The 52,762-nt window shown below is 73.2% G+C and carries 54 protein-coding genes and 1 other RNA gene (1 of these 55 running past the window's edge); 23 read left to right on the forward strand and 32 right to left on the reverse strand.

The features are described from left to right. The 8 genes from dapE to rpmH form a co-directional block, all read right to left on the reverse strand. Nucleotides 1-42, reverse strand: the beginning of a protein-coding gene (gene dapE / locus ABD067_RS05280) for a succinyl-diaminopimelate desuccinylase (RefSeq protein WP_343894120.1). Its footprint begins 1,101 nt before the window's first position; 42 of the gene's 1,143 nt are visible here — the first part of the coding sequence; its start codon is at nt 40-42; the stop codon falls past the left edge of the window. Beyond that, nucleotides 35-871, reverse strand: coding sequence for a 2,3,4,5-tetrahydropyridine-2,6-dicarboxylate N-succinyltransferase (gene dapD / locus ABD067_RS05285; protein WP_343894121.1), 837 nt, complete (start codon nt 869-871; stop codon nt 35-37). Before dapD ends, dapE begins: the two co-directional genes overlap by 8 nt. A 313-nt stretch (nt 872-1,184) precedes the next feature. Continuing rightward, entirely contained in the window at nt 1,185-2,069 is an 885-nt protein-coding gene (argB, locus tag ABD067_RS05290; RefSeq protein WP_343894122.1) for an acetylglutamate kinase, read from the reverse strand. Nucleotides 2,070-2,145: 76 nt separating this feature from the next. After that, nucleotides 2,146-2,841: a ribosome biogenesis GTP-binding protein YihA/YsxC gene (gene yihA, locus ABD067_RS05295; RefSeq protein WP_408871508.1), complete on the reverse strand. Its 696-nt coding sequence runs from the start codon at nt 2,839-2,841 to the stop codon at nt 2,146-2,148. After that, the gene (gene yidC / locus ABD067_RS05300; protein WP_343894123.1) at nt 2,838-4,664 is read right to left on the reverse strand and encodes a membrane protein insertase YidC; all 1,827 of its coding nucleotides are present in this window, start codon (nt 4,662-4,664) and stop codon (nt 2,838-2,840) included. Before yidC ends, yihA begins: the two co-directional genes overlap by 4 nt. Before the next feature lie 11 nt (nt 4,665-4,675). Further along, nucleotides 4,676-4,912, reverse strand: coding sequence for a membrane protein insertion efficiency factor YidD (gene yidD, locus ABD067_RS05305; RefSeq protein WP_343894124.1), 237 nt, complete (start codon nt 4,910-4,912; stop codon nt 4,676-4,678). After that, nucleotides 4,912-5,271 (reverse strand): ribonuclease P protein component, encoded by a 360-nt coding sequence (rnpA, locus tag ABD067_RS05310; RefSeq protein WP_343894125.1) that lies wholly within the window; start codon nt 5,269-5,271, stop codon nt 4,912-4,914. Before rnpA ends, yidD begins: the two co-directional genes overlap by 1 nt. Before the next feature lie 24 nt (nt 5,272-5,295). Then, nucleotides 5,296-5,430, reverse strand: coding sequence for a 50S ribosomal protein L34 (gene rpmH, locus ABD067_RS05315; protein WP_343894126.1), 135 nt, complete (start codon nt 5,428-5,430; stop codon nt 5,296-5,298). Nucleotides 5,431-5,609: 179 nt separating this feature from the next. On the opposite strand from rpmH, the gene ABD067_RS05320 reads away from it, so the two are divergent. The 5 genes from ABD067_RS05320 to ABD067_RS05340 are packed head-to-tail and all read left to right on the forward strand — an operon-like array spanning nt 5,610 to nt 10,557. Continuing rightward, complete coding sequence (locus ABD067_RS05320) at nt 5,610-6,347, forward strand: TVP38/TMEM64 family protein (RefSeq protein ID WP_343894127.1); 738 nt, start codon at nt 5,610-5,612, stop codon at nt 6,345-6,347. An 18-nt stretch (nt 6,348-6,365) separates the two neighbouring features. Beyond that, nucleotides 6,366-7,805, forward strand: a complete 1,440-nt coding sequence (locus ABD067_RS05325) for a dihydrolipoyl dehydrogenase family protein (RefSeq protein WP_343894128.1) — start codon at nt 6,366-6,368, stop codon at nt 7,803-7,805. Between the two features lie 35 nt (nt 7,806-7,840). Then, complete coding sequence (locus ABD067_RS05330; protein ID WP_343894129.1) at nt 7,841-8,638, forward strand: 3-hydroxybutyrate dehydrogenase; 798 nt, start codon at nt 7,841-7,843, stop codon at nt 8,636-8,638. After that, nucleotides 8,638-9,765 (forward strand): patatin-like phospholipase family protein, encoded by a 1,128-nt coding sequence (locus tag ABD067_RS05335; RefSeq protein ID WP_343894130.1) that lies wholly within the window; start codon nt 8,638-8,640, stop codon nt 9,763-9,765. The genes ABD067_RS05330 and ABD067_RS05335 overlap by 1 nt, the downstream gene beginning before the upstream one ends. 15 nt (nt 9,766-9,780) lie before the next feature. Next, entirely contained in the window at nt 9,781-10,557 is a 777-nt protein-coding gene (locus tag ABD067_RS05340; RefSeq protein ID WP_343894131.1) for a methyltransferase domain-containing protein, read from the forward strand. Here the strand turns inward: ABD067_RS05340 and ABD067_RS05345 are convergent. Next, nucleotides 10,488-10,937: a DUF3293 domain-containing protein gene (locus tag ABD067_RS05345; protein ID WP_343894132.1), complete on the reverse strand. Its 450-nt coding sequence runs from the start codon at nt 10,935-10,937 to the stop codon at nt 10,488-10,490. The genes ABD067_RS05340 and ABD067_RS05345 overlap by 70 nt on opposite strands. Continuing rightward, on the reverse strand, nt 10,934-12,145 hold the full coding sequence (locus tag ABD067_RS05350) for a class I SAM-dependent rRNA methyltransferase (protein WP_343894133.1): 1,212 nt from the start codon (nt 12,143-12,145) through the stop codon (nt 10,934-10,936). Before ABD067_RS05350 ends, ABD067_RS05345 begins: the two co-directional genes overlap by 4 nt. A gap of 270 nt (nt 12,146-12,415) precedes the next feature. On the opposite strand from ABD067_RS05350, the gene ABD067_RS05355 reads away from it, so the two are divergent. Then, on the forward strand, nt 12,416-12,643 hold the full coding sequence (locus tag ABD067_RS05355; RefSeq protein ID WP_343894134.1) for a hypothetical protein: 228 nt from the start codon (nt 12,416-12,418) through the stop codon (nt 12,641-12,643). A 33-nt stretch (nt 12,644-12,676) separates the two neighbouring features. Here ABD067_RS05355 and rfaE1 read toward each other — a convergent pair whose 3' ends face one another. Continuing rightward, nucleotides 12,677-14,113, reverse strand: coding sequence for a D-glycero-beta-D-manno-heptose-7-phosphate kinase (gene rfaE1, locus ABD067_RS05360; protein ID WP_343894135.1), 1,437 nt, complete (start codon nt 14,111-14,113; stop codon nt 12,677-12,679). Between the two features lie 415 nt (nt 14,114-14,528). Between rfaE1 and ABD067_RS05365 the strand changes: the two genes are divergently transcribed. Continuing rightward, nucleotides 14,529-14,846, forward strand: coding sequence for a hypothetical protein (locus ABD067_RS05365; protein ID WP_343894136.1), 318 nt, complete (start codon nt 14,529-14,531; stop codon nt 14,844-14,846). Nucleotides 14,847-14,919: 73 nt separating this feature from the next. On the opposite strand, the gene fusA is transcribed toward ABD067_RS05365, so the two are convergent. The 3 genes from fusA to ABD067_RS05380 form a co-directional block, all read right to left on the reverse strand. Then, nucleotides 14,920-17,001, reverse strand: a complete 2,082-nt coding sequence (gene fusA / locus ABD067_RS05370) for an elongation factor G (protein ID WP_343894137.1) — start codon at nt 16,999-17,001, stop codon at nt 14,920-14,922. 709 nt (nt 17,002-17,710) lie between these two features. After that, complete coding sequence (locus ABD067_RS05375; RefSeq protein WP_343894138.1) at nt 17,711-18,589, reverse strand: TauD/TfdA dioxygenase family protein; 879 nt, start codon at nt 18,587-18,589, stop codon at nt 17,711-17,713. 249 nt (nt 18,590-18,838) lie between these two features. After that, the gene (locus tag ABD067_RS05380; RefSeq protein WP_343894139.1) at nt 18,839-19,183 is read right to left on the reverse strand and encodes a hypothetical protein; all 345 of its coding nucleotides are present in this window, start codon (nt 19,181-19,183) and stop codon (nt 18,839-18,841) included. Nucleotides 19,184-19,727: 544 nt separating this feature from the next. On the opposite strand from ABD067_RS05380, the gene ABD067_RS05385 reads away from it, so the two are divergent. Together ABD067_RS05385 and ABD067_RS05390 are read left to right on the forward strand one after the other, a co-directional pair. Then, entirely contained in the window at nt 19,728-20,393 is a 666-nt protein-coding gene (locus tag ABD067_RS05385) for a hypothetical protein (RefSeq protein ID WP_343894140.1), read from the forward strand. Nucleotides 20,394-20,578: 185 nt separating this feature from the next. Then, the gene (locus tag ABD067_RS05390) at nt 20,579-21,232 is read left to right on the forward strand and encodes a hypothetical protein (protein WP_343894141.1); all 654 of its coding nucleotides are present in this window, start codon (nt 20,579-20,581) and stop codon (nt 21,230-21,232) included. 17 nt (nt 21,233-21,249) lie between these two features. On the opposite strand, the gene wrbA is transcribed toward ABD067_RS05390, so the two are convergent. From wrbA to uraH, 3 genes are all read right to left on the reverse strand, one after another. After that, complete coding sequence (gene wrbA / locus ABD067_RS05395; RefSeq protein ID WP_343894142.1) at nt 21,250-21,858, reverse strand: NAD(P)H:quinone oxidoreductase; 609 nt, start codon at nt 21,856-21,858, stop codon at nt 21,250-21,252. Nucleotides 21,859-21,927: 69 nt separating this feature from the next. Then, nucleotides 21,928-22,233, reverse strand: a complete 306-nt coding sequence (locus tag ABD067_RS05400) for an ankyrin repeat domain-containing protein (protein ID WP_343894143.1) — start codon at nt 22,231-22,233, stop codon at nt 21,928-21,930. A 27-nt stretch (nt 22,234-22,260) separates the two neighbouring features. Then, nucleotides 22,261-22,617, reverse strand: coding sequence for a hydroxyisourate hydrolase (uraH, locus tag ABD067_RS05405; RefSeq protein ID WP_343894144.1), 357 nt, complete (start codon nt 22,615-22,617; stop codon nt 22,261-22,263). Between the two features lie 84 nt (nt 22,618-22,701). Here uraH and ABD067_RS05410 point away from each other — a divergent pair, with 84 nt between their 5' ends. Next, entirely contained in the window at nt 22,702-23,964 is a 1,263-nt protein-coding gene (locus ABD067_RS05410; protein WP_343894145.1) for a M20 family metallo-hydrolase, read from the forward strand. 28 nt (nt 23,965-23,992) lie between these two features. Here ABD067_RS05410 and ABD067_RS05415 read toward each other — a convergent pair whose 3' ends face one another. Genes ABD067_RS05415 through ABD067_RS05435 form a run of 5 tightly spaced genes read right to left on the reverse strand, consistent with a single transcriptional unit; the run spans nt 23,993 to nt 26,466 of the window. After that, on the reverse strand, nt 23,993-24,970 hold the full coding sequence (locus tag ABD067_RS05415) for an MBL fold metallo-hydrolase (protein ID WP_343894146.1): 978 nt from the start codon (nt 24,968-24,970) through the stop codon (nt 23,993-23,995). Continuing rightward, nucleotides 24,967-25,335, reverse strand: a complete 369-nt coding sequence (locus tag ABD067_RS05420; RefSeq protein WP_343894147.1) for a DUF2155 domain-containing protein — start codon at nt 25,333-25,335, stop codon at nt 24,967-24,969. The genes ABD067_RS05415 and ABD067_RS05420 overlap by 4 nt, the downstream gene beginning before the upstream one ends. Beyond that, nucleotides 25,332-25,559 carry a hypothetical protein gene (locus ABD067_RS05425; RefSeq protein ID WP_408871509.1) on the reverse strand — a complete coding sequence of 76 codons (228 nt, stop codon included), beginning with the start codon at nt 25,557-25,559 and terminating at the stop codon, nt 25,332-25,334. The genes ABD067_RS05420 and ABD067_RS05425 overlap by 4 nt, the downstream gene beginning before the upstream one ends. Further along, nucleotides 25,556-26,092 carry an outer membrane lipid asymmetry maintenance protein MlaD gene (mlaD, locus tag ABD067_RS05430; protein ID WP_343894148.1) on the reverse strand — a complete coding sequence of 179 codons (537 nt, stop codon included), beginning with the start codon at nt 26,090-26,092 and terminating at the stop codon, nt 25,556-25,558. Before mlaD ends, ABD067_RS05425 begins: the two co-directional genes overlap by 4 nt. A 17-nt stretch (nt 26,093-26,109) precedes the next feature. Next, on the reverse strand, nt 26,110-26,466 hold the full coding sequence (locus tag ABD067_RS05435; RefSeq protein WP_343894149.1) for an NADH:ubiquinone oxidoreductase subunit NDUFA12: 357 nt from the start codon (nt 26,464-26,466) through the stop codon (nt 26,110-26,112). Between the two features lie 177 nt (nt 26,467-26,643). Between ABD067_RS05435 and ABD067_RS05440 the strand changes: the two genes are divergently transcribed. From ABD067_RS05440 to ftsH, 5 genes are all read left to right on the forward strand, one after another. Beyond that, nucleotides 26,644-28,047: a TSCPD domain-containing protein gene (locus tag ABD067_RS05440; RefSeq protein ID WP_343894150.1), complete on the forward strand. Its 1,404-nt coding sequence runs from the start codon at nt 26,644-26,646 to the stop codon at nt 28,045-28,047. A 15-nt stretch (nt 28,048-28,062) separates the two neighbouring features. Continuing rightward, entirely contained in the window at nt 28,063-28,536 is a 474-nt protein-coding gene (locus ABD067_RS05445; protein WP_343894151.1) for a RidA family protein, read from the forward strand. A gap of 147 nt (nt 28,537-28,683) precedes the next feature. Then, nucleotides 28,684-29,850 (forward strand): GNAT family N-acetyltransferase, encoded by a 1,167-nt coding sequence (locus tag ABD067_RS05450; protein ID WP_343894189.1) that lies wholly within the window; start codon nt 28,684-28,686, stop codon nt 29,848-29,850. A 47-nt stretch (nt 29,851-29,897) separates the two neighbouring features. After that, nucleotides 29,898-30,740, forward strand: a complete 843-nt coding sequence (locus tag ABD067_RS05455) for a DMT family transporter (RefSeq protein WP_343894152.1) — start codon at nt 29,898-29,900, stop codon at nt 30,738-30,740. Between the two features lie 111 nt (nt 30,741-30,851). After that, entirely contained in the window at nt 30,852-32,702 is a 1,851-nt protein-coding gene (ftsH, locus tag ABD067_RS05460; protein WP_343894154.1) for an ATP-dependent zinc metalloprotease FtsH, read from the forward strand. A gap of 25 nt (nt 32,703-32,727) precedes the next feature. Here ftsH and lon read toward each other — a convergent pair whose 3' ends face one another. From lon to ABD067_RS05480, 4 genes are all read right to left on the reverse strand, one after another. Beyond that, the gene (gene lon, locus ABD067_RS05465; RefSeq protein ID WP_343894156.1) at nt 32,728-35,130 is read right to left on the reverse strand and encodes an endopeptidase La; all 2,403 of its coding nucleotides are present in this window, start codon (nt 35,128-35,130) and stop codon (nt 32,728-32,730) included. Between the two features lie 16 nt (nt 35,131-35,146). Continuing rightward, nucleotides 35,147-35,566 carry an Hsp20/alpha crystallin family protein gene (locus ABD067_RS05470; protein WP_343894157.1) on the reverse strand — a complete coding sequence of 140 codons (420 nt, stop codon included), beginning with the start codon at nt 35,564-35,566 and terminating at the stop codon, nt 35,147-35,149. Between the two features lie 129 nt (nt 35,567-35,695). Next, nucleotides 35,696-36,244 (reverse strand): helix-turn-helix transcriptional regulator, encoded by a 549-nt coding sequence (locus ABD067_RS05475; RefSeq protein WP_343894158.1) that lies wholly within the window; start codon nt 36,242-36,244, stop codon nt 35,696-35,698. 50 nt (nt 36,245-36,294) lie between these two features. Next, nucleotides 36,295-37,230: a S1C family serine protease gene (locus ABD067_RS05480; RefSeq protein ID WP_343894159.1), complete on the reverse strand. Its 936-nt coding sequence runs from the start codon at nt 37,228-37,230 to the stop codon at nt 36,295-36,297. Between the two features lie 161 nt (nt 37,231-37,391). On the opposite strand from ABD067_RS05480, the gene ABD067_RS05485 reads away from it, so the two are divergent. Then, nucleotides 37,392-38,372, forward strand: a complete 981-nt coding sequence (locus tag ABD067_RS05485) for a S1C family serine protease (protein ID WP_343894160.1) — start codon at nt 37,392-37,394, stop codon at nt 38,370-38,372. A 5-nt stretch (nt 38,373-38,377) separates the two neighbouring features. On the opposite strand, the gene ABD067_RS05490 is transcribed toward ABD067_RS05485, so the two are convergent. The 4 genes from ABD067_RS05490 to ABD067_RS05505 all read right to left on the reverse strand — a co-directional run bounded on the left by ABD067_RS05490 (nt 38,378) and on the right by ABD067_RS05505 (nt 40,898). Further along, nucleotides 38,378-39,622 (reverse strand): MFS transporter, encoded by a 1,245-nt coding sequence (locus ABD067_RS05490; RefSeq protein WP_343894161.1) that lies wholly within the window; start codon nt 39,620-39,622, stop codon nt 38,378-38,380. A 53-nt stretch (nt 39,623-39,675) separates the two neighbouring features. Next, nucleotides 39,676-39,945 (reverse strand): Txe/YoeB family addiction module toxin, encoded by a 270-nt coding sequence (locus ABD067_RS05495; protein WP_343894162.1) that lies wholly within the window; start codon nt 39,943-39,945, stop codon nt 39,676-39,678. A 4-nt stretch (nt 39,946-39,949) separates the two neighbouring features. After that, nucleotides 39,950-40,225 carry a type II toxin-antitoxin system Phd/YefM family antitoxin gene (locus ABD067_RS05500; RefSeq protein WP_343894163.1) on the reverse strand — a complete coding sequence of 92 codons (276 nt, stop codon included), beginning with the start codon at nt 40,223-40,225 and terminating at the stop codon, nt 39,950-39,952. 130 nt (nt 40,226-40,355) lie between these two features. Then, nucleotides 40,356-40,898: an acyl-CoA dehydrogenase family protein gene (locus ABD067_RS05505; protein WP_343894164.1), complete on the reverse strand. Its 543-nt coding sequence runs from the start codon at nt 40,896-40,898 to the stop codon at nt 40,356-40,358. Between ABD067_RS05505 and ABD067_RS05510 the strand changes: the two genes are divergently transcribed. Then, on the forward strand, nt 40,840-41,307 hold the full coding sequence (locus ABD067_RS05510) for a hypothetical protein (protein WP_343894165.1): 468 nt from the start codon (nt 40,840-40,842) through the stop codon (nt 41,305-41,307). The two genes, ABD067_RS05505 and ABD067_RS05510, sit on opposite strands and share 59 nt — an antisense overlap. 451 nt (nt 41,308-41,758) lie before the next feature. On the opposite strand, the gene ABD067_RS05515 is transcribed toward ABD067_RS05510, so the two are convergent. Together ABD067_RS05515 and ABD067_RS05520 are read right to left on the reverse strand one after the other, a co-directional pair. Further along, on the reverse strand, nt 41,759-44,659 hold the full coding sequence (locus ABD067_RS05515) for an AsmA family protein (protein ID WP_343894166.1): 2,901 nt from the start codon (nt 44,657-44,659) through the stop codon (nt 41,759-41,761). Then, nucleotides 44,656-48,273, reverse strand: coding sequence for a hydantoinase B/oxoprolinase family protein (locus ABD067_RS05520; RefSeq protein ID WP_343894167.1), 3,618 nt, complete (start codon nt 48,271-48,273; stop codon nt 44,656-44,658). The genes ABD067_RS05515 and ABD067_RS05520 overlap by 4 nt, the downstream gene beginning before the upstream one ends. Before the next feature lie 122 nt (nt 48,274-48,395). Here ABD067_RS05520 and ABD067_RS05525 point away from each other — a divergent pair, with 122 nt between their 5' ends. The 6 genes from ABD067_RS05525 to ftsL all read left to right on the forward strand — a co-directional run. Beyond that, the gene (locus ABD067_RS05525; RefSeq protein WP_343894168.1) at nt 48,396-49,172 is read left to right on the forward strand and encodes a TerB family tellurite resistance protein; all 777 of its coding nucleotides are present in this window, start codon (nt 48,396-48,398) and stop codon (nt 49,170-49,172) included. Nucleotides 49,173-49,197: 25 nt separating this feature from the next. After that, a complete protein-coding gene (locus tag ABD067_RS05530) occupies nt 49,198-49,947 on the forward strand; it encodes an N-acetylmuramoyl-L-alanine amidase (RefSeq protein ID WP_343894170.1) in 750 nt (249 codons plus the stop codon). Between the two features lie 10 nt (nt 49,948-49,957). Continuing rightward, nucleotides 49,958-50,406, forward strand: an RNA gene (gene rnpB / locus ABD067_RS05535) — RNase P RNA component class A. A gap of 376 nt (nt 50,407-50,782) precedes the next feature. Next, complete coding sequence (locus ABD067_RS05540; RefSeq protein ID WP_343894190.1) at nt 50,783-51,235, forward strand: division/cell wall cluster transcriptional repressor MraZ; 453 nt, start codon at nt 50,783-50,785, stop codon at nt 51,233-51,235. After that, entirely contained in the window at nt 51,232-52,206 is a 975-nt protein-coding gene (gene rsmH, locus ABD067_RS05545) for a 16S rRNA (cytosine(1402)-N(4))-methyltransferase RsmH (protein ID WP_343894171.1), read from the forward strand. The genes ABD067_RS05540 and rsmH overlap by 4 nt, the downstream gene beginning before the upstream one ends. Then, a partial coding sequence (ftsL, locus tag ABD067_RS05550; protein ID WP_456305235.1) for a cell division protein FtsL occupies nt 52,203-52,762 on the forward strand: 560 nt, incomplete at its 3' end. The genes rsmH and ftsL, both read left to right, overlap by 4 nt.

Genomic DNA, 52,762 nt, shown 5'->3' on the forward strand with positions numbered 1-52,762 from the left:
GATGGGGAGCGGGTCGGTCGTCCCCGGCCCGTGTTCAGTCACGCAGCAACTCGTTGATGGAGGTCTTCGCGCGGGTCTGCGCGTCCACCTTCTTCACGATCACCGCGCAGTAGAGCGAAGGGCCGGGCGAGCCGTCCGGCAACGCCTTTCCCGGCAGGCTGCCCGGCACCACCACGGAGTAGGCGGGCACGCGGCCCATGTGGATCGCGCCGGTGGCGCGGTCGATGATCTTGGTGCTGGCGCCGAGGAAGACGCCCATGGAAAGCACCGCGCCGCGCTCCACCACCACGCCTTCCGCCACTTCGGAGCGGGCGCCGACGAAGCAGTCGTCCTCGATGACGACCGGGTTGGCCTGCAAGGGCTCCAGCACGCCGCCGATGCCGACGCCGCCGGAGATGTGGACGTTGGCGCCGATCTGCGCGCAGGAGCCGACCGTGGCCCAGGTGTCCACCATGGTGTTGCGGCCGACATGGGCGCCGGCGTTTACGAAGGAGGGCATCAGCACGACGCCAGGGGCGATGTAAGCCGAGCGGCGCACCACGGCGCCGGGCACGGCGCGGAAGCCGGCCTCGCGGAAGCGGTTCGGGCCCCAATCGGCGAATTTGAGCGGCACCTTGTCGTAGGCGCCGGCGGCGGTGTCCATGGGGGCGGAGTCGGTCAGGCGGAAGCTGAGCAGCACCGCCTGCTTGAGCCACTGGTTGACGCGCCAGCCGCCCTGCCCGTCCGGCTCGGCGACGCGGGCTTGGCCGGAGTCGAGCGCCTCCAGCGCCGCGTCTACCACCGCGCGGTCGTCGCCGCCGGTCGATGGCGAAAGGGTGTCGCGCCGCTCCCACAAGGCTTCGATGCGCGGGCGGAGCGTTGTGGTGTCCATGGGCGGCGTCTCGGAAGTGGGGAGGCGTCCGGCCTCCGCGGGCGGCGGACCTTGCCGACGCGGGCCGCGGGGGTCAACGCGGGTCGGAAAGGGCAGCGCCCGTCCCTATGGTGGCGTGGCGCAGCCCTTGCGCATCTAAACTGCCTTGTTGCGCGTTCGGCAATCGGGGCGCTGCGCGCGACGCAACCGGCAATGGGCCATGGCGCATGACCGACGATCCGGAGTTCGCCCGCCAGATGGAAGCCGCCCGCGAGACCATGCGGCGTCGGCGCGGCGCCTTGCGGGAGTTGGCGAAGACCTGCCCGGAAGCCGGTCAGGCCCGGATCAGCGTCCCCGCGCCCCGGTTGGTGAACAGTTCGCGCAGCACCGCGTGTGGTACGCGGCCGTCCATGATCACCGCGCCCTTCACCCCGCCGCGCACCGCGGACACGCAGGTCTCGACCTTCGGGATCATGCCGCCGGAGATCCAGCCGGCCTCGATGCCGGCCTGCACCTCGGCCACTGTCATCTCGGGGACCAGCTTGCCGCCGCGGTCCAGCACGCCGGCCACGTCCGTCATCATCAGCAGGCGCTCGGCGCCGAGCGCGCCGGCGATGGCGCCCGCCACCGTGTCGGCGTTGATGTTGTAGGTCTGCCCGTCGGCGCCGACGCCCACCGGCGCCACCACCGGCACGATGTCGGCGCCGATCAGCAGGCGCAGCACGCGCGTGTCCACGCTTTCCGGCTCGCCGACGAAGCCGAGGTCGAGCACCTGCTCGATGCGGCTGTCCGGGTCGCGCACCGTGCGCGTCAGCTTCCGCGCGCGGATCAAGCCGCCGTCCTTGCCGGAGATGCCGACCGCGATGGCGCCGGCGCGGGTGATGGCCTCCGCCACCTGCTTGTTCACCGGGCCGGCGAGGACCATCTCGACCACGTCCAGCATCGCCGCATCCGTCACGCGCAGGCCCTGGACGAAGGTGGACTTCACGTCCAGCCGCTTCAGCATGGCGTTGATCTGCGGCCCGCCGCCGTGGACCACCACCGGGTTCACGCCCACCTGCTCCAGGAACGCCACGTCGCGGCCGAACCGCAGCGCCGTTCCTTCCTCGCCCATGGCGTGCCCGCCGTACTTCACCACGACGATCTGGTCGTCGTAGCGCTTGAGGAAGGGCAGCGCGCCCGCGACGATCTCCATCTGGTCGGGCGTGGGTTCGGGCATCGGCCGGGTGTCCTCGCGGCGGGCAGGGCCGGGCGGCTCTAGGCGGCGTGCGCCAGGGGGTCAAGCCGCGCCCGGATCAAGCCGCCGCCGGCAAGGCGAACGCCGCGATCTCGGCGCGCAGTTCCGGGACGCCCTCGCCCGTCTCGGCGCTGGTCGCCAGCACCAGCGGGTGGCCGGCGGTGTGGCCGCGGGCCAGGGCCTCGACCTCTTCGCGCCGCCGGGCGAGTTGGGCGGGCTTGGTGTCGTCCGCCTTGGTCAGCACGATCTGGAAGGCCACGGCGGCGTCGTTGAGCAGCCGCATGGCCTGGCGGTCGTTCGCCTTGGTCTCGATGCGCGCGTCCAGCAGCAGCAGCACGCGCCGGAGCGTCGCGCGGCCGCGCAGGAAGTCGAACATCATGTCCTGCCAGTCTTCCTTCACGCTCCTGGACGCCTTGGCGTAGCCGTAGCCCGGCATGTCCACGAGGGTCAGGCGGCCCTCGCCCAGGTCGAAGAAGTTGAGCTGGCGCGTGCGCCCCGGCGTGCGCGACACGCGGGCGAGCGCGTTCTGGCCGGTCAGCGCGTTCACCAGCGACGACTTGCCGACGTTGGAGCGGCCGCAGAAGGCGACCTCCGGCGCCGTGGCCGGCGGCAGCCCGTCGAGTTGCTGCGCGGCGTGGAAGAAGCGGCAGGGCCGGGCGAAGAGCAGGCGCCCGGCTTCCAAGAGCGCCGCCCGCTCTTCGTCCGTCCGCGCCTCCGCGAGGCCGCCGGCGGCGGCGGTGGCGGCGTCGATCACTCGGCGGGCGCTTTCTTCTTGTCGGGCTTCTCCGACGCCACGGCGGGCGGGGCCGCTTTGCCGCCACCGCCCTTCGCCGTCCGCTGCGCTTCCAGCCGCATGATGTACCATTGCTGCGCGATGGAGAGCAGGTTGTTCCAGGCCCAGTAGATCACCAGGCCGGCCGGGAAGGAGGCCAGCATGAAGGTGAAGATCACCGGCATCCACTGGAAGATCTTCGCCTGCACCGGGTCGGGCGGCTGCGGGTTCAGCTTCTGCTGGACCCACATCGTCGCGCCCATGATGAGCGCCCAGGCCGGCATGTGCAGGTAGCCGCCCGACCAGGCCGCCGGGTCGAAGGGCAGCAGGCCGAACAGGTTGAACAGGTTGGTCGGGTCGGGCGCCGAGAGGTCCCTGATCCAGCCGTAGAAGGGCGCGTGCCGCATCTCGATGGAGACGAGCAGGACCTTGTAGAGCGCGAAGAACACCGGGATCTGGATGAGGATGGGCAGGCAGCCGGAGGCGGGGTTGATCTTCTCCGTCCGGTACAGCGCCATCATCTCGGTCTGGGCCTTGGCCGGGTCGTCTTTGTGCCGCTCCCGGATCTCCTGCATCTTTGGGCCGAAGACCTTCATCCGGCTCATCGACTTGTAGGCCTTGTTGGCCAACGGGAAGAAGGCGAGCTTGAGCGCGAATGTGAAGATCAGGATGGCGAGGCCGTAGTTGCCCACCACCTGGGCGATCCAGTGCAGCGCGTGGAAGAAGGGCTTGGTCAGGAAGTAGAACCAGCCGAAGTCCACCGCCTTGTCGAAATCCGGGATGCCGAAGCGGTCGCCGTAGGAGTCGAGCAGGTACACTTCCTTGGCGCCGGCGAAGAGGCGCACCGCCTGCCCGCCGCCGGTGGCGCCGGCCGGCACCTGCACTGGCCCGGTCGGCGCGAAGTCCACCTGCCAGCGGTCCTCCGGCCCGCGCGGCCCCGGCTCCTGCGTGGCGCGGTAGGTGGCGCGGACCCGCGCGGACTGGTCCACGGGCGCCAAGGCCGTCAGCCAGTACTTGTCGGTGATGCCGGCCCAGCCGCCGGTGGTCTCCTGCTCGAAGGCGACGCCCGCCCGCTTGGCCGCCTCGTCCTTGGCCGAGGAGTAGGTCACCTCGCGCAAGCGGCCGTCGAGCACGCCGGTGAAGCCCTCGTGCAGCACCGCCCAGCCCTCGACGGGCGGCGTGCGCTCGCGCCGCACCCGAACCCAGGGCAGCACGGAGATCGGCTCCCCGGAGTTGTTGCGCACGCGCTGCTCGGCCGTGACCATGTAGTTCTCGTCGAGCGAGAGCACGATCTCGAAGACCTGCCCCTGCCCGTTGTCCCAGCGCAGCGTCACCGGAGAGCCGGGCGAAAGGCGGCCACCCTCCGCTTGCCAGTCGGTGTCGTTGGTCGGGACAGCGGTGCGCCCGTCCGCCGCGGTCCAGCCCCATTGCGCGTAGTAGGGCGCGCCGCCGTCACGCGGCGCCAGCATCCGCACCAGCGGCGATCTCGGATCGGGCGTTTCGTGGTAGCCGCGGAGCACCAGGTCGTCCAAGCGGGCGCCGCGGAGCGACAGCGTGCCCTGCACGCGCGGCCCCTCCACAGGCAGCCTCGCCGCGGGCGTGCGCGGCACGCCGGCCGCGGGGGCGGCCTCGGTCGGCGTGCGGAGCGGCCCGTCCGGGCCCGGCCGGGGAACCTGCTGCCCCGCGGCCTCCACCTGCTGCTGGCGCGCCAACTGCGCTTCCCGCGACGGCCGGTTGTAGAGGTCGAACAGCAGCAGGATGCCGATGGAGATGGCGATCGCCGCGAAGAGGCGCTTCTGGTCCATTGGGAGGGCGTTCAGCCTTGCGAGGGCGGTGGCGGCACCGGGTCGTAGCCGCCCGGGTGCCAAGGGTTGCAGCGGAGGACGCGCTTGGCGGCGAACCAGGCGCCGCGCGCGGCGCCGTGGCCGCGCAGCGCTTCCAGCGCGTAGTCGCTGCACGAAGGATGGAAGCGGCAGTTGCAGCCGAGCACCGGCCGCAGGGTCCATTGGTAGGCGAGCACGGCGCCCCGGAGCGCGGCGGCGGCGGCGTCCATCACGCGCCCCCAGCGGGCACGCCCGCTTGCCGGAGCGCGCCGCGCAGGTCGCCGAGCAACTGCGCGAAGGGGCGGGTCGCCGTCGCGTCCCGCGCGATCAGCACCACGTCCCAGCCCGGCGCGGCCTCGGCGGAGAGCGTCAGCCGCGCCGCTTCGCGCAGGCGCCGCTTCGCGCGGTTTCGCACCACTGCGCCGCCGATCTTCTTGGTGGCGGTGAAGCCGACGCGGAGCGGCCGGTCGTCGCCGGCGCCGGAGGACAGGGCCTGGAGCACGAGGCCCGGGCGCGCGGCCTTGCGGCCCTTGGACGCCGCCCGGAGGAACTCGCCGCGCCGGGTCAGCCGGGGAAGGCGGCCCGGCATGGCGTTGCCTCCTCGGTTGGGGTTCTAGGCGCTCAGCTTCTTCCGGCCCTTGGCGCGGCGGGCGTTGAGCACGTTGCGGCCGCCGACGGTCGCCATGCGGGAACGAAAGCCGTGCCGGCGCTTCCGGACGAGCTTGGAGGGCTGGTAGGTACGCTTCACGGCTCGGAACTCCGTTCGGAAAACCGCCCGGGCGCCGCGGCCGGCGGCGCCGCACGGACGACAAGCCGGCGGCCCGTGCGCGGCCCCGGCGAAGGCGGGACGTATAGGGAAGGGGTGCCCCCCGGGTCAACCGCCGCTATGTAACCGTCGCCCGATCGGCACGGGGGTTTCGGAACGCGATGGCGGCACATCACGACGCGGCGGCCCCGGCGGCTTGGCGCCGCTTGTGGCCGCTCGCGCTCATCGCTGCCGCGGCGGCGCTGGCTTACGCCCTCGGCCTGCACCGCTGGCTGTCCTTCGAGAGCCTGGGCGCGCACCGCGCGGCGCTGGCCGGCTTCGTTTCGGCCTCGCCGGTCCTGGCCGCGCTCCTCTACGTCGCAGCCTATGTCGTGGTGGTGGCCTTTTCCTTGCCCGGCGGCGCGGTGATGACGGTGGCGGGGGGCTTCCTGTTCGGGCCGTGGCTGGGCGCGGCGCTGGCCGTGGCGGGCGCGACCCTCGGCGCTTCGGCGCTGTTCCTGGCCGCGCGGCACGCCCTGGCCGAGACGCTGGCGCGGCGGGCGGGGCCGCTGCTCGGGCGGGTGCGGGACGAACTGCGGCGGGACGGCTTCTGGTACCTGCTTTCCATCCGGCTGATCCCGGTGGTGCCGTTCTGGCTCGCCAACCTGGCGCCGGCCCTGGCGGGGATGCCCTTCCCGGCCTATGCCGCCGCCACCCTGATCGGCATCGTCCCCGGCACGGCGGTCTTCGCCGGCATCGGGGCGGGCCTCGGCCAGATCCTCGACGCGGGGGGGCGGCCGGACCTTTCGGTGATCTTTTCCCCCGGCGTCCTCCTGCCCTTGGTGGGGTTGGCGGCGCTGTCGCTGCTCGGCGCCGTGGGCGGGCGTTACCTGCGCGCGCGGCGGCGCGCCTCCAACTGATTAGGGACGAAGCTCCGCATGCCTGACTTCGACGTGGTGGTGATCGGCGCCGGCGCCGCCGGCCTGTCCGTGGCCGCCATCTCCGCCGGGCTCGGGCTCAACGTGGCGCTGGTGGAGCGCCACCGGATGGGCGGGGATTGCCTGAACTACGGCTGCGTGCCCTCCAAGGCGCTGCTCGCCGCCGCCCACGCCGCGGCGGAGGCGCGAACCGCCGGGCGCTTCGGCCTGCGCCTGCCGCCGCCCGAGGTAGACTGGGCCGGCGTGCGCGCGCACGTCCGCGGCGCCATCGACCGCATCGCGCCCAACGACTCCGTCGCGCGCTTCCGCGGCATGGGCGTGGAGGTGGTCGAGGCTCCGGCGCACTTCCTGTCGCCCGATGCGATCGAGGCGGGCGGCCGCAGGTTCGGCTTCCGCCGCTGCGTGGTGGCGGCCGGCTCCGCCGCGGTCGTGCCGGAGTTGCCGGGGCTGGACGCCGTGCCCTGGCTGACCAACGAGACGATCTTCGACCTGGATGAGCCGCCCGCCCACCTGCTGATCCTGGGCGGCGGGCCGATCGGGCTGGAGATGGCGCAGGCCCACGCGCGCCTCGGCTGCGCGGTCACGGTGCTGGAGGGCGCGGGCCGGATCGCCGGGCGCGAGGACGCCGAGCTGGTGGAAGGCCTCCGCCCGTTCCTTCGCGCCGATGGCGTCGCGATCCGCGAAGGCGTGCGGGTGGCGCGCGTCGAAGCGCCGGAGGACGGCGGGCCGGGCGTGGTGGCGGTGCTGGAAGGCGGCGGACGCGTGGCGGGCAGCCATCTGCTGCTGGCGGTGGGCCGCGCGCCGCGCCTGTCCGGCCTCGACCTCCCGACCGGGAACGTGGCGGCGGGGCCGAAGGGCATCGCCACCCGGCGGGACCTCCGCTCCACCTCGAACCGCCGGGTGTGGGCGGTGGGCGACATCGCCGACCCGGAAGGGCTCGGCCCGCGCGCCTTCACCCACGTCGCTAGCCAGCACGCGGGGATCGTCGTGCGGTCCATGCTGTTCCGCCTGCCTGTCCGGCTTGATTACGACGCCTTGCCGCGCGTCACCTACACCGACCCGGAACTGGCGCAGATCGGCTTGACCGAAGCCGAGGCGCGGGAGGCGGGGCACGAGGGCGTCACGGTGCTGCGCTGGCCGCTTTCGGAGAACGACCGCGCCATCGCGGAGGGGCGGCCGGAGGGCATGGTGAAGCTGGTGGTGGGCAAGCGTGGGCGCCTGCTCGGCGCCGGCATCCTGGCGCCCCGGGCCGGCGAGATGGCGGGGCTCTACGGCCTGATGATCGGGCGGAAGCTGCCGCTCTCGGCCCTTGCCGGCATGGTGCTGCCCTACCCCACCTTGTCCGAGGCGGGCAAGCGAGCGGCGGGCGACTACTACACGCCTCGGTTGTTGTCGCCGACCACGAAGCGTCTTATCGGATGGCTGAAACGCCTGCCGTAGCGTTGCAACCGCGGCAGAAGGGAACAGACCTGCACATGACGGAACGCATTCTCGACGGGCGCACCGCGCTCGTCACCGGCAGCACCAGCGGCATCGGGCTCGGCATCGCCCTGCTCTACGCCCAGGCCGGCGCCAAGGTGATGCTGAACGGCCTCGGCCGCCCGGAGGACATTGCGCGGGCGCGGCGCGAGGTGGGCGCGGCGATGGGCGTGGACGAGGCGCCCTTCTCCGACGCCGACCTGTCGCGCGGCGAAGCCGTGGCGGGCATGGTGCGCGCGGCGGAGGCGGCGCTCGGCAGCGTGGACATCCTCGTCAACAACGCCGGCATCCAGCACGTCGCGCCGATCGACGAGTTCCCGGAAGCGAAATGGGACGCGATCATCGCCATCAACTTCACGTCCAACTTCCACGCCATCAAGGCGGCGCTGCCGGGGATGAAGAAGCGCAACTGGGGGCGCATCATCAACGTCGCCTCCGCGCACGGCCTCGTCGCCTCGCCCTACAAGGCGGCCTACGTCTCGGCCAAGCACGCGGTGGTCGGCCTGACCAAGACGGTGGCGCTGGAGATCGCGCGCACGCCGGTGACGTGCAACGCCATCTGCCCCGGCTTCGTCCGCACGCCATTGGCCGAGGCGCAGGTGAAGCCGTTGGCGGAGAAGCACGGCGTTTCCGAAGAGCAGGCGCTGACGGACTACCTGCTGGAGAAGCAGCCCTCCAAGCGCTGGGTCGAGGTGGAGGACGTGGCGCGCATGGCGCTCTACCTCGCCGGCCCCGGCAGCGGCGCGGTGAACGGCGCGGCGCTCTCCATCGACGGCGGCTGGCTGGCGGCCTGATGGCCGACCGCGACCTCCCGGACGTACCCGGGCCCGCCGCGGCGCGGGACGCGGCGGAGCGGTCGGACGCGCAGCAGGGCGCGCCGGCGCCTTACGTCGCCAAGCCCGTGAAGCCGCGCCGCATCAACCTCGCTCTGCAAGGCGGCGGCACGCACGGCGCCTTCACCTGGGGCGTGCTGGAACGGCTGCTCGAGGACGACCGGCTCGACATCGACGGCGTGTCCGGGACCTCGGCCGGCGCCCTCAACGCCGCGATCCTGGTGCAGGGCCTGGCCGAAGGCGGGCGCGAAGGCGCGATCCGCGCGCTCGGGCGCTTGTGGCGGGACGTGGCGACGCGGCTCGCCTTCAGCCCGCTCCAGAACACGCCCTGGGAGAAGGCGCTCTGGGGCCACGACCTCAGCCGCTCCTTTGCCTACCAGACCTTCGATTTCGTCATCCGCGCCTTCTCGCCCTACCAGTTCAACCCCTTTCCCATCGAGTACAACCCGCTCCGCACGGTCATCGAGGACCAGCTCGACACGGCGGTGCTGCGGCGCGACCCGAAGGGGACGAGGCTCTTCATCTCCGCCACCAACGTCCGCACCGGCAAGCCGCGCGTCTTCACGCGGACGGAGGTGGACGCGGACGCGCTGATGGCCTCGGCCTGCCTGCCCAACATCTTCCGGGCGGTGCAGATCGACGGCGAGGCCTACTGGGACGGCGGCTACCTGGGGAACCCCGCGCTGTGGCCGCTCTACCACGAGGGCGGCGCCCCCGACATCCTGCTGGTGCAGATCAACGCCATCATGCGGCCGGAGCTGCCGACCAGCGCCTCCGACATCATGAACCGGCTGAACGAGGTCAGCTTCAACGCCTCGCTGATGAGCGAGATGCGGGCGATCGACTTCGTGCAGCGCCTGCTCGACGCGGGCCGGCTGGAGCAGCCGCGCTACCGGCGCATCTTCCTCCACTGCATCGAGGACGAGGACCGGATGCGGGAGTTCAAGCTGTCCACCAAGCTCAACGGCGACTGGGAGTTCCTCCAGGTGCTGCGCCGCTACGGGCGCGAGGCGGCCGACCGGTTCCTGGCCGAGCACTTCGACAACATCGGGCGCGAGAGCACGCTGGACATCCAGCGGTACCTGTAGGGAGGCGCGGGCGGCGTGTCGGGCAATCCGGTCTGGGACCCTGAGCAGTACCTCCGCTTCGGCGACGAGCGGCTGCGGCCGGCGCTCGACCTCCTGGCGCGCGTTGCGCACCCCGGCCCGGCGCGGGTGGTGGACCTCGGCTGCGGCGCCGGCAGCGCCATGCCAGCGCTGCGGGCGCGCTTCCCGGGCGCGGCGCTGCGCGGCGTGGACGGCTCCGCCGAGATGCTCGCCAAGGCGCGAACGGCCGGCTTCGACACCGAGCGGGCGGACATCGCGGCGTGGGTGCCGGCCGAGCCGGTGGACGTGCTGTTCAGCAACGCGGCGCTGCATTGGCTGCCCGGCCACGCGGTGCTGTTCCCGCGCCTGCTCGGCTGCTTGGCGCCGGGCGGGGTGCTGGCGGCGCAGATGCCGCACATGCACGCGGCGCCCGTACGCGCGGCGCAGGACCGGCTGGCGACGGACGGTCCCTGGGCCGGGCGGCTCCAGGGCGTGAGGAGCGCGCCGCCGGTGCCCGACCCGGCTTGGTACTACGACCTCCTGGCGCCGCGCACGGCCGCGCTCGACATCTGGGCCACGGAGTACCTGCATGTGCTGCGCGGCGAGGACCCGGTGGCGCGCTGGGCGATGGGCAGCAGCCTGCGGCCTTACATGGACGCATTGGAGGGCGAGCCGGATCTGCGCGAGGGCTTCCTCGCGGCCTACGCGGACGAGATGCGCCGGGCCTATCCGCCGCAGGCCGACGGCGCGGTGCTGCTGCCGTTCCGGCGGCTGTTCATCCTGGCGCGGGTTTGACGCAACGGAACGAGCCTCGCCGGCGCACCGACTCGCACCACGACCGTCGCGTTCTGCCGGAAGCGCCGGGCCAGCGCCGCCGCGTGGCGCGGGTCGGCGGCGAGGAGCAGGTGGCGTTCCGACCAGCCGCGCCCGCGACCTTCCCCTTCCGCGGACGGCAGCCGCCGCGCCGCCTCGCGCAGCCGCGCCATCATGCGCGCGTTCCAACCGGGCGGCATCCGCCGACTCCACGGGTTCCAGGCGGTGACGAAGGCGCCTTCGCGCGCGCCGAGTCGCCGCAGGAGGGCGTCGATCTCTGCGCTCCGCCTGCCGATGCGCGCCACGGCGCCGTCCGCTTCGTAATCCGTGCGGCGGTAGGCCGCCGCGAGCGCCGGCGTCATGCCAGTTGGAACAGCATGGCCTTCAGGTACGCGCTCTCGGGCAGCATCGGGTGGACCGGATGGTCCGGCCCGGCGCCGCCTTGGAACAGGATGCGCCCTTCGCGCCGCGCGCGCCCGATGCCCCAGATGGAGGCGTCCGCGAAGTCGCCGGGCGCGACGTGGTGGCTGCACGAGGCGAGGAACAGGAAGCCGCCCGGCGCCACCAGCGCCGCCGCCAGCCGCGCCAGCTTCCCGTAGCCCTTGAGCGCGACGGGCTGGTCGCGACGGCTCTTGGCGAAGGCGGGCGGGTCGGCCACCACGACGTCGAAGCGCTCGCCGGCGCCCGCCATCCGCTCCAACTCGTCCAGCGCCTCGGCCCGCCGGGTCTCGGTGCGGGCGGCCAAGCCGTTCTCGGCGGCGGTGCGCGCGGCGAGGTCGAGCGCGTGCGCGCTGCGGTCGAGCAGCACGACGCGCGAGGCGCCGGCGGCGGCGCAGCGCAGGCCGAAGCCGCCGGTGTGGCAGAAGGCGTCCAGCACCGTCGCGCCGGCCGAAAGGCGCGAAACGCGGTCGCGGTTCTCGCGCTGGTCGAAGAACCAACCGGTCTTCTGGCCGCCGAGCAGGTCCACGGCGAAGCCGAGGCCGCCCTCCTCCGCCCGCACCGGCTCCGCCGCCGCGGCGTCGCCGAGCAGCGGGCGCACCTCCTGCGGCAGCCCTTCGAGGGCCCGCACGGCGGCGTCGTTGCGCGCCACCACGACGCGCGGCGCGAGCAGGCCCCCGAGCGCGTCCAGCAGCGCCGGCGTTATCAGCTCCATGCCCGCGGTGTTGGCCTGCACCGCCAGCGCGTCGCCGTAGCGGTCGATCACCAACCCCGGCAGCCCGTCCGCTTCGGCGTGGACCAGGCGGTAGAACGGCGTGGCGTACAGCCGCTCGCGCAGCGCCAGGGCGCCCGCGACGCGCTCGCGCAGCCAATCTGCGCCGATGGCGGCGTCCGGGTCGCGCGACAAGCGCCGCGCCGCGATCAGGGTGTGCGGGTTGAAATGCCAGACGCCGTGCCGGGCGCCGTCGTCGCCCTCCAGGCGCACCAGCCCGCCCGGCGGCAGCGCCTTCGCGGCAGGCGTCATGGTGATCTCGTTGGAGAAGGCCCAAGGATGGCCCGCCTTCACGCGGCGGTCGTGGCCCGGAAGCAGGCGGATCGAGGGCGGCGCGTCCCGCGCGTCAGGTTGGTGCATCGAGGGCGCGGAACTTGCCGACCGCGTCCAGGCGGCGCAACCGGCCACCTCGCGCGCCTCTACGTCGCCGCTCCGACGAAGTCGGTCCACGACACACCGGGACGAGACGGCGGACCGTGAAATACAACCGAAAGTAGCGTCTCTTTTCGCACAGATGTCCTTTTAGTTTCAATGCAATGCGTCGTGGGAATCTCTGCCGAATTCGTCTTGATGCCCCCGCAGGTAAATCGTATGTGTTCTTTGCGTTCACTTTTTAGGGAGCAAGGACGGATGCGCGACGGGATCAACCTCGGTGCCGCTGAGCTGGACGAGACCACCACCGCTTCCCTCCGCCTGATGCTGTCCTATGTCGAGGCCGAGTGCCTCCGCATCGGCGCCCCCGACGCCGCCAAGCACGCCGCCATGGCGGCGGCGCTGATGACCGGCCTGGAGGTCCAGCCTTCCTCCGTGGACTTCTCCCGCTCCGCCCGCCGCCCGCGCAGTCGCCGCCTGCACTGAGAGAGCGGCCCGCCGCGGCGCCGGCCCCTTCCCCTACTCCCGGAGCCGCGCCGCTAGGCCGGTCGTGGAGCGGCCGGGCAGCAGATCGACCAGCACGACCTCGCCCCCCGACGCCCGGACGAGGTCCGCGCCCACCACCCGATCTTCGGTGTAGTCGGCGCCCTTCACCAGCACATCCGGCCTCAGCGCGCGGACCAGTTCCAAGGGCGTGTCCTCCTCGAACGCCACCACGGCATCCACAGCGGCCAGGGCCGCAACCACCGCCGCGCGGTCGGCCAAAGGCGTGATGGGGCGCGACGGCCCTTTCAGCCGCGCCACCGAAGCGTCCGTGTTGAGGGCCACCACCAAGCGGTCGCAGCGCCGCCGGGCCGCTTGCAGCAACGAAACGTGGCCGGCGTGCAGGATGTCGAAGCAGCCGTTGGTGAAGCCGACGCGGAGGCCCTGCGCCCGCCACTCCGAAACGCGCCGCAGCGCCGCGGCCAAGCCCAGCGCCGCCGGCCCCTCCATGCCGTCCACGCCGCCCGCGTGCAGCGCGTGCTCCAGCTCCTCGGCGCCGACCGTCGCCGTGCCGAGCTTGCCAACCACGATGCCGGCGGCGGCGTTGGCGATCCGCATCGCCTCTTCGAGCGGCCGGCCGGCGGCGTGGGCGAGCGCCAGGGTGGCGATCACCGTGTCGCCGGCGCCCGACACGTCGAACACCTCGCGCGCCTGCGCCGCCACGGCCGCGTGGCCCCCGTCCGCGCGCACCAGCACCATGCCGCGCTCGGCGCGGGTGCAAAGGAGGGATGGGACGCCGGCCGCGCGCATCGCCGCACGGGCGGCGGCCACGACCTCGGCCTCCGTGCCCGCCGGCATCCGGGCGGCGCGCGCCAGTTCGCGGGCGTTGGGCGTCAGGCAGTCCGCGCCGCGGTAGAGGGCGAAATCGTCGCTCTTGGGATCGGCGAAGACCGGGACGCCCGCCTCGCGCGCCGCGGCGATGGCACCGGCGACGACCGCCGGGGTCAGGGTGCCCTTGGCGTAGTCCGACAGCACGAGCGCGCCGCAACCCGCGACGCGGCTCCGCACCGCTGCCACCAGCGCCGCGGCCTCTCCTTCGTCGGCCGGCCGCGCTTCCTCCTCGTCCAGCCGCGCGACTTGCTGGTTGCCGGCGATGACTCGCGTCTTGAGGACGGTGCGGCGGGCGCCGCCGGTCACCGTGGCGTCCTCGATCCCGGCGTCGCCCGCGAGCAGGGCGCGCAATTCCGCCGCCGCCCCGTCTTCGCCGACCAGGCCGACCAGCACCGCCGTCCCGCCCAGCGCCGAAACGTTGCGCGCCACGTTGCCGGCCCCGCCGGGCATGGCGTGGCTGCGGCGCAGGCGCACCACCGGCACCGGCGCCTCCGGGGAGATCCGGTCCACGTCGCCGTAGAGGAATCGGTCTAGCATCGCGTCGCCGAGGACGAGGACGCGGATGCCGGCGAAGTCGAGCATGACGCGGGGGATACTGTGCCGGGGCGCGGATGCGCAAACGGCGCGGAAGGATCGACCCGCCGCGCCGTCGCTGATGGCCTGCGTGAAGCGCGCGCTTCCTGCGCAATCTTGCCCGTGCTTACTTCCTTGGAGGGTTGTTGTCCCGACCCTTACCGGAAGGATTGCCGGTCGTGCTCGGCTTGCCGCCGGACCCCTTGCCAGCGCCTGCACCGCCGCCTTTTCCAGCGCCGCTGGTCCCTTGGCCGCCCTTGCCACCACCGCCTTTGGCCATTTTCCGCTCCAACAAAAACTGTTCGATATCAAACAGTTCTAGCGTGCCGGTGCTGGGTTGGACAACCGGAATCGGCAGCGCTTCGCACGCTTCGACCGCATCGCGCGTCTGAGGATGCCGCGTCATCAACGGAGGAGGGCACCGATGATCACCCGCCTGTGGCACGGATGGACCACGCCGGAAAACGCGGACGGCTACGAGGCGGTGATCCGCTCCGCCATCTTCCCCGGCATCATGGGCCGGGGCATCGCCGGCCTGGAACGCATCGAACTCCTCCGGCGGCCGCTCGGCGGGGAAGTGGAGTTCGTCACCATCATGCGGTTCACGTCCTGGGACGCGGTGAAGGCTTTCGCCGGGCCGGACTGGGAGGTCTCGGTCGTGCCGCCCGCGGCCAGGGCCGTGCTCGTACGCTTCGACGACAAGGCGCAGCACTACGAGGTCCGCGCGGAAGGGCAGGCCTGACGGGCGCCCGGTCGCGAAAACGGCGCGGGAGAAGCCCCCCGCGCCACTGGCCTTGGACCCAGGCCGAGGGCGCTTACGCGCTCTTGGCCATGATCTCGTCCGCGATGTTGCGCGGCACCGGGTCGTAGTGGTGGAACTGCATGGAGAAGGAGGCGCGCCCCTTCGTCATGCCCCGCAGGTTGGAGATGTAGCCGAACATCTCCTTCAGCGGCACGTGCGCCCGCACGATGACGGAGGTGCCTGCCATGTCCTGGCTCTGGATCACGCCCCGGCGCCGGTTCAGGTCGCCCACCACGTCGCCGACGTGGTCGGACGGCGTCGTGACCTCCACGTCCATGATCGGCTCCAGGATCGTCGGCCCGGCCTTCTTCATGCCTTCGCGGAAGCAGGCCTTGGCGGCGATCTCGAACGCCAGCGCGCTGGAGTCCACGTCGTGGTACTTGCCGTCCACCAGCGAGTACTTGAAGTCCACCGTCGGGAAGCCGGCGAGCACGCCGGTGTCGGCCTGGACCTTGATGCCCTTCTCGACCGCCGGGATGTACTCCTTCGGCACCGCGCCGCCGACCACGCCGTTCACGAACTCGATGCCCGTGTTCCGCTCCTTCGGCTCGAAGGTGATCTTCACCTCGGCGTACTGGCCCGAGCCGCCGGACTGCTTCTTGTGGGTGTAGGTCTCGGTGTGCGCCTTTGAGATCGTCTCGCGGTAGGCCACCTGCGGCGCGCCGATGTTGGCGTCCACGCCGTACTCGCGCCGCAGCCGGTCGATGATGATCTCGAGGTGCAGCTCGCCCATGCCGGACAGGATGGTCTGGCCGGTCTCCTGGTCGGTCTTGAGCCGCAACGACGGGTCCTCGCCGGCCAGCTTCTGCAAGCCGAGCGTCATCTTCTCGACGCCTTCCTTGGTCTTCGGCTCGACCGAGATGTCGATCACCGGCACCGGGAAGGCCATGCGCTCCAGGATGACGGGGTCGGAGTTGTCCGCCAGCGTGTCGCCCGTGCCGGTGTCCTTCAGGCCGACGAAGGCCGCGATGTCGCCGGCGAAGACCTCCTTGATCTCCTCGCGCTTGTCGGCGTGCATCTGGAACATGCGCCCGATGCGCTCCTTGTGGCCCTTGGTGGTGTTCTGCACCTGGTCGCCGGAACGCAGCACGCCGCGGTATACGCGGACGAAGGTCAGGTTGCCGTACTTGTCGTTGATGATCTTGAAGGCGAGGCCGGCGAAGGGCTCGTCCTCGCGGGCGGCGATGATCCGGCGCTCGGCGTCCTCGTCCTCGTCTTCCTCGGCCGCCACCTTGATGCCCTCGCGGTCGATCGGGCTCGGCATGTAGTCGAGCACGGCGTCGAGCAGCGGCTGCACGCCCTTGTTCTTGAAGGCGGTGCCGCACAGCACGGGGCGGAAGGCGCCGCTGATCGCGCCCTTCTTGATGCAACGCTTCAGCGTCTCGACCGAGACGTCGCCCTTGTCGAAGTACTCCTCCATCGCCGCGTCGTCGACCGACAGCGCGGTGTCGAGCAGGAGCTGGCGGTACTCCGCGGCCTTGTCCTTCAGGTCGTCCGGGATCGGCGCGTCGTGGTACTGGGCGCCCAACTCGTCGCCTTCCCAGATCAGCGCCTTCATCTCCACGAGGTCGACGACGCCCTTGAAGGTGTCCTCGATGCCGATCGGGAGTTGCAGCGTCACCCAGGCAATGCCGAGCTTCTCCGTCAACGTCGCGGCGGCGCGGTAGAAGTCGGCGCCGGTGCGGTCCAGCTTGTTGATGAAGATGATGCGCGGGACGTTGTAGCGGTCGGCCAGGCGCCAGTTCGTCTCGGACTGCGGCTGCACGCCGGCCACGCCCTCGATGATGAAGATCGCGCCGTCGAGCACGCGCAGCGAGCGGTTCACTTCGATGTTGAAATCGATGTGGCCCGGCGTGTCGATGATGTTGATGCGGTGGTCCTTCCACACGGCGGTCACGGCGGCGGAGGTGATGGTGATCCCCCGCTCCCGCTCCTGGTCCATGTAGTCGGTGGTGGTGTTGCCCTCGTGGACCTCGCCGATCTTGTGGCTCTTGCCGGTGTAATAGAGGATCCGCTCGGTCGTGGTGGTCTTGCCCGCGTCGATGTGCGCGGTGATGCCGATGTTGCGGATTCGCTCGAGCGGGATGCGTGCCACGGGGGGCCTCCATAGGCGCAGGCGGGACCGGCACGGGTCCACGCCCCGAGCCGCCCGCCCTTACAGTTTCAGAACAGGGGTGCCGCTGATATCGGCGCACACATGAGCAATCCGCGCCCGGATTGCAAGCGTCTTCCGCCCTGTAGGGCCGCCACGGGCGGCGTCGGTCGGGTCACACCCTCGCCGCGCCGGCCAGCGCGCCACGTCGGCGCGCAGCAACCCGACCAAGTCCTCCGGCGGGCCGCCCGGCGGCCAGAGCCCTCGCGCCGACAACCGTTCCGCAGGACGGAATCGGCGAGGGCGCGGTTCGCTTGGGGGTTCAGCCGGGCGACGAGGGCGGCGTCGGTGCCCGCAGGAGCGAGCAGGCATCGCCAAGACACCAGATCGCAACTGGCCGCCTTGGCCGCGGTCGGCACCCAGGGCAAGGCGGTGGCGCGGGCGGTGGTGGAAACGGCCGACGCGCGCACGTGCTCGACCACCGCGGAAGGCCAGGAACAACGCGTCGAGGTGCCCGGAGAGGAGACCCTCCGACGCCGGCCCGCCGCCTCGGCGAGGCACGTGGGCCCATCCGCCTCGGGCACGGCTCCGCAGCAGTTCCGACGCGAGGGAAAGGAGGATCACGGGTGCCGGACCTGGTCGCCCCGTCCGTGGCACCGGCCCAGCGGAAGAGCGGCAGGGGCGGGCGACCGTGCCGCACGGCGCCCGGGCTTCAGGCCGCCGGCGGCGCTTCGCCCTTCACTTGCGTGCGGTGCATCACGCGGCGCGACGCTGCGTCGAACGGGTCGCGCCGGTGCATGGTGGAACGGTTGTCCCACAGCACTAGGTCGCCCGGCCGCCAGTGGTGCGCCCAGGCGATCCCCGGCCGGGTCGCGTGGCTCCACAACTCGTCCAGCAACGCCTCCGACTCGTCGAGCGGCAAGCCGGCGATGCAGGCGTTGCGGCGGCGGCCGAGGTAGAGCATCGCCCGCCCGGTTTCGGGGTGCCGGCACACCAGCGGGTGCAGGTGGCCCGGGGAGGTCCGCGGGTCGTCCGTCGGCGTCACCCCGGCACGCAGGAAACCACCGCTGTTGTAGGTGCCGTCGTGCTTCGCCTCGAGGCCGTGGACGCGCCGCTTCAGCTCCCCGGGCAGCGCGTCGTAAGCGGCGTGCATGCTGGCGAAATGCGTGTCGCCGCCAGCGGGCGGCACCTCCAGCGCGTAGAGCATGGACGCCTTGGGCGGCTGCGGCAGGTACGACATGTCGGTGTGCCAGACCGCCTCGCCAGCGCCGAGGCTGCCGATCGGTTGCCCGTCGGCCCCTAGCACGTTGGAGACGATGTAGATCTCCGGCTTGCCCTCGACGAAGCGGCGGCCGTTCTCTTGCACCGGCGCCCAATCCAGTTCGCCGAAACGGCGGCTGAAGGCGACCAGGTCATCGTCGGACAGCGATTGCCCGCGGAACAGCAGCACGGAATGCGCGAGCCAAGCCGCGTGGACCACGGCGAAGAGCGCATCGTCGACCCGGCGGAGGTCGACGCCCCTCACTTCGGCGCCCAACGCCGCGCCCGTGGGCACGACCTCAACGGCTTCCGTCGGCCCCGGGACGCCCATGTCCAGCCCTCCTCGAACGATCGGCGGTGGCGCCCAAGCGAGCCCACTCGGGAGCGGAGCGCCACGTTCGCCGGTTGTACAGGGGCATTGCCGGAATTCGATGGCGCCCTGTCGCGTTTCGATCCGTCTCCGCACCCGAGACGCCATCGCAAGGTCCCGGAGTTTGGTCGCCTGTCCCGCTGCGCGTCGGCGAAACCCTGCCGGGCGGTACGCCGCGCCTGGGCAGGGGCAGGCGCTCGGCGCGAGAGTTCAGCGGTTCCGCGATCCGCCCGCGGGGGGATCTCCGGGGCCGCCATGGCGCGCGGTCCGGCTCGAACTGGAAACGTGCACCGAAGTCGCCGATCCAGACGTGCCCGCGGTCGCGCCGGCATGGGTCACCGAAGTGGACGTCACCTGCACCGAAACCGACGCGGTCCCGGCCCTCCGGCCGTCGCCCGGAAAGGACGCGGCCCCGGAGCCGTCGTCACGGTTCCCCGCATCGAATTCGACCTCTTCGCCGTTGATCACCACGCGCACCCGGTGCCGCGGTTCTCCTTGGGCGGTGACGCTGGCGGTGGTGCGGCCGTCGCTGGTGCGGAAGGTGCGGGTCACCATGGCTGCCTCCCTGGTCGGGGCGCGGCGCGCGCCGCGCTCGGGTCGCCGCAGGATCGGCGGAGCCGCGGCCTGCAGGTGAAGCCCGTGCGGGGACGAATATCCCACTATCGGGCTCGCAAGCGATGGAAAAAAGCCGCGGCTCTTCCGCACGGGCCTTGGTTTTCCATGGGCCACTTCGCCAAGAGGCCCAGCCACGCCGCACAAATAAACCTTAAGTTTATTTCTCTTAAAGCCAAACCCTCACAGGTGGAGACCAGGCCCCCAGCAGTTTCGGTGTACGTATTTTACAATGAACAAAGCTCACAAGGCTGCGCTTCTGAATAAACAACGGTGCTCTCGCGGCTTTGTGTAAACCGAATTTGCATGCGATGTGCTGAATTAAGTTCGGTCGGGGGGAAGTCACAGACCACTCACGTTAAATGGTTAGATGACATCTTGTACATTTTTATGAAATAAATTTAGCATTTGATTTTTTAGACGCGGTCTGCGCCTCCGACCGCAAAATATACTTGAGTGCGCTTGTATTCCAACAAGGAGATTTATCATGTCTGATCCAGACGTAGACATCTACCAAGACGCCGACGTCGACCAGAAGAACGACATCGACGCCGACAGCTACTCGGACGTCGACGTGGACCAGGACGCGGACGTCGACCAAAAGAACGACGTGAGGGCGGACGACCGCGCCGAGGTGGACATCGACCAAGACGCCGATGTCTATCAGCGCAACGACATCGATGCCGACAGGCACGCCGACGTCGACGTGGACCAGGACGCGGACGTCGACCAAAAGAACGACGTCAAGGCGGACGACCGCGCCGAGGTGGACATCGACCAGAACGCCGACGTCTATCAGCGCAACGACATCGATGCCGACAGGCACGCCGACGTCTACGTCGACCAGGACGCGGATGTCGACCAGAAGAACGACGTCAAGGCGGACGACCGCGCCGAGGTGGACATCTACCAAGACGCCGATGTCTTCCAGTACAACAACATCGATGCCGACAAGTACGCCGACGTCTACGTCGACCAGTACGCGGACGTCGACCAGTCCAACTACGTGAAGGCGGACGACCGCGCCGAGGTGGACATCTACCAAGACGCCGACATCGACCAGATCAACTATGTCGACGCTGGCAGCTACTCCAACGTGAACATCAGCCAGTCCGGCAGCATCCACCAGCACAACGACGTGTTCGCCTCCTGAGGCCACCGCCCAGGAAGCATGCCTAGGCGTCGCAACAGAGGCGGCCCGGCGCGGAACCGCGCCGGGTCGGTCCTCGCGGGCGAGGCGCCTCCGCGCCCGCGGTAGCGCAGCCCCGTGCGGGTGTCCGCCGGGGCGGGCGCCCCTTCATCCCGACCGTCCACGGCCTTGGAAAGAGGAATCGAACGATGCCGAGTCCAACCTCTTGCGGCGCCGTCGGCGGCACGGGCGAAGCCTGGGCGCCCGTCGTCGCTGCGCCGTACGAGGACGACCCCGACGCCAGACCCGACTCGCGCGGCGGCGATGCCATGCGTGTGGAGGCGTCCACCGGGGCGGCGACGAACGTGGCCATCGACGCCGACGGTTGGCACGGCGACATCTTCGTGGACGCCCGCTCCCTGGCCATTGTGGAGATCGCCGTCCGGGCCGACTGGGCGGACGAGATCGACCTCTCCGCCGACAGCCGCGCCGCCACGACCGTGGCGGTCTCCGCGGCCGGCCTGCATGGCGACATCGAGGTGGACGCGGCCGCCATCGCTTTCGCCTGGGTGTCCGTCTCCACCGCCTGGGCCGAGCATCTGGAGCTGGATGTCGGCGCCCTCGCCGAAATCGACATCTTCATCACCGCGCCGGACATGCGAGGCGACATCAGGGTGAACACCGAAGCGTCGGCCTCGGCGTCGGCCGACGCTTGGTGGTGGGGCGGCGGGGGCGGCCCGGCGGTGGACGCCGACCTCCACGCCGCGGCGCCGATCTACATCCGGATCGACGCGCCGAACTTGGATGGCCAGATTTTCCTGACCTCCGCGTCGGACGCCACCACCGAGATCTGGCTCGGCTGAGCAGGCGCGGCTCCCCGTCAGCCTCCCGTGGCGGCGAGCTTGGCCGCGATCTCCGCCACGTGGCGCCCTTGGAAGCGCGCCAGTTCCAGTTCGTTCCCGCTCGGCTGCCGCTCGCCCTTGCCGCCGGCGATGGTGGTGGCGCCGTAAGGGCTGCCGCCGGTGATCTCGTCCAGCCGCATCTGCCCCTTCGCGGCATAGGGCAATCCCACCAGCACCATGCCGTGGTGGAGCAGCATGGTGTGGATCGCCATCAAGGTGGTTTCCTGCCCACCGTGCTGGGAGGCGGTGGACGTGAAGGCGCTGCCCACCTTCCCCACCAGGGCGTTCCGCGCCCACAAGCCGCCGGTCTGGTCCCAGAATTGCGCCATCTGCGCCGCCATGCGGCCGTAGCGCGTCGGGGAACCGACGATGACGGCGTCATACTGGTCCAGCTCCTGCGGGTCGGCGAACGGCGCGGCCTGGTCCGTCTTCGCGCCGGACTTCGCCAGCACCTCGGGAGGAACGAGCTCGGCCACGCGCTTGATCGCCGCCTCGGCCCCGGCGCCCCGCGCGCCCTCCGCCAGGGCCTGCGCGATGCGCTCCACATGGCCGTACATCGAGTAGTAGAGCACCAGCACCTTCGCCATCGCCGCCTCCCGGAGATCCGTCCCGGGCCTTCATCGCCGCGGGGACGTGGACGTTCCGCCCGCCGCCGGTCAGCGGAGGAAGCGGTCGGCCTCCGCGTCGGGGCCGAGGCGCTGGCCGAGGTCGGCGTGGCCGTTCTCGAACGCCAGGTCCGCCGCCGTCCGGCCCTGGCCGTCGCGCCGCGCGGCGTCGGCGCCCAGTTCGAGCAGGAGCGCCACCATCTCCTCCGCGCCGGTCGAAGCGGCCAGCATCAGCGGCGTGCGGCCGTCCTCGCCCGCTTCGTCCAGCCGCCCGGGCGCCTCCGACGCCAAGCGGCGGAGGGCCGTCGCGTCGCCCCCTCGCACGGCGGCCAAAAGGGAATGCGCGCGTTCCGGCATGGGCCCTCTCCTCGGCATCCGCGGCCCTCAGGAACCGCGATAGGTCGTGTAGCTCCAAGGGGAGCACAGCAGCGGCACATGGTAGTGCCCCTGGCCTTCGGCGAGGAAGATGCGCACCGGGACGACGTCGTGGAACGGCGGGTCGGCGCCCAGGCCGCGGCGCCGGAAGTAGTCGCCCACGCCGAAGCGCAGCTCGTACCGGCCGGGCACGAAGGCCGCGGGCGGCAACAGCGCGCCCTCGGCGCGGCCGTCGGGCCCCGTCGCCGTCCGGAGGACCAGCTCCTCCGCCGGCTCCAGCCGCCACAGTTCTACCGGCACGCCCTCCGCCGGCACGCCTTGCGCCACGTTCAGGACATGGGTGGACAAGACGCTCGACTCCGCCATCGCCGTGGCCCTCCGGGTTGCAGCGCGCCATCATTGCGGCGACCGTGGCGGTCTCCAACATGGCCGGCATCCGAGGAGGCTCATATGGGCGAGGCATGGTCCGCCGTGGACGAAGCGCGGCAGTGGCGGCGTTTGATGGAAATGGGCGAGATCGGCGCCATAGCCGGCGGCGACGGCGCCAAGGGCGTGAACCGCGCCTGCCTCACCCCGCTGGACCGCAAGGCGCGGCGGCTGCTGATCTCCTGGGCGGAACCGCTCGGCCTCAAGCCTTCGGCCGACCGCCTCGGCAACCTGTTCCTGCGCCAGGAGGGCTCCGACCCGGACGCCGCGCCGGTCCTCAGCGGCAGCCACATGGACACCCAGCCGAACGGCGGGCGGTTCGACGGCATCTACGGCGTGATCGCGGCTTTGGAAGCGGTGCAGGCGTTGCGCGAAGCCGGTGCCGCGCCGCGCCGTCCGATCGAGATCGTCGCCTGGACCAACGAGGAGGGCGGGCGCTTCGCGCCGGGCTGCATGGGCAGCATGGCCTACGCCGGCTACCGCCCCCCCGACGCCTGGGACGCGGCGGAGGACCCGGACGGGGTGCGCTTCGGCGACGCGCTCCGCGAGCACCTGGCGGCCGAGAAGGACCTCCCGCGCCGCCCCCTGGGCGTCGTCGAGGGCCGCGCCCCGCACGCCTACGTGGAGGCGCATATCGAGCAGGGGCCGCGCCTGGAAGCCGAAGGCAAGGACATCGGCGTGGTGTCCGGCATCCAGGGCAGCCGCTGGTTCGTGGTGGAGCTGACGGGCGAAACCGCGCACGCCGGCACCGCGCCGCTCTCGCTGCGGCGGGACGCGGTGCAGGACATGGTCCGCGCGGTGGCCGCGTTGAACGAGCTGATGCGCGACCCTTCGGACGTGCTGCGCTTCACCGTCGGCCGGATCGAGGTGTCGCCCAACACCTCCAACAGCGTCGCCGACCGCGTCCGCTTCACCATCGACTTCCGCCACCCCTCGGCCGAAGTCCTCACCGAGCGCGGCGACGCCATCGAACGGACCGTGCGCGGCGCGGTGCGCGACTGCGGCGTTTCGGTGACGGAGCGCTTCAACGCCGCGCCCGTGGAGTTCAGCCCGGTGGTCACCGGCGCGGTGGAGCGCGCCGCGGCGGCACAGGGCTTGTCCGCGCTCCGGATGCCATCCGGCGCCTTCCACGACGCGCAGTTCATGGTGCCGCTCTGCCCCACGGGAATGGTCTTCGTGCCGTGCCGCAAGGGCGTCAGCCACAACCCGGCGGAATACTCCGACCCGGCGCAACTGGCGAAGGGGACGCGGGTGCTGGCGCAGGTGCTGGCGGAACTAGCGGCCTGACGGCGGCCGGGCGCGCGCCGGCCCGGCGTCAGCCGCCGGTGGCCTCGACATCCAGCGTCGCCCCGAAAGGCAGCGTGGCGAACGCCTCCGCCGGCACGCCGTGCCTCCCGCGCGCCGCCGCCAGCGCCGCCTCGGGCGCGTCGATCGCCTCGTCCGTCAGCCCGGCGAAGGTGCCGAAGTGCATCCCGAGGCTCCGCCGCGCGCCCAGCGCGAGGTGCGCCCGCACCGCCTCGCCCGGGTCCATGTGCTGGGTGCGCATGAACCAGCGCGGCTCGTAGGCGCCGATCGGCAACAGGGCGATGTCGAGGCGCGGGAAGCGGGCGCCGATCTCCGCGAAGTGGGGGCACCAGCCGGAGTCGCCGGCGAAGTAGACGCTGGCGCCGTCCTCGGCCTGCACCACGAATCCGCCCCACAGGGCGCGGTTGCGGTCCCAGGGCGTGCGCGCCGAGAAGTGTTGCGCCGGGACGTAGGTGACGCGGAGCGGGCCGAAGCGCGCTTCCTCCCACCAATCCAACTCGCGGGCGCCGCCGATGCCGGCCTTGGCCAAGTGCCGCGCGTTGCCGAGGCCGGTCGCCGCCGGCGGCTTCCAGCGGCGGCGCACCGCGCGCAGCGTAGGCAGGTCCAGGTGGTCGTAGTGGCAGTGGCTGACCAGCAGCAGGTCCACGCCGGGCAGCGCCTCCAAGGGCTGCCCCGGCGCCCGCGCCCGCTTCGGCCCGGCGAAGCGCAGCGGACTGGCGCGCGCGGACCAGATCGGGTCGAACAGCACGCAAAGGCCGCCGATCTGCACCAGGAAGGTCGCGTGGCCGATGAAGGTGGCGGCGATCCGCCCGGGCCCGACGCGCGCCGGCGCGGGCTGCGGCGGGTCCTCCACGCGGGCGGGCCAAGACTCCGGCGCGGCCATGCGCCGCCAACGCCACACGTCGCGCAGGGTCTTCACCGTGCTGCTGTGCGGGTTGCGGAAGACGCGCCCGTCCCAATGGTCGGACAACGGCCTCGCCGCGGTCACCGGCAGTCCAGCACCCGCACGTCGTAGACCGGGTGCTCCAGCATGCTCACGCCCGGCGCGTTGGCGAACATCCAGCCGCGGAACACCTGCTGGGCGCCGGCGGCGCGGCGGCTGTCCGTCATCTCCAGGAAAGCGGCGGCGTCCGGCACCTCGTCAGGCGGCCGGGCGTTGCAGGCCCGGACCAGGATGCTCAGCGTGCCGTATTGCGCCGCTTGGCCCACGTTCGCGCGCAACACGGAGATACGAGCCGTCACCTTGTCCAGCACCTGCAGTTCCGCTTCGCGGCGCGGCACCCAATCCTGCTGCGCCGCGGCGGGCGCCGCACCGGCCAGGAGCGCCGCGAGCGCGGCGGGCAATCCCCTCACCGCTCCGCCGGGGGCCGCTTCGGGCTCGGCAGCGCGGCCACCAGATCGGACAGGATGCGGCGCATCGCGTCCTCGTCCACGCCCATCAGCACCGCATCCTCGAAGGCGTCGCGCAGCACCTGCGCCGCTTCCGCGTGGTTCTCAGCGAGCACCTTCAGCTTCTCCCGGCAGGACACGGGTTCGCCGCCGACACCGGGCCACACGGCGGGCGGGTCCAGGCTCACCGCGGCGCGGCGCCGCCGCTGCCCGCGGCCGCCCCTTGCGCCCCCTCCTGCTGGTTTTGGGCGTTGGAGTTGATCTGGGTCACGGAGAAGATGAAGCGGCCGAGCAGCGCTTCCAGGCTCACCGACCCCTGCGTCTGGGTGATGCGCCCGCCGTCGGCGAGCACCTTGTCGCTGCCGCCCGGCACCAAGGACACGTAGCGCCCGCCGAGCAGCCCCTCGGACGTGACCTCGGCGGAGGTGTCGTCCGGCAGCTTGAGCCCGCCGTCCACCCGCAGGGTGAGTTCCGCGCTGAAAGTCTGCGGGTCGATGCGCGTTTCGGTGACGCTGCCCACGCGCACCCCAGCGATGCGGACGTCGGTGCCGTTCGAGATGCCGTCTATGCGGTCGAACCGCGCGGTGAGCCGCGTGCCGTCGCCGCCGCCGACGATCGCGGTCCCGCGCCCGCTGTTCAGCACGGCGTAACCGAGGAACAGCAGGGCGACGGCGAGGATCACGGCGCCGGTCGCGATTTCGGCCAAGCTTCGTCCCTGCATGGATCAGATCCCGCCCGTCACGACCCGGGCGTCCATGCCTCGTAGTCCCCGCCGTTCGAGCGCTGCCGGCCGCCGACGTAATCGTGGCCGACCGGGCGGTACGCCGCTGGCGTCCCGGTCAGGTTCGGCTGGTGCTCCTTCTGCCAGGCGTAGCGCTTCGTCTCCGAAAGCGGCGCGTCCGTGGTGTGGTGCAGCCAAGCGTGCCACTCGGGCGGCACCTTCGTCGCCTCCGCGTCCCCGGCGTAGAGCACCCAGCGGCGCGCCCGGTTGTAGACGGGCAGCGTGCGCTTGCCCTCGTAGTACACGTTGCCGAAACGGTCGGTGCCGACCTTGCGGCCCGAAATGGCCGAAGTGAGGCGGAGCATGAAAGACATCGTTGGCGGGTAGCCTTTGCGGGTGCGGCCGAGATGGGGCGGGACACTCGCACACGCAACGCTGCGGCGCAAAAGCGCGCACCCAGCGGCCCGGTCCACCGGATGTTGCGCCGCCGGCGCCGGCCCGGCACCAAATACGGCCTTCCCGAGGCCGCCGAGCCGTCCTAGCATCCAACCATGGCTTCCACCCGAGGCACCCTCTGGGACGGCGTGGCGCTGCGCCGGACGCGCGCGGCGGCCGATCCCGACTCGCCGCCCCGCGCCATCGCGCTGCCCGCCGCGTGGGACGAAGGGGCCGCCGCGGCGCTCGCGTCGCTGGCCCCCGGCGCCGGCCCGGCCTCCCTGCCCCGCTCGGCCGAAGCGTGGATCGCGCGTGCCGCCGACGGCGCCCCGGACCTTGCCGAAACGTTGCGCGCGCTGCTGCTGTCCCGCCGCGGCTGCCCCGGCGCCGAAGCATGGCGCGGCGGCAAGGCAGGGGCCGAACCGCCGCGCTTCGTGCTGAACCTGCCCGCCTTCTTGGAAGCGGACGGAAGCTTCGACGCCGCGGGCTACGCCGAGGCTTGCGCCGCCGCCGTCCGCGCCCTGGACCGGCTCGCTGGCGGCCGAGCGCGGCGGCTGCGCCTCGGCTTCGCGGACCTGGCCGGGCTGCTCGCCGGACTCGGCCTCCCCTACGACTCGCCGGAGTCCCGCGCGGTCGCCGCCGCCGTGACGGCCCTGACGCGCGGCGCGGCCGAAGCCGAGTCGGGCCGCATGGCCGAACGCCTCGGCGCGCTGGAGCCGGTCGCGCTCACTTGGCCCGTTCCGCCGGCCGAGACGCCCGTGCCCGGCCTCGCCGAAGCGGCGCGCGCGGCCCTCGACGCTGCCGCCGCCTCGCCCGGCCTGCGCCACGCGGCGCTCGTCGGCTTGGCGCCGCCGGATGCGGCGGAAGCGCTGCTCAGTGCCGGCACGGGCGGGATCGCGCCCGCGGCGGCCGACCCTTCGGTGCCCGAGGCGGCCCGGCGAGCGATGCGCGAAGCGGTCTCGCCATTCCTGCACGCGCCGCTCCCGGCCCCCGCGGCCTCGCCCGGCGAAGCGCGGCGCCCCCCTCGACAAGCGCCGCCCCGTCGCCAAACCGGCACGGTGCTGCGCGTCTCGGTCGGCGGCCACAAGGTCGCGCTCCGCACCGCCGAGGACGCGGAGGGCCGCCTTGTCGAGATCGCCTTCACCCTGTCTAAGGAAGGCGCCGCCTACCGCAGCCTGATGGAGGGCTTCGCGCACAGCGTGTCGCTCGGGCTCCAGCGCGGCGTGCCGCTGGCGGAGTACGTGGACGCCTTCGCCTACACCCGCTTCGGCCCGGCCGGCGCTGTGGAGGGCGATCCGGCCATCTCCCGCGCCACCTCCGTGCTGGATTGGGCCTTCCGCCGGCTCGCGCTCGACCACCTCGACCGGCACGACCTGCCGCAGCCTTCCGAAGAGGACTGCTTACCCGACAGCCTCGGCACCGCAGCGCAACAAGCGCCCCTGCTGCCGATGGATCTTCCGCAAACGCCGGCCTCGGCCAGCCCGCGCACCCGGCGGCGAGCGCTGCGGCTGGTGGGCTGAAGGAGGAGACGCGCCTTGACCGGAGCGGGACGCATCGAAGCGCGGCTGCGCGAACTCGGCATCGCCCTGCCGGAGCCGGCGGCGCCGCTCGCCAATTACGTGCCCTATACGATGGACAACGGCTTGGTCGTCGTCTCCGGGCAAATCCCGTTGCGCGAAGGCCGCATCGCCTACACCGGCAAGCTCGGTGCCGGGGTGTCGGTCGAGGACGGGCAGGCGGCGGCCCGGCTCTGCTTCGTCAACGTCCTGGCCCAGCTCCACGCGGCCTGCGGCGGCGACCTGGACCGGGTGCGCCGCGTCATGCGCCTCGGCGGCTTCATCGCCGCGCCGCCGGAGTTCACGGAGCACGCGCGGGTGATGAACGGCGCCTCGGACCTCGCCGTGGAGGTGTTCGGCGACGCCGGCCGCCACGCCCGCTCCACGATCGGCGTGCCGTCATTGCCGGGGAACGCCGCGGTGGAGGTCGAGGGTCTTTTCGCCATAAGCTGATGGCCGGCTCCGCCGAAACGCGCGGCGTCCCGCCGCGATGAGTCCGCCGGAGAGGACAAACCGGACCGCGCCCCCATGTGGTGGATACCGCTCTGGCCACGGCGGGGCCGCGCCGCCGCCCCGCGCCGTGCCGACTTGCCCTTCAGCATGACGGACGCGATGCCCGAACTCTCCTTGTCCTTGCACAAAAGCATCGCGGACGTGCCGGCGGAAGAGTGGGACGCCTGCGCTGGCGGCGCCAATCCCTTCGTTTCGCACGCCTTCCTCCTTGCGCTGGAGGAGAGCGGCAGCGCTACCGCCGGCACCGGCTGGCTGCCGCAGCACGCGGCGCTGCGCGACGGGAGCGGCCGGCTCGTCGCCTGCGCGCCCTGCTACGCCAAGAGCCACAGCCAGGGCGAGTACGTCTTCGATTACGGCTGGGCCGACGCCTACGAGCGCGCCGGCGGCGACTACTACCCGAAGCTCCAGGTCTGCGCGCCCTTCAGCCCCGTCCCCGGCCCGCGCCTGCTGGTGCGCGAAGGGTCGGGCGTGCCGGCGGCGACGCTGGCGCGGGGGCTGGCGCAGGCCTGCGGGCAGCTCGGCCTGTCCTCCGTCCACGTCACCTTCTGCGAGGAAGCGGAGTGGGACGCGCTCGGCGAGGCCGGCTGGCTGCAACGCCTCGGCACCCAGTTCCACTGGCACAACCAGGGTTACGGCGGCTTCGACGACTTCCTCGGCGCCCTGTCGTCGCGCAAGCGCAAGGCCATCAAGCGCGAGCGGCGCGACGCGGCGGCGTCGGGCTACACGCTCCGGACCTTGCGCGGGCGCGAGATCACGCCGGCGCACTGGAAGGCGTTCCACCGCTTCTACCGCAGCACCACCGACAAGAAATGGGGCCGCAGCGCCTACCTGACGCCGCGCTTCTGGCCGCTGATGGCGGAGGCGCTGGGCGACGCCGTGGTGCTGATGGTGGCGGAACGGGACGGCCAGCCGGTGGCCGGCGCGCTGAACCTGCTCGGCCGGTACGCGCTGTACGGGCGCAATTGGGGCACGGTGGTGGACGCGCCCTTCCTGCACTTCGAACTCTGCTACTACCGCGCCATCGACTTCGCCATCGAGCACGGCGTTTCGCGCGTGGAAGCCGGCGCGCAGGGCGAGCACAAGATCCAGCGCGGCTACCTCCCCTGCCCGACCTACTCCGCGCACTGGATCGAGCACGTCGGGCTCCGGCGCGCGGTGGGCGACTTCCTGGCGCGCGAGCGGCCGGCGATGCGGCGCGAGATGGAGGCGCTGGCGGAGTTGTCGCCCTTCCGCCGGGACGGCGAGGCGGACTGACGACCGCGCCGCCGCCCGTCCTGGCCTACGCGCAGCTCGCCGCGTCCATGGCGCTGGTGGGCGCCAACGTCGCCGTGGCGAAGGTGCTGTCCGAGGCGCTGCCCATCGCCGTGGTCGCCTTCCTGCGTTGCGTGCTGGCCTGCCTGGTGCTGTGGCCGCTGGCGCGCGTCCGGGACGGGGCGGGCGCGGTGCCCGGCCGCGCGCTGCGCCTCAACCTGGCGCTCCAGGCGGTGTTCGGCACCGCCATCTACAACGCCGGCCTCCTCGCGGGGCTGCGCCTCACGGGCGCCCTGGAGGCCGGGCTGGTCCTCTCCACCCTGCCCGCCGTCGTCGCGCTCGGCGCCGCCGCGTGGCTGCGCGAGACGGTGCCGGCGCGCGTCTGGGCGGCGGTGGCGCTGGCCGTGGCCGCGATGGGCGCCATAACCGTGGCGCGCACCGACGGGGCCGCCGGCGACGGCAGCGCCTTGGGCAACCTGCTCGTCTTCGCGGGCGTGTGCGGCGAAGCCATCTACGTGCTGCTGGCGCGCCGCATCGCGGGCCGGGTGCCCGTGCTCACCGCGAGCCTTTGGATGCAAGCCTGGAGCGCGGCGGTGCTGCTGCCCTTCGCGCTGCCGGGTCTGGACGCGGTCGGGGCGCTGGCCGCATCGCCCGGCCTCGCCGGGCTGCTGCTGTTCCACAGCCTCACCGCGAGCGTGCTGTGCGTGGTGCTCTGGTACGCCGGGCTGCGGCGCGTGCCGGCCGGCGTCGCGGGGTTGTTCACCGCCTTCCTGCCCGCGACGGCCGCCTTCGTTGCGGTGTCGGTGCTCGGCGAGCCGTTCTCGGCCTTGCACGCCGCGGCGTTCGGGCTGATGGGCGCGAGCCTCCTGCTCGCCGTGCTCGCGCGCCGATAGGACCACGCCCCCCGAACTTGCGGCCCCTCCACCCGTTTCGGCACTCTACGAGCCCCGCTGCGGAGCCATGCCCGCCGCGGTCGCCGCCACCGGCAGGCCGGAGAAACGCCAGTGAAGCGCGATAGCAAGTTCAACATGTCGTATTGGGCGGCCGCCGCGCTGGCGATCCTGCTGATCCAGTACGTCGTGTCCCTCGGCCAGCAGGTCGCGACCATCCCTTACAGCCAGTTCCAGCAACTCGTGCGGGACGGCAAGGTGGTGGAGGCCGGCGTTTCCGACCGCTTCATACAGGGCACCCTCAAGGAGCCGCTGCCCGGCGGCGAAACGCGCTTCGCCACCACGCGCGTCGAGCCCGAGATCGCCGAGGAGCTGGACCGCCACGGCGTGCGCTACACCGGCCGCATCGAGAGCACGCTGTTCCGCGACATCCTCTCGCTGCTCCTGCCGATAGCGCTCTTCGTGGGCGTGTGGGTCTTCCTCAGCCGCCGCATGGGGGCGCAGGGCGGGCTCATGCAGATCGGCAAGAGCAAGGCCAAGGTCTACGTCGAGTCCGACACCGGCGTCACCTTCGCCGACGTCGCGGGGGTGGACGAGGCCAAGGACGAGCTGCGGGAGATCGTGGACTTCCTCAAGGAACCCGACCGCTACGGCCGGCTCGGCGGCCGGATGCCTAAGGGCGTGCTGCTGGTGGGCCCGCCCGGCACCGGCAAGACCCTGCTCGCCAAGGCGGTGGCGGGCGAGGCGAAGGTGCCCTTCTTCTCCATCTCCGGCGCCGAGTTCGTGGAGATGTTCGTGGGCGTCGGCGCGGCCCGCGTGCGGGACCTGTTCGAGCAGGCGCGCGGCAAGGCGCCCGCCATCATCTTCATCGACGAGCTGGACGCGCTCGGCCGCGCCCGCGGCGTCGGCGGCCCATACGCCGGCGGGCACTCGGAGGCGGAGCAGACGCTGAACCAGCTCCTGGTGGAGATGGACGGCTTCGACTCGCGCTCCGGCCTCGTCATCATCGCCGCCACCAACCGGCCGGAGATCCTCGACCCGGCGCTGCTGCGCGCCGGCCGCTTCGACAGGCAGGTGCTGGTGGACCGGCCGGACAAGGGCGGGCGCGTGCAGATCCTCAACGTCCACCTGCGCAAGGTGAAGCTCGCCCCGGAGGTGGACGCGGAGAAGGTGGCGGCGCTGACGCCGGGCTTCACGGGCGCCGACCTCGCCAACCTCGCCAACGAGGCGGCGCTGCTGGCGACGCGGCGCGGCGCCGAGGCCGTCACCATGGCCGACTTCAACAACGCCGTGGAGCGCATCATCGCCGGCCTGGAGAAGCGCAACCGGCTGCTCAACCCGCGCGAGCGCGAGATCGTCGCCCACCACGAGATGGGCCACGCGCTGGTCGCGCTCGCCCTGCCCGGCGCCGATCCGGTCCACAAGGTTTCCATCATCCCGCGCGGCGTCGGCGCCCTCGGCTACACCATCCAGCGTCCGACGGAGGACCGCTTCCTGATGACGCGCGAGGAGCTGGAGCACAAGATGATGGTGCTGCTCGGCGGGCGCGCGGCGGAGCTGCTGGTCTACAACCACCTCTCCACCGGCGCCTCCGACGACCTCCGGCGCGTCACGGACATCGCCCGCGGCATGGTGACGCGCTATGGCATGTCGGAGCGGCTCGGCAACGTCGCCTACGAGCGCGACGGGCGGAGCTTCCTCGCCGGCCAGGACGGGATGGTGGGGCCGCGCGAACGCGACTACGGCGAGGAGACCGGCAACGCCATCGACGCCGAGGTGCGCGGCATCGTGGACGGCGTGCTGGAGCGCACCCTCGACCTGCTGCGGGAGCGCCGCGACGCGCTGGAGCGCTCCGCCCGACGCCTCTTGGAGAAGGAAACGCTGGACGAGGCGGAACTGCTGACCTTCGCCGGCCGCGCCCCGGCCGGCCCGGCGGGGGCGGCCCAGCCCGTGCCGGCCAAGTAGCGCGACGGCGCCCCGCCGCCGCGGCTCAGGCGGCGGCCGGTCGCTCCTCGAGGGCGGCGGCCATGGCGTCCTCCGCGCGCTCCAGCCAGGTGAACTCCAGCCGCGCGCGCGCGTCCTCCGGGATCTCCTCGTAATCCTTGCGGTTACGCGCCGGCATCAGCACGCGCTTGAGCCCGGCCCGCGCCGCCGCGGTCGCCTTCTCCTTGATCCCGCCCACCGGCAGCACCAGCCCGCGCAGGCTGATCTCGCCCGTCATCGCCGTGTCGCTCCGCACCGTGCGGCCGGTGAGCAGCGAGGCCAACGCGGTGAACATGGCCACGCCCGCGCTCGGCCCGTCCTTGGGCGTCGCGCCGGCGGGCACGTGGATGTGGATGTCGGATTTCTCGAACATCCCCGGGTCGACGCCGAGGGACTCCGCCCGGCTCTTGACTAGGCTCAACGCCGCCTGCGCGCTTTCGCGCATCACGTCGCCGAGCTGGCCGGTGAGGATCAGCCGGCCCGAACCGGGCGTCCGCGTCGCCTCGATGAACAGGATGTCGCCGCCCACCGGCGTCCAGGCGAGGCCCGTGGCCACCCCCGGCACCGAGGTCCGCATCGCCACCTCGTCCTCGAAGCGCGGCGGGCCGAGGACGGCGGCGAGTTCCCCCTCCCCGATCCGCACGCTCTCCGCGCTGCCCTCCGCGATCCGCACAGCGGCGTGGCGCATGGCGCGCCCGATCTCGCGTTCCAGCCCGCGCACGCCCGCCTCGCGGGTGTAGGACCGGATGATCGCCCGCAGCGCGTCGTCGTCGATCTCCGCCTGCTCCGGCTTCAGGCCGTTCGCCTCCAACTGCCGGCGCACGAGGTAGCGGCGCGCGATCTGGAGCTTCTCGCCCTCCGTGTAGCCGCTGAGGTCGATGATCTCCATCCGGTCGCGCAGCGGCCCCGGGATGGTGTCCAGCATGTTGGCGGTGGCGATGAACACCACGCGCGACAGGTCGAAGGGCACGCCGAGGTAGTTGTCGCGGAAGCTGTTGTTCTGCTCCGGGTCCAGCACCTCCAGCATGGCGGCCGAGGGGTCGCCCTGGATGCCGCGGCCCATCTTGTCGATCTCGTCCAGCATCATCACGCAGTTCCGCGCGCCCGCCTTGCGGATGCCCTGTATGATGTTGCCGGGCAACGCGCCGATGTAGGTGCGCCGGTGCCCCCTGATCTCCGCCTCGTCGTGGACGCCGCCGAGCGAGACGCGCGTGAACGGACGCCCCATCGCCCGCGCTATGGATTGGCCGAGCGAGGTCTTGCCCACGCCAGGCGGCCCGACGAAGCACAGGATCGGCGCCTTGCCCTCCGGCGCGAGCTTGCGCACCGCCAGGTACTCGACGATGCGCCGCTTGATCTTCTCCAGCCCGAAGTGGTCCTCGTCGAGGATGCGCCGCGCCTCCTGGATGTCGATCGGCTTCTCCTCCGGCAGCCGCCAGGGCAGCTCGGTCATCCAATCAAGGTAGGTGCGGACCATGCCGTGCTCGGGCGAGGCCTCCGGCATCCGCTCCAACCGGCGCAGCTCCTTGCGCGCCGCCTGCTCCACCTCCGCCGGCATCCCCGCCTTGACGATGGCCTCGTCGATCTCCTTCAGTTCGGCCGACTTGCCCCCGTCCTCGCCGAGCTGGCGCTGGATGGAGGCCATCTGCTCGCGCAGGATCGCCTCGCGCTGGCGCTGGTCGAGGCTGGCGCGCGTCTGCCGGCCGATCTCCGCGGACAGCCGCAGCACCTCGATCCGTCCCGCGAGCGAGCGCGAGACGCGGTCGAGCCGCGCCACCAGGTCCACCGTCTCCAGCATCTCCTGCTTCTCGTCCGGCGGCACGTCGAGCAGCGCCGCGGCGAGGTCGGCCAACGCGGCCGGCGAGTCCAGCGCCTGAACCGTGGCGGCCAAACCCTCTGGCGCCTGCGGCAAGAGCTGCAACGCCTCCGCCGCCTGCCGCTTCAGGTTGAGGAAGCGCGCCTCCACCTCCGGCGTGCGCGTGTCCGGCTCCTCGATCCGGACCACGCCGGCGGCGATGAAGGGCCGCTCGCCCACCCAGTCGAGCACGCGGAAGCGCTGCACGCCCTGGCAGACAAGTTGGTGCGTGCCATCCGGCGTGGTCACCAACCGAAGGATATTGGCGACGGTGCCCATGCGGTGCAGATCGCCCGGCGAGGGCTCCTGCACCTGCGGGTCGCGCTGCATGAGCACGCCGATCTGCTGGCCTTCGCGCATGGCGTGCTGCACGGCGGCGACCGAGACCTGCCGGTTCACGGCCAAGGGCAGCACGGCCCCGGGGAACAGCACGGTCTCGCGCACCGGCAGGATGGCCAGCGCGTCCTGCGGCAGCTTGGCGTCGCCGCCGTTCCCGCCGCCCGCGGCGGGGCCGAGGTCGGGCGCGCGGACGAGGCGGTCGCGGTGGTTGTTCATTCCAGGTCCTCCGGGCTCAACCGGCCTTTTCGAGCCGGACCAGCAGGCAGCCCTCGGCGAAGGAGCGCCGGACCGCGGCATTGTAGCGCCCGGGCGGCAGCGGCACGCGGCGCTCGAAGCGCCCCTGCGGCAATTCCATGCGGTGGATGGCGGCGCCGCGGAGTTCGGGCGGCAACGCGCGCACGCCGGCCACGAAGAGCGTCCCGTCCTCGATCGCGGCCTCCACCGCGTCCGGGTCCACGCCCGGCAGCGCGACGAGGATCAGCACCTCGCGCTCCGTCTCGAGGACGTCGGCCGGCGGCTGCCACGCCGGGAGCCGCGACGCCGCCCGGCTCGGCTCGAAGAATTGGCGGTGCAGGCGCTCGGCGCGCGCGAGCATCTCGCAGGCGTCGGCCCACATCCAAGCGCCACCGCGGGCGGCATCGTCCCTCGCCATGTGCGGGAGTCCCTTTCGCGTCGCGGGCGCACCGGGGCCGCCCGCGGTCAATGGCGACAGAAAGCGCCACCGTCGGCTCCGTTCCCCATCGCTGGGCCAACGGAAGGCCGCCGCTAAGGTGGCAAGCCGCTACAGCTCGATCAACCTCTGGCGCAGCCCCCGCGCCACCGCCTCCGCGCGCGTCGCCACGCCGAGCTTCCGGAACACCGCTTCGAGGTGGAATTTCACCGTGTGCGCGGAGATGCCGAGCCGCCGGGCCACCGCCTTGTTGCTGGCGCCTTCGCCGACCATGGCGAGGATCTCCACCTCCCGCGGCGTGAGCAGCGGCGCGCCGGGCGCCTCGTCCCGCGCGAAACCCGGCGACGCCGGCGGCGCGACGGCGTCCGGCAACCGGACGACGAGCCCGGCCGCGGCTGCGGCGACCGCCGCCCGCACCTGCCGCGCCGAAGCGTTTCTGGGCAGCACCGAAACCGTGGGTTCCGCTCCGGGCGCCGCGTGGTCGGCCAGCAGCACCAGCGGGCCGCTGGCGAGGGCCGGGGCATCCTCGCCCGGCGCCAGATCCACCAGCGCGACGTCCCAGGGCGCCTCCGTGGCGCGCGCCAAGCCGTGCCCGCCCTCGGCCAGCAGCGCCGCCAAGCCGCGGCGCCGCGCCGGGTCCTTCGCCTCCAGCAGCACCACCAACGCTCCGCCCCCGCGACCGCCCGCCGGGCGGCCCGGCCCTTCTCCGGTCACGCCGCCGCGGCGGCCGGGCGGGGCGCCGGGGTGACGGCCACGGCACGGACCTCGCCGGCGCGCATGAGGCGCAGCTCCGTTTCCTGCCCGACCCGCTCCGGCCCCAGCAGCGCCGCCAAGCCCCGCGGCCGGTCCACGGACACGCCGCCGAAGGCGAGCAGGATGTCGCCGGGCAGCACGCCTGCCTGCTCCGCCGGCCCACCCGCCGCCAGTCCGACCACCATCAACCCGCTCTCCCGCCCCCCGGCGGCCTCCCGCAACGCCGCCGGCACCTCCACCGGCTGCAAGCCCAGCCCGAGCCAAGCGCGCCCGACCCGCCCGTGCGAGAGGATGGGGTCGAGCACCCGCTCCACCGTCTCGTGCGGGATCACCAGCGCGCGCCCGCGCGGGCCGGCGGTGGACATGCCGAGCAGGGCGCCCGCGGCGTCGAGCACCGGCCCGCCCTCCTCGGACGATCCGAGCCGCCCGTCCAGCCGCAGCAGCCGGTCGATGCGCCCGCCGGCCAGGCTGTGCCACGCCGGGCCGGTGGCGTGGACGGTCGCCAAGCGCGCCGTGGGCCGCCCGCCCTCGCCCGCGCCGACCAGCAGCGCGAGCATCCCCGGCGCCTGCTCGCCTTCGGAGCGCCGCATCCGCGCCGGCGCCCCCTCCCCTTCCACACGCAGCACGGCGACGTTGGTGCCGGGATCGTCGCCGGCCAGCGTCGCCGCGCGCGCCTCCCCGCCACCGACGGAAACCGCGTAGCGCTCGGGGTTGCGCGGCAGCGCCTGGCGCGAGGTCACGACCACGCCCGGCCGCCACAGGATGCCGGCGAGCCGCCGCCAACGGCCGGCGTCCACCGCCGCGAGCACGGGCGCGGCGTCGGCCACCGTCGCGGCGGCGGCGGCGGAGAGTCGGGCCAGGAAGTCGTCTGCCTGCGGTGCGGCGGTCGTCATCGGCGCGTCTCCCAACGGTGCGTGCGCCCAAGATGATGACGCGACGCGCCGCGTCCCATCGGCCGTTCGTCCGGGATGCCCCCGGACGTATGGCCGGGCCGCCCCCGCCGCGGCCGCGTCCCACATCGATTCCCCGACAACGCCCACCGGAACGCACCGCCATGCCGCTCGACAGCGCTCCCGCCGCCGCACCGCCCGCCGCCATCACCGACGAGGACGCGCTCGACCCCTACTCCGCGCGAGTGGTCGCCGCTTACGAGGAGGTCGGCCCGGCCGTGGTCCACGTCACCGCCCGCCGCGCCGACGGCCGGCCAGGCGGCGGCCAGGGCTCCGGCGTGCTGTTCACCCCGGACGGCTACGCGCTCACCAACAGCCACGTCGTGGAAGGCGCCGCCTCGCTGCGCGTTTCCCTGCTCGACGGCCGCGAACTGCCGGCCGAGCTGGTCGGGCGCGACGCCGACACCGACATCGCCCTGCTCCGCATCGGCGGCGCCGGCGGCCACGCGCACGCGCGCCTCGGCTCCTCCGCGCGGCTCCGGGTCGGGCAGATGGCGGTCGCCATCGGCAACCCCTTCGGCTTCCAGTGCACGGTGACGGCCGGCATCGTCAGCGCGCTCGGCCGCACGCTGCGCGCCCGCTCCGGCCGGCGCATCGACAGCGTGGTCCAGACGGACGCGCCGCTGAACCCCGGCAACTCCGGCGGCCCGCTGGTGGACGGCGCCGGGCGCGTGGTCGGCATCAACACGGCCATGATAGCCGGCGGCCAGGGCATCTGCTTCGCGGTCGGCATCGACACCGCCATCGATGTGGCGACGCGGCTGATGCGCGACGGCCGCGTGCGCCGCGCCTTCCTCGGCGTGTCGGCGCAAACCGTGCCGCTGGAGCGGCGCGTCGCCCGCGCCAACGGGGTGGAGCAAGCCTCGGCCGCCCTGGTGTCGGAGGTGCAGCCGGACGGCCCCGCCGCGCTCGCCGGGCTGCGCGCGGGCGACGCGGTGGTCGCCCTCGACGGCGAAGCGGTCTCCGGCGTGGACGACCTGCACCGCGCCCTCACCGCCGAACGCATCGGCCGGCCGCTGCGGGTGGACATCCTGCGCCGCGCCCGGCGCGACGCGGTGACGGCGGTGCCGCGCGAAGCAACCTGAACGGCTCACCCAGGGCCGGCGCGGCGGCCGCCGTCCCCGCCCCGCCCCTCCTCGAACGGTTCGGCGCCTCCCACCCGCAACGCCAAAGCCACCGGCACCGCCGCGGCGCAGAGCAACGCCATCGCCCAGTATCCCCCGCCGCCGAAGCGCCCGTAGAGCGGCCCCGACGCCAGCGTCAGCGCCGCCATCGCCGCCCCGGTGCCGAACACGGCGTAGGCCGACTGCGCGGTCGCCGCCGCCGAGCCGGGCACCACCCGCGCGATCACCGCCATCGCCGCGAGGTGCTGCGCCGCGAAGGTCAACCCGTGCAGCGGCTGCACCAGGAACATCGCCGGCGCCCAGGCCGTCGCCGCCATCACCGACCAGCGCAACGCGCCCGCCCCGGCGGCGAGGGCGAGCAGCCCGCCCGGCCCGAGCCGCGCCAGCAGCGGGCGCCCGAGCAAAAAGAACACCGCCACCTCGGAAGCGACGGACACCGACCACAGCAGCCCGATCGCGTCGGCCTCGATCCCCGCCGCCTGCCAGCGCAAGGTGGCGAAGCCGGTGTAGAAGGCGTGGCTGCCCGAAACCAAAGCCGACACCAGCAGCAAGCGCCGGAAGGCCGGGATGGCGAGCAGCGCCCGCGTCCTCCCCGTTGCCGGCGCCGCCTCCGCCTCGCGCCGGACGCCCGGCCGCGGCGGAGCGGCGCCCGCGGGCGGTCGGGGCAGCAGCAGCAAGGCCCCGGCCGCGAGCGCGAACAGGCCCGCGTTCAGCCCGAGCACCACGACGGCCACGCCGGCTTCCTCCACGGCCCGCCCGGCGAGCGCCGCCCCGGCGATGAAGGCCGCCGCCCCCGCCCCGCGCACCACGCCGTAGTCGAAGCCGCCGCTCCCGCGGGGCCGGGCGGCGGCGCGCACCGCCAAGGCGTCCGGCAACGGGCCGAGCGGCCCGGTCGCCGCGTGCTGGACCACACCGACCGCCAACAGCAACGCCGCCGAGCCGACGGGCACCAATCCATAGCCGAGGCCGGACGCCGCCCCGGCCAGGAGCAGCGCCGCCAGCACCGCCCGCGGCGCGCCGAGCCGGTCGGTGAGCGCGCCGGCCAGCGGCATCGAGAGGAGCCGCGCCGCGATGCCGAGCGCGAGCAGCACCCCGATCTGCTCCGCCGTGGCGCCCCGTTCGGCGAGCACGGCCGGCAGGAACGGGCTGAGCACGCCCCAGCCGCCGTAAAGCACGACGTAGAGCAGCAGGTACGCGGGAAAGGCGCCCACCGCTCAGCCGCCGCGCCGGAGCGGCGCCGGGCGCGGCCACGGGTCGGTGGCGGTCAACCGTAGTGGTGGCGGCAGGCCGCGATCTCGATCCGCTGCTCCGCCCCGCGCCCGACCACCCTGTAAACCAGCCGATGTTCCTGCGTGATGCGGCGGGACCAGAAGCCGGCCAAGTCGCCCCGCAACGGCTCCGGCTTGCCCAAGCCCTCGAAGGGGCTCCGCCGGGCGGACTCGATCAAACCGTTGATGCGGAGCAGGGTCTTCGGATCGGTTCGCGCCCACTCCCGGTAGTCCACCCAGGCTCCCGGCGCGAAAAGGACCTGCACCCGGTCAGCCCGCGGCGTCCTCCGTCGCCGGCTGGATCAGCGCCCGCTCCTCGCCGAGCCCGGCGTTCAAAGCCTTGATGTTCTCCAGCAGCCGCGCCGCATTGTGCGGGTTGCTCAAAAGGTGGACCGTTTCCCGCCACCCCTCGAACTCCTCTTCCGACAGCAACACCATGTTCGCCCGCCCGGTCCGCGTGACCAGCAACGGCGCGCGGCTGCTCTCCGCCTCGTCGAAGAAACGGGCGAGGTTTGCACGGAACTCGGTGAAGGAAACCTGGGTCACGGCCGGAAGTCTCCTGGCTATCTGTACATATTTATGTACATAAAATTTTCGGGTCAAGGCCAATGGCTCCGATCACGCCGGGCCGCGCGGCACCGTGTTCTCCGGCACCGAAAGCCCGCCGCGCCCGCGGCTACTCCGCCGCTTCGCGTCCAGCGGCCCGCCCGGTCCCCCGCCCGGCGTACCCGTCCCGCCCCTGCGGCGACCTCCACCCCGGCACCTTCGATGCCACCAGCGTCCGCAGCACCTGCGCCGCCCGACCCCGGCCGCCGAGGCCGCACGGCACCGTCATGCCCAGGAAGCCGGCATCGGCGAGGGCGCGCACCGCATCCCAAGGGTAAGCCTCGTCGCGGTCGATGGCCGCCGTCCGCGGCGCGGCGACGGCCCGCGCGAACGCGTTTGGAGCGCGCCCTCCTCCTACATGCCGGGCCGCACCTGTTTCCTCCCCGACCGTGCCGCCCGCGAGCATCGCCCGCCCCACCCACCGGGCCAGAAATGCTGGCGAAACCGGAACAAAAAAGGTACAATGATCGGGCGCGAACGCGGGCTGCGCCGCCTGTCCGAAGCGGCGGTGACGATGGGCGGGCGAAGGTGGGGGTGCGGCGATGTGGGCGGGCATGACGACGACCGAGCACGACGCCACCGCCTTCGAAAAGCGCCACAAGCCGACCGGCATCCGCTTGGCGCGGCCGGAGCCGGTGCCCCACACCAATCCGGCTGGCCCATGGCTTCTCCAGTCCCGGCCGGGCGCAGGCTGGGCCGCCGAGCTCAAGATCACCTACGTGCGGCCCGACCTGCGCGCTCGCGGGCTAGCCACCACCTACCGGGGGCTGCGGGACGATGAGCGCTTCCGGCGCGAGTTTGGGTACCATTCTACACTCGACCGGGCGGTGCCGGTGGGGCCGAGTGGACCGGTGCCGTGGGACGCGGCGCTGGTCGAGGTCTTCGCCATCCTGTTCTTCATCGTGCACGACACAGGCGGGTTTCGTCGGGGCAAGCCGGCCTACCCGGACAAGATCGAACTGAAGGCTCCCGAGCTGCGGGGCACCGTCGTCACCAACAAGTACGCGCAGGCTTGGTCGTGACCTGTCGGCACACGCCCATGGACTCGCCCCGGTTCGCCATGCCGGGCCGGCCCACGGCATTTGTCCGAAATCGACAAAACCGCCACCGCGCGCACCCGCGAAGCAACCGCGCCGGTTCCGCCGCACACCGGTCCATCCGACACCTCGGACCGTCGCATTCGTCCGAACGCGACACACGCCCGAAAACCGCGCCGCCTTGCTGCTACTCGTATGGCGACACCGCCGCCGCCCTGCGGAGGGCGGACCGCAGCACGCCCGCCGTCCACGCCGCGGCATTTGTCCGAACACCGCACGCCCGTCCGAAAACCAAGCCGCGCAGCCCTCCCCCGGCCCGCGGGGCGACGCCGCCGCCGGCCCTGGGCGCCACCTCGCGCAGAGGCAACGGCCGGCCGCCCATTGCACCGGCCACCGCATTCGTCCGAATCTCGCAATCGGCGGGAGAGCCGCCGCCTCAGCGTTCCGCCCGCCAGCGCAGGAACGGCGCCAACTCCGGCAACCGCCGCGGTTCCGCCGCCGGCCCCGCGATCCGCAGCCCGACCTCCGGCGCTTCCGCGATCGGCCGCGCGGCGATGCGCAGGTCGAGCGCCGCCCCCTCGCGCCCGACGGCGTCCACGGCGCCGGTCGCCGTTGCCACCGCGCCGCTCTCCGTGGAGAAGGAAACGCCCTCCAAGGTCGCGCGCCCGTCCAGGAACCGCGCCGTCCCTTCCAGCCGCTCGAAATCGGTGGCGCCGCCCTCCAGGGCGCGGCGCAGCGCCGCCTCCGCCTCGGCCAGGTCGGGCAGGACCGCGGCGGCCTGCACCGCGCCGAGGTCGTAGCCGGTGAGGATGCCGCCGCGCACGCTGAACGCCAGCGCCCCGCCGAGCGTCGCCAGCATCGCCGCCGGGCCGTGCCCGGAAGCGGCCAGTTCCGCCCGCCCATCCGCCTTCCCCGCCACGAGGTCCAGCGGCACCCCGCCGAACACCGGGCCGGCGATCGCGGCGCCCGCCAGCGCGGCGTCCAGGGCGACCCGCGGCGGCTCCGCCGCGCCCTCGACCGTCAAGCCGCCCCGGAGCGTGCCGCCTCCCAACCGAGCCTGGAAATTGTCCAAACGCAGCGTGCCGGCCGAAAGGTTGACCGCGGCCGAAACGCCCTCCAGCACCGGCAGCCCCGGCGCCTCCACCCGCGCCGCCTCCAGCGCCACCTCCGCGTCGAGCGCCGCCAAGCGCCGCAGTTCGAGCGGCCGGTCGTTGCGCCCCGCGAGCGCGGGCAGCGGCAGGCGTTCCGCCGCCAGCCGGCCGGTGATCCGCGGGCGCGGGCCGTCCAGCGCCACCGTCACGCCGGTCCCGCGCAGTCGCATCTCGCCCGCCACCAGGTCGAAATTCTCGGCGCCTACCGCGCGCGCATCCGCGTTCAGCGAGGACGCGATCAGGGCGAAGGACCCTTGCCCGAACCACGCCTCCGCCGCGCCGCCCAACAGCGGCGCGAGCAGCCGCGGCGCGCCCGGGTGCCGCGCGGTGAGCGTCGCGCCGGACACGCGCGGCCGCTGCGGCGCCGCCACATCCAGCGTGCCGCTCGCCTCCGCGCGGAGGTCGCCCATCTCGCCCTCGGCGCGAAGGGCGAGCGCCTCGGGCGGGCCGCCGCCGGAAAGGCGCAGCGCCACCGGCTGGCCGTCCAACGGCAGCAGCTCCGCCGCCCCGGCCGGGAGCAGCGCCCGGAGCGCCGCGCCATCGGCGCCGTTCAGCTCGACGTTGACGTCCGACAAGCGCGGGGTTTGCCCGAGCGCGGCGTTCCCCGACGCCACCACGTCCACCTCGCCCAGCCGGAAGGCGAGGCGCCGCAGCGCCAGCCGGCCGGCTTCCGTCGCCGCGTCCAGCGCGGCGCGTCCCGCCGCCACACCGCGCCAGGACACCCGCTCGGCCGCGAGCCGCAGGTTCAGGTCCACGCCCGCCGCCGCACGGGCGGCCAGCGCCGGCCATTCGGACGCGTCCGCCGGCAGCAGCCCGTCGAGGTCCAGGCGGTCGAACACCAGCCCGAGGCCCACGGACGGCCGCGGCCCGGACCGCAGCACGCCGGCCCCCGTCACCCGCGCGCCGTCCACGGTGGCGACGAGGTCGGAGAAGGCCGCCTCGCCCTCCTGCAAGGCCAGCCGGAACCGCCCTTCGCCGGAGCGCAGCCGGGCCGGGTCGGTGCCGGCCAGCGGCAGCCCGAGCGCCTCCAGCGTCGAGCGGAGGTCGTTGCCCACGAATTGCAGCGCCGCTTCCAACCGCGCCCCGGCCGTGGCGCCGGCGAGTTCGACCGTCGTCTCTCCCGGCAGCACGGCAGAAACGTCCGAGAGCGTCAGCCGCTCGCCTTGGAGGAAGGCGCCGCCGCGCAGCCGCCGCAGCGGCACCCCAGCCAAGGACGTCGCCTCCGCGGACAGGTCCACGCTCACCGGCACCGTCCGCTCCGCCGCGCCGTCCCGCCCCAGCGCGGCCCGCAGCGCCGCGACCCAGGCGTCGAGGTCCAGCCGGCCGGCGTTGAGCGTGATGTCGAGGCGCGGCGCCGGGTCGAGCCGGAGCGTCACCGCCCCCCGCGCCGGCTGCCCGCCGAGGTCGAGGGAAAGGTCGTCGGCCGCCAACAGGTCGGCCGCGGCGGTGAAGCGGCTGGTCGTCGCCCGGAACGGCACCGCGGGCGCCGGCACCAGCGCGGACAGGTCGGGCCCTGCCGCTTCCAACCGCCCTTCGTACCCGCCGGCGGGCAGCAGCACGCCCCGCGCGGAAAGGGTCGCGCCGCCCACCGCCAAGCCGAGGTCCAGCGGCGCGATGCCGTCGGCGCCCGCGCGGCCGAGCTGGCCGGAGAAGCGCACCGCCTGCCCGCGCCAAGCGAAGCTACCTTCCGCCACCAGCGCTTCGGTGGCGCCGCCGGTGACGAGGCGCGCGTCCACCTTCTCCAGCTCCAACCCGCCGACCAGCACCCGGCAGTCCTCCAGCCGGGCGTCGAGCACGGTGAGCCAGGGCGGGGGCCGGAAGCTCGGCAGCGCGCCGGGCGGCCAGGGCAGACGGATCTCGCCGCCGACCAGCACGATCTCGCGCGGCTCCAGCCGCAGGGCGAGCAGCGCCGCGAGGTCGAGGCGGAGGCGCATGGCGCGGGCGCGCACCGTCACCCCGTCACCGGCGTCGCCCACCGCCACCGCGCCGGCCTCCACCCGCGGGTTGGGCAGCAGCACCAGGGCGATCGGTCCTTCCAGGGCCACCGGCCGCCCGAGCCGCGCCGAGGCGATGTCGGCGAGGCGGCCGCGCCACGCCTCCCAGTCGACGACGCGCGGCGCCGCCCACAGCCCGGCGCCGAGCAGCGCCAGGAGCAGCAAAACCGAAACCGAGAGGCGTCGCGTCAAGGGGCGGCGGTGCCCCAGCCGCCTCCGCCGGGGGTCTCCACCACCAGCGCGTCGCCCGCGGCCAGGTCGGCGGCGCCGGCGTTGCCGGGGATGGGCTCGACCCGCCCGTCCGCGCCGCGCTCCACCCACTGCCGGCCGGGCGCGCCGTCCGCGCCGCCCGCCATGCCGTGCGGCGCCACGTTCCGGCGGGACGCGACCACCACCGCCTGCATCGGGCGGAGGAAGCGGATGCGCCGCCGCGCGCCGTCGCCGCCGCGCCACCGCCCCGCGCCGCCGGAGCCGCGGCGGATGGAGAACTCCTCCAGCCGGACAGGGTAGCGCAGCTCCAGCACCTCCGGGTCGGTCATGCGGGTGTTGGTCATGTGCGTCTGCACCGGCCCCCAGCCGTCGAAGCCCGGCCCGGCGCCGACGCCGCCGCAGACCGTCTCGTAGTACTGGTAGCGGTAGTCGCCGAAGAGGACGTTGTTCATGGTGGCCTGGGCCGAGGCGCAGGCGCCGAGCGCCGCCAGCAGCGCGTTGCACGTCACCTGGCTGACCTCGGTGTTGCCGGCGACCACCGCCGCGCCCGGCCGAGGCGACAGGAAGCTGCCCTCCGGCACCACGATGCGGAGCGGCTTCAGGCAGCCGTCGTTGAGCGGGATGTCCTCGCCCACCAGGGCGCGGAAGCAGTAGAGCACCACGGCCCGGCACACCGCGGCCGGGGCGTTGAAGTTGCCCGGCCGCTGCGGCCCGGTGCCGGTGAAGTCGATGGTGGCGCCCCGCGCCGCCCGGTCCACGCGCACGGAGACGCGCAGTGGCGTGCCGTCGTCCGTGCGGGTCTCGAACGCGCCGTCCTGGAGCCTGTCCAGCACGCGGCGGACGCTCTCCTCGGCGTTGTCCATGACGTGCCGCATGTAGGCGCGCACCGTGTCCAGCCCGTACTCGGCGACCGCGCGGCGCAGCTCCTGCGCGCCCTTCTCGTTCGACGCCACCTGCGCCTTGACGTCGGCGACGTTCACGTCCGGCGAGCGGGCGGGGTAGCGCGCCCCGGCCAGCAGGGCGCGGAACTCGGCCTCGCGGAAGTGGCCGGCTTCGACGAGGAGGAAGTCGTCGATGACCACGCCCTCCTCCTCCAGAGTCCGGCTCCCGGGCGGCGTCGAGCCCGGGGTGAGGCCGCCGATGTCGGCGTGGTGGCCGCGGCTGCCGACGAAGAACAGGATCTCGCGCCCGGCGTCGTCGAACACGGGGGTGATGACGGTCACGTCCGGCAGGTGCGTGCCGCCGTTGTAGGGGTTGTTCAACGCCACCACGTCGCCCGGCTTCAGGGCGGGGCCGCGCGAGCGGATCACCGTCCGCACGCTCTCGCCCATGGCGCCGAGGTGAACCGGGACGTGCGGCGCGTTGGCCACCAGCGCGCCGGTGGCGTCGAAGACCGCGCAGGAGAAGTCCAACCGCTCCTTGATGTTGACGGACAGGCTGGTGTTCCGGAGCACTGCGCCGGCCTGCTCGGCGGCGCTCATGAAAAGGTTGTTGAACAGCTCCAGCATCACCGGGTCGGGCCGCGCGGCGTCGGCCACCCGCGCCGCCTCGCGCGGTTCGGTGCGACGCAGCAGCAGGTGGTTCAGCGCCGTGACCTCCGCGGTCCAGCCCGGCTCGACCACCGTGGTCGCGTTGGCCTCGCGGATCAGCGCCGGGCCGGGGATGCGGTCGTCGCGCCGCAGCGCCTCGCGGTCGAACACCGGCGCCTGGTGCTCCGCTCCCGCGGTCCAGAGGGCCACGGTGTCGATCGGCTCCGGCGGGTCGCCGCCTTCCCGCGCCGGCAGCGCCGCTTCCTCCACCCGCTCGCCGGCCGCCGTGACCTCGGCAACGCAAGCCTCCACCACCACCTCCCGCTCCGGCGTGGCGAAGCCGAAGCGTTGGCGGTGCGCGGCGGTGAAGGCGTCCAGCACCTCCGCGTGCGGCCCGAAGGGCACCGGCAGGAAGGTGTCGGTGCCGGCGTAGCGCAGGTGCAGCCGCCGCTGCGCCGAGACGCGCGCCGGGTCGGCCCCCTGCCCCAGCAGCTCCTCCCGCCCCGCCTCCGCCAGCGCGTCCAGCCTCCCGGCGAGATCGGCCATGCCCCCGGCCGAGAGCGGCGCCTCCACCGCGCCCTCGCGGATCGTGCTCTGGTCCGCGAGGCCCATCCCGTAGGCGGAGAGCACGCCGGCGAAGGGGTGGATGAACACCGTTTCCATGCCCAGCTCGTCCGCGACCAAGCAGGCGTGCTGGCCGCCGGCGCCGCCGAAGCATTGCAGGGCGAAGCGCGTCGCGTCCTGGCCCTTCTGGATGGACACCTGCTTGATGGCGTTCGCCATGTTGGACACGGCCACGCGCAGGAAGCCCTCCGCCACGTGGCGCGGCGTCTGCGGCTGCCCGGTGGCGGCGCCCACCTCCCGCGCCAGGGCGGCGAAGCGCTCGGAAACCACGTCGGCGTCGAGCGGCTGGTCGCCCTCCGGCCCGAAGATCGCCGGGAAGTGCCGCGGCTGCACCTTGCCCAGCATGACGTTGGCGTCGGTGACGGTGAGCGGCCCGCCGTTGCGGTAGCAGGCCGGGCCGGGGTTGGCGCCGGCGCTGCCCGGGCCGACGCGGAACCGCGAGCCGTCGAAGTGCAGGATGGAGCCGCCGCCGGCCGCGACCGTGTTGATGGCCATCATCGGCGCCCGCATCCGCACGCCGGCCACCTGCGTCTCGAAGGCGCGCTCGAAGGCGCCGGCGTAGAGCGCGACGTCCGTGGAGGTGCCGCCCATGTCGAAGCCGATGACGCGGTCGAGCCCCGCCATGGCGGCGGTGCGCGCGGCGCCGACGATGCCGCCGGCCGGGCCGCTCAGGATCGCGTCCTTGCCCTGGAACCGCCCCGCCTCGGCGAGCCCGCCCGAGGACTGCATGAAGAACAGCCGGACGCCGGGCAGCTCCGACGCCACCTGCTCCACGTAGCGGCGCAGGATCGGCGAAAGGTAGGCGTCCACCACCGCCGTGTCGCCGCGCGGCACGATCCGCGGCAGCGGCGACGCCTCGTGCGACAGCGAGACCTGCGGAAAGCCGGCCTCGCGCGCCAGCTCGCCCACGCGCTTCTCGTGCGCCGGGTTGGTCCAGGCGTGCATGAGCGCCACCGCGACCGCGCGGATGCCCAGCCCGTGCGCCTCGGCCAGCGCGGCGCGGGCGGCGCCATCGTCCAAGGGCTCGATCTCGGCGCCGTCCGCGGCCACGCGCCCGCCGATCTCGGCCGCCCGCTCGTGCAGCAGGTCGGGCAGGCGCACGTGGAGATCGAAGAGGCGCGGCCGGGCCTGGTCGCCGATCCGCAGCAGGTCGGCGAAGCCGCGGTTCACCAGCAGCAGCACCCGCTCGCCCCGGCGCTCCAAAAGGGCGTTGGTGGCGACGGTGGTGCCCATCTTGACGGCCTCGACCGCGCCGGGCGGGATCGGCGCGCCGGGCGCGAGGCCCAGGACGGCGCGGATGCCCGCCACCGCCGCGTCCCGGTAGCGGTCCGGGTTCTCGGACAGCAGCTTGGCCGTGAGGAGCCGCCCGGCCGGGTCGCGCGCGACGATGTCGGTGAAGGTGCCGCCGCGGTCTACCCAGAATTGCCACCCATCGCCAGCCATCGCCCCTCGCGCCCCGAAGACCGGTCCGAGAATGCGAGCGGCCACCGTGCGGGGCAACCCGGCACTCGCGCCGCCCGGGGGCCGTGCTAGAGACACGGGCTGAGCAGGAGCGTCGGCGGGCATTGGGCGTGTGGGGCAAGATCCTGGGCGGGATGGCGGGCTTCTTCACCGGCGGGCCGCTCGGCGCCGTGGTGGGCGCCGCGATGGGCCACGCCGCGGACGAGGGCACGATCGGCCGCGCCTTCCGCCCGTCCCCGCACGGCGCGGCGGACTTGGCGGCGATGCTCGGCTCGCGCGAGCAGGTCTTCGCCATCTGCGTGGTGGTGCTCTCGGCCAAGCTGGCCAAGTGCGACGGGCCTGTGAGGCGGGAGGAGATCGACGCCTTCAAGCGCCTGTTCCGCATCCCGCCCGAGAGCCTGCGCGAGGTCGGCCAGCTCTTCGACGAAGCGCGCGACAGCGCCGAGGGCTACGAAAGCTTCGCTCAGCGGCTCGGCCAAGCCTTCGCCGACAACAAGGGCATGCTGGAGGACGTGCTGACGGCGCTGTTCCAGATCGCCCGCGCCGACGGGCCGCTGACCCGCGCCGAGGTGGCCTTCCTGCAAGGGACTCAGGTCCGCTTCGGCCTCGACGCCTTCGCCTGGGAACGGGCGCGGGACGGCCGCCCCGGCGCGTCCTCGGCGGCGGCAGCCGTCGGCCCCGATCCCTACGCCGTGCTCGGCCTGTCGCGCGAGGCTTCGGACGCCGACATCCGCCAAGCGTGGCGCCGCTTGATGCGCGAGAACCACCCGGACAGCCTGGCGGCGCGCGGCGTGCCGCAGGAGTTCGTGAAGCGCGCGACCGAGAAGGTGGCCGGCATCAACGCCGCCTGGGACCGCATCAAACGCGAGCGCGGGCTGTGACGGGCGACTCGGCCGCCCCGCCCGCATGGTGATCCGCGACGCGCCCAGCCCGAACCACGACGAGCGCCCGCCGGGCGGGCCGATCGACACGCTCGTCCTCCACTACACCGGGATGCGCACCGCCGAGGAAGCGCTCGTGCGGCTGCGCGACCCGGCGTCGCGCGTCTCGGCGCACTACGTCGTCGAGGAGGACGGCTTGGTGTGGCGCCTGGTGCCGGAAGGGCGGCGCGCGTGGCACGCGGGCGCGTCCCACTGGCGCGGGCGCGAGTCGCTGAACGGGCGCAGCATCGGCGTCGAGGTCGTGAATCCCGGGCACGAATGGGGCTACCGGCCGTTCCCGGCGCTGCAGATGGCGGCGGTGTGCGACCTCTGCCTGGAGATCATCGCGCGACACGCGATCGCCGCGCGCGACGTGGTCGCGCACAGCGACGTCTCGCCCGACCGCAAGCAGGACCCGGGCGAATTGTTCGATTGGGAAGGCTTGGCCGCGAACGGCGTCGGGCTTTGGCCGTGCGCCGCCGCGACGGGGTGTGTAGCGGCTGACACACCGGGCACGGAAGCGGGTGTGACGGCATTCCTCGCCGCCATCGGCTACCGCACGGACCTCCCGCTGCCGGTCCTGCTCACGGCGTTCCAGCGCCGTTGGCGGCCGGAGCGCGTGGACGGCGCGGCGGACGCTGGCACGTTCCGACGGCTCGCGGAGGTGGCCGCGCTTCACGGCGGCAACGGCGCGGATTCGCGGGGCATTGACGCGGGCGCTCCGGCGCGCACATAGCGCGGTCGCGCCAGGCGGCTGGACGGCCGCTGGCCCCGGTTCGCGCCGGGGCTGGAGGAAAGTCCGGGCTCCACAGGAACCACGGTGCCGGCTAACGGCCGGCGGGGGCGACCCCAGGGAAAGTGCCACAGAAAGCAAACCGCCCGGCCCTGGCCACGTCCGAAAGGACGCGGCCGCACGCGCCGGGCAAGGGTGAAAGGGTGCGGCAAGAGCGCACCGCGCCCCCGGCAACGGGGGCGGCACGGCAAACCCCACCGGGAGCAAGGCCTAATAGGGGCGGCCGGCGGAGCCGGGGGTCGGGACTTCTGTCCCGGCGCCGGTGGACGCGGGGGCGGTCCTGCCCCGCCGCCCGGGTTGGCCGCGAGAGGCGCGCCGCGAGGCGCGTCCCAGAGGAATGGCCGTCCCATCCCCGTTATCCACGGGGTTGGACAGAACCCGGCTTACAGGCCGCCTGGCGCCCCTTTCCCCACAAGCTTTCCACAGGCTTGTCCACCGAGTCGGTTACTCATCGCCCAAAGAACGAAACCGAAGGACCACCCCGCTTGGGGCACCTCACGGCGATGTTCTTGAGCATGGATGAGTTTCCTAACCGCGTCTGCAAGACAAAGCCGTTCGTTACAGATTGTTTGGTTGACGCGGGCGCATTGGCGCTTGCTGGGGGGCGTTAGCCCATGATACACCCTCGCTATCCCGCAAGGGCCCAGAGCAACGCTTCGGGGGGAGCGTCCGGGCCCGAACGGGATGAGGTCGGGCGAGCCGGCGGGGTCGGGGGGCCTCGCCGGCCGCGCCTCCAACCGGGGCGCGGCCGTAGCCGGGCGCAGGGGGAGGCGGGGCCATTTTCTTCGGCGCGGAAGCGGTGGCGTTCGACGCCAAGAAGACGCGGCTCTCCGTGCCGTCGTCCTTCCGCGCCGTCCTCGCGCAATCCGGCGACCAGGACGTGGTGCTCCGCCCTTCCAGCCATTCGCCCTGCATCGACGTCTGGCCGAAGAACACCTTCCAGGCCGAGGTCGAGCGCCGCACCCGCGACATCGATCCGTTCAGCGAAGAATTCGACTCCGTCACCGACGACCTGACGGTCCGCGCCTACGACACCCGCGTGGACGCCGACGGCCGGGTCGTGCTGCCGAAGACCCTGCTCGCCGAGGTGCCGCTGGACGCCAACGCGCTGATCGTCGGCCGCCGCAGCTTCTTCCAGATCTGGTCCGCGCCGGTGTGGGCCGAGCGCCAGGCCGCGGCGGCCGCCGCCAAGAAGGCGGCTCGCGCCTCCGGCGAAGGAGGCGCGGCGTGAGCGGCGGCACCGGCCACCTCCCCGTGATGCTGTCCGAGGTCTTGGAAACCTTGGCTCCGCGCGACGGAGCCGCCTACCTCGACGGCACCTTCGGCGGTGGCGGCTACGCCCGCGCGATCCTGGAAGCCGCCCCCCGTTGCACCCTGTTCGCCATCGACTGCGACCCGGACGCCATCGCCCGCGGCGCCGCCCTGGCCGCGCGCTTTCCGGGCCGACTCCACCTGTTGCAAGGCCGCTTCGGCGACATGCTCTCCCTCTTGGAAGGCGTGGGCGTCGCGGCGCTCGACGGCGTTGTGTTGGATCTGGGGGTGTCGTCGTTCCAGTTGGATGAACCAGAACGAGGTTTTTCGTTCCGATTCAACGGTCCGCTTGACATGCGCATGGGTAAGGTAGGCAATTCCGCTCAAGATATCGTGAACTCGATCCCGGAGTCGGAATTGGCCGACCTGCTCTTCAATCTCGGTGAAGAACGGCACGCGCGGCGGATCGCCCGCGCGATCGTGGCAGCCCGCCGCGAGGGACCCATCACGACAACGGAACAGTTGGCCGGAATCGTCCGCGCTGCCGCCCCTCGCGACCCTTCCGGCCTGGACCGCGCCACCCGCAGTTTCCAGGCGCTCCGCATCGCGGTGAACGACGAGTTGGGCGAGGTCGAGCGCGGCTTGGCCGCCGCCGCGGGCCTGTTGGCGCCGGGCGGCCGGTTGGTGGTGGTGGCCTTCCATTCGCTCGAAGACCGGATTGTGAAACGGTTCATGGCCCGGTCCGCCGGCCGCGGTGCCGGCGCTTCCCGCCACGACCCGGCCTCGCTCGCCCGCCCGCCCGCCGCCGGCGCCGCAACCGCCGCCGCCTTCCGCTTGCTGACGCCACGGGCGCTCCGCCCAGGCGCCCGCGAGGCGGACGCCAACCCGCGTTCGCGGAGCGCTCGGCTCCGAGCCATCGAACGCCTCGCCCCGCAGGACGTCGCCGCATGATACGCCCGCTCACGCTCCTTTCCGTCATCGCGGCCGCTGGCGCGGGGCTGCACGTCTACAACACCAAGCACGCGGTGTTCATGCTGGACCGCGAGTTGCGGACCATCGCGGTCGGCATCCAGGAGGCGGAAACCCGCACCCAGGCGCTGCAAGCGGAATGGGCCTGGGCGACGGAGCAGGAGCGGCTCCGCGCCTTGGCGCAGCGCCACCTCGCCCTTGAGCCGATGCAGCCCGCCCAATTCGTCCGATTCGCGGAAGCCGAGCGCCGCCTGCCACCGCCCGAAGCCCACGGCGGCCCCGTCGCCCTTTTCGCCCCGAACGAGCCATCGGCGGCGGGGAACCGGACGCGGATCGCGCTGTTGTTGCCCGAGCCGGCGGCGCCTGGGCGCGCTTCCCCGGCCGCGCCGCCGCCCGCCGCCCCCGTGCCGACGCTGACCGCCGTGGCCCAGGCCGCGCTGGCCGCCGCGGCGTCCAAGCCCCTGCCGCTCCCCGCGCCGGCCGCGCCGGAAGCGCCGCCGGTGGTGGCCCGCACCGCCGTCGCGCTTCCCCCGTTGCC

The sequence above is a fragment of the Craurococcus roseus genome (assembly GCF_039523795.1).
GTDB classification, from domain to species: Bacteria; Pseudomonadota; Alphaproteobacteria; order Acetobacterales; family Acetobacteraceae; genus Craurococcus; species Craurococcus roseus.

Excerpts from the sequence above, each read along its gene's own strand:
- ABD067_RS05355 (WP_343894134.1), top strand. The coding sequence starts at position 12,416 with ATGCGCGACGGGATCAACCTCGGTGCCGCTGAGCTGGACGAGACCACC.
- ABD067_RS05330 (WP_343894129.1), top strand. The coding sequence starts at position 7,841 with ATGACGGAACGCATTCTCGACGGGCGCACCGCGCTCGTCACCGGCAGC.
- rfaE1 (WP_343894135.1), bottom strand. The coding sequence starts at position 14,113 with ATGCTCGACTTCGCCGGCATCCGCGTCCTCGTCCTCGGCGACGCGATG.
- ABD067_RS05365 (WP_343894136.1), top strand. The coding sequence starts at position 14,529 with ATGATCACCCGCCTGTGGCACGGATGGACCACGCCGGAAAACGCGGAC.
- ABD067_RS05345 (WP_343894132.1), bottom strand. The coding sequence starts at position 10,937 with ATGACGCCGGCGCTCGCGGCGGCCTACCGCCGCACGGATTACGAAGCG.
- ABD067_RS05375 (WP_343894138.1), bottom strand. The coding sequence starts at position 18,589 with ATGGGCGTCCCGGGGCCGACGGAAGCCGTTGAGGTCGTGCCCACGGGC.
- ABD067_RS05410 (WP_343894145.1), top strand. The coding sequence starts at position 22,702 with ATGGGCGAGGCATGGTCCGCCGTGGACGAAGCGCGGCAGTGGCGGCGT.
- yidC (WP_343894123.1), bottom strand. The coding sequence starts at position 4,664 with ATGGACCAGAAGCGCCTCTTCGCGGCGATCGCCATCTCCATCGGCATC.
- wrbA (WP_343894142.1), bottom strand. The coding sequence starts at position 21,858 with ATGGCGAAGGTGCTGGTGCTCTACTACTCGATGTACGGCCATGTGGAG.
- ABD067_RS05450 (WP_343894189.1), top strand. The coding sequence starts at position 28,684 with ATGACGGACGCGATGCCCGAACTCTCCTTGTCCTTGCACAAAAGCATC.
- ABD067_RS05505 (WP_343894164.1), bottom strand. The coding sequence starts at position 40,898 with ATGCCGGTCGGCTTGTGGCGCTTTTCGAAGGCGGTGGCGTCGTGCTCG.
- ABD067_RS05350 (WP_343894133.1), bottom strand. The coding sequence starts at position 12,145 with ATGCACCAACCTGACGCGCGGGACGCGCCGCCCTCGATCCGCCTGCTT.
- yidD (WP_343894124.1), bottom strand. The coding sequence starts at position 4,912 with ATGGACGCCGCCGCCGCCGCGCTCCGGGGCGCCGTGCTCGCCTACCAA.
- ABD067_RS05485 (WP_343894160.1), top strand. The coding sequence starts at position 37,392 with ATGCCGCTCGACAGCGCTCCCGCCGCCGCACCGCCCGCCGCCATCACC.
- rnpA (WP_343894125.1), bottom strand. The coding sequence starts at position 5,271 with ATGCCGGGCCGCCTTCCCCGGCTGACCCGGCGCGGCGAGTTCCTCCGG.
- ABD067_RS05455 (WP_343894152.1), top strand. The coding sequence starts at position 29,898 with ATGGCGCTGGTGGGCGCCAACGTCGCCGTGGCGAAGGTGCTGTCCGAG.
- lon (WP_343894156.1), bottom strand. The coding sequence starts at position 35,130 with ATGAACAACCACCGCGACCGCCTCGTCCGCGCGCCCGACCTCGGCCCC.
- ABD067_RS05390 (WP_343894141.1), top strand. The coding sequence starts at position 20,579 with ATGCCGAGTCCAACCTCTTGCGGCGCCGTCGGCGGCACGGGCGAAGCC.
- ABD067_RS05400 (WP_343894143.1), bottom strand. The coding sequence starts at position 22,233 with ATGCCGGAACGCGCGCATTCCCTTTTGGCCGCCGTGCGAGGGGGCGAC.
- ABD067_RS05325 (WP_343894128.1), top strand. The coding sequence starts at position 6,366 with ATGCCTGACTTCGACGTGGTGGTGATCGGCGCCGGCGCCGCCGGCCTG.
- uraH (WP_343894144.1), bottom strand. The coding sequence starts at position 22,617 with ATGGCGGAGTCGAGCGTCTTGTCCACCCATGTCCTGAACGTGGCGCAA.
- ABD067_RS05470 (WP_343894157.1), bottom strand. The coding sequence starts at position 35,566 with ATGGCGAGGGACGATGCCGCCCGCGGTGGCGCTTGGATGTGGGCCGAC.
- mlaD (WP_343894148.1), bottom strand. The coding sequence starts at position 26,092 with ATGCAGGGACGAAGCTTGGCCGAAATCGCGACCGGCGCCGTGATCCTC.
- argB (WP_343894122.1), bottom strand. The coding sequence starts at position 2,069 with ATGCCCGAACCCACGCCCGACCAGATGGAGATCGTCGCGGGCGCGCTG.
- ABD067_RS05480 (WP_343894159.1), bottom strand. The coding sequence starts at position 37,230 with ATGACGACCGCCGCACCGCAGGCAGACGACTTCCTGGCCCGACTCTCC.
- ABD067_RS05440 (WP_343894150.1), top strand. The coding sequence starts at position 26,644 with ATGGCTTCCACCCGAGGCACCCTCTGGGACGGCGTGGCGCTGCGCCGG.
- ABD067_RS05320 (WP_343894127.1), top strand. The coding sequence starts at position 5,610 with ATGGCGGCACATCACGACGCGGCGGCCCCGGCGGCTTGGCGCCGCTTG.
- ABD067_RS05435 (WP_343894149.1), bottom strand. The coding sequence starts at position 26,466 with ATGTCTTTCATGCTCCGCCTCACTTCGGCCATTTCGGGCCGCAAGGTC.
- ABD067_RS05510 (WP_343894165.1), top strand. The coding sequence starts at position 40,840 with ATGACGACGACCGAGCACGACGCCACCGCCTTCGAAAAGCGCCACAAG.
- ABD067_RS05530 (WP_343894170.1), top strand. The coding sequence starts at position 49,198 with ATGGTGATCCGCGACGCGCCCAGCCCGAACCACGACGAGCGCCCGCCG.
- ABD067_RS05520 (WP_343894167.1), bottom strand. The coding sequence starts at position 48,273 with ATGGCTGGCGATGGGTGGCAATTCTGGGTAGACCGCGGCGGCACCTTC.
- ABD067_RS05380 (WP_343894139.1), bottom strand. The coding sequence starts at position 19,183 with ATGGTGACCCGCACCTTCCGCACCAGCGACGGCCGCACCACCGCCAGC.
- ABD067_RS05335 (WP_343894130.1), top strand. The coding sequence starts at position 8,638 with ATGGCCGACCGCGACCTCCCGGACGTACCCGGGCCCGCCGCGGCGCGG.
- dapD (WP_343894121.1), bottom strand. The coding sequence starts at position 871 with ATGGACACCACAACGCTCCGCCCGCGCATCGAAGCCTTGTGGGAGCGG.
- ABD067_RS05385 (WP_343894140.1), top strand. The coding sequence starts at position 19,728 with ATGTCTGATCCAGACGTAGACATCTACCAAGACGCCGACGTCGACCAG.